This window comes from Helicobacter bilis, assembly GCF_001999985.1.
Lineage (GTDB): Bacteria > Campylobacterota > Campylobacteria > Campylobacterales > Helicobacteraceae > Helicobacter_A > Helicobacter_A rappini.
This window is the reverse complement of record NZ_CP019645.1, coordinates 2,016,761-2,074,431: the sequence shown is the minus strand read 5'-3', so window position 1 is coordinate 2,074,431 and position 57,671 is coordinate 2,016,761. Positions and strand designations below refer to the sequence as shown.

The 57,671-nt window shown below is 33.7% G+C and carries 59 protein-coding genes, 2 tRNA genes and 1 other RNA gene (1 of these 62 cut by a window edge); 33 read left to right on the top strand and 29 right to left on the bottom strand.

The genetic code is table 11. The annotated features are described in order from the left end of the window. The 5 genes from XJ32_RS09440 to tpx form a co-directional block, all read right to left on the bottom strand. A protein-coding gene (locus XJ32_RS09440) for a vWA domain-containing protein (RefSeq protein WP_077389309.1) crosses the window boundary here: on the bottom strand, positions 1–139 show its 5' end (the start). It extends 263 nt beyond the left edge of the window; only the first 139 of its 402 coding nucleotides appear in the window; its start codon is at positions 137–139; its stop codon lies beyond the left edge, outside the window. A gap of 167 nt (positions 140–306) precedes the next feature. Beyond that, a complete protein-coding gene (locus tag XJ32_RS13240) occupies positions 307–429 on the bottom strand; it encodes a hypothetical protein (RefSeq protein WP_267892896.1) in 123 nt (40 codons plus the stop codon). Between the two features lie 719 nt (positions 430–1,148). Then, positions 1,149–1,913: a hypothetical protein gene (locus tag XJ32_RS09435; protein ID WP_077389307.1), complete on the bottom strand. Its 765-nt coding sequence runs from the start codon at positions 1,911–1,913 to the stop codon at positions 1,149–1,151. A 118-nt stretch (positions 1,914–2,031) separates the two neighbouring features. Further along, positions 2,032–2,451 carry an RrF2 family transcriptional regulator gene (locus tag XJ32_RS09430; RefSeq protein WP_077389305.1) on the bottom strand — a complete coding sequence of 140 codons (420 nt, stop codon included), beginning with the start codon at positions 2,449–2,451 and terminating at the stop codon, positions 2,032–2,034. Positions 2,452–2,857: 406 nt separating this feature from the next. Continuing rightward, positions 2,858–3,358: a thiol peroxidase gene (tpx, locus tag XJ32_RS09425; RefSeq protein WP_077389303.1), complete on the bottom strand. Its 501-nt coding sequence runs from the start codon at positions 3,356–3,358 to the stop codon at positions 2,858–2,860. A 374-nt stretch (positions 3,359–3,732) separates the two neighbouring features. Here tpx and XJ32_RS09420 point away from each other — a divergent pair, with 374 nt between their 5' ends. Both XJ32_RS09420 and XJ32_RS09415 read left to right on the top strand, forming a co-directional pair. Next, a complete protein-coding gene (locus XJ32_RS09420; protein ID WP_005217946.1) occupies positions 3,733–4,506 on the top strand; it encodes a thiazole synthase in 774 nt (257 codons plus the stop codon). Positions 4,507–4,554: 48 nt separating this feature from the next. Further along, complete coding sequence (locus tag XJ32_RS09415; protein ID WP_077389301.1) at positions 4,555–5,682, top strand: tyrosine-type recombinase/integrase; 1,128 nt, start codon at positions 4,555–4,557, stop codon at positions 5,680–5,682. A gap of 1,811 nt (positions 5,683–7,493) precedes the next feature. On the opposite strand, the gene XJ32_RS09405 is transcribed toward XJ32_RS09415, so the two are convergent. From XJ32_RS09405 to XJ32_RS09395, 3 genes are read right to left on the bottom strand one after another with little or no spacing between them, the layout of a single operon-like run. Continuing rightward, positions 7,494–9,854, bottom strand: a complete 2,361-nt coding sequence (locus XJ32_RS09405) for a relaxase/mobilization nuclease domain-containing protein (protein WP_254422349.1) — start codon at positions 9,852–9,854, stop codon at positions 7,494–7,496. 17 nt (positions 9,855–9,871) lie between these two features. Beyond that, on the bottom strand, positions 9,872–10,144 hold the full coding sequence (locus tag XJ32_RS09400) for a type II toxin-antitoxin system YafQ family toxin (protein WP_077389297.1): 273 nt from the start codon (positions 10,142–10,144) through the stop codon (positions 9,872–9,874). A gap of 8 nt (positions 10,145–10,152) precedes the next feature. Beyond that, positions 10,153–10,383, bottom strand: coding sequence for a hypothetical protein (locus tag XJ32_RS09395; RefSeq protein WP_077389295.1), 231 nt, complete (start codon positions 10,381–10,383; stop codon positions 10,153–10,155). A gap of 843 nt (positions 10,384–11,226) precedes the next feature. Here XJ32_RS09395 and XJ32_RS12045 point away from each other — a divergent pair. From XJ32_RS12045 to XJ32_RS09385, 5 genes are all read left to right on the top strand, one after another. Then, positions 11,227–11,391: a hypothetical protein gene (locus XJ32_RS12045; protein ID WP_155761511.1), complete on the top strand. Its 165-nt coding sequence runs from the start codon at positions 11,227–11,229 to the stop codon at positions 11,389–11,391. A gap of 118 nt (positions 11,392–11,509) precedes the next feature. Continuing rightward, positions 11,510–12,325, top strand: a complete 816-nt coding sequence (locus tag XJ32_RS09390; RefSeq protein WP_155761510.1) for a hypothetical protein — start codon at positions 11,510–11,512, stop codon at positions 12,323–12,325. A 10-nt stretch (positions 12,326–12,335) separates the two neighbouring features. Continuing rightward, positions 12,336–12,506, top strand: a complete 171-nt coding sequence (locus XJ32_RS12040) for a hypothetical protein (RefSeq protein WP_155761509.1) — start codon at positions 12,336–12,338, stop codon at positions 12,504–12,506. Positions 12,507–12,518: 12 nt separating this feature from the next. Next, positions 12,519–12,689: a hypothetical protein gene (locus tag XJ32_RS12035; protein WP_155761508.1), complete on the top strand. Its 171-nt coding sequence runs from the start codon at positions 12,519–12,521 to the stop codon at positions 12,687–12,689. 75 nt (positions 12,690–12,764) lie between these two features. Then, positions 12,765–13,877, top strand: coding sequence for a type IV secretion system protein (locus XJ32_RS09385; protein WP_077389292.1), 1,113 nt, complete (start codon positions 12,765–12,767; stop codon positions 13,875–13,877). Positions 13,878–13,963: 86 nt separating this feature from the next. Here XJ32_RS09385 and XJ32_RS09380 read toward each other — a convergent pair whose 3' ends face one another. Beyond that, a complete protein-coding gene (locus XJ32_RS09380) occupies positions 13,964–14,530 on the bottom strand; it encodes a hypothetical protein (RefSeq protein WP_077389290.1) in 567 nt (188 codons plus the stop codon). Between the two features lie 112 nt (positions 14,531–14,642). Here XJ32_RS09380 and XJ32_RS13235 point away from each other — a divergent pair, with 112 nt between their 5' ends. The 7 genes from XJ32_RS13235 to XJ32_RS09350 all read left to right on the top strand — a co-directional run bounded on the left by XJ32_RS13235 (position 14,643) and on the right by XJ32_RS09350 (position 22,058). Beyond that, positions 14,643–14,774 carry a hypothetical protein gene (locus XJ32_RS13235; protein WP_302475932.1) on the top strand — a complete coding sequence of 44 codons (132 nt, stop codon included), beginning with the start codon at positions 14,643–14,645 and terminating at the stop codon, positions 14,772–14,774. Positions 14,775–14,935: 161 nt separating this feature from the next. Then, positions 14,936–15,487: an RDD family protein gene (locus tag XJ32_RS09375; protein WP_077389288.1), complete on the top strand. Its 552-nt coding sequence runs from the start codon at positions 14,936–14,938 to the stop codon at positions 15,485–15,487. Positions 15,488–15,495: 8 nt separating this feature from the next. Further along, positions 15,496–17,988 carry an LPS-assembly protein LptD gene (locus tag XJ32_RS09370; RefSeq protein ID WP_254422348.1) on the top strand — a complete coding sequence of 831 codons (2,493 nt, stop codon included), beginning with the start codon at positions 15,496–15,498 and terminating at the stop codon, positions 17,986–17,988. 35 nt (positions 17,989–18,023) lie between these two features. Further along, entirely contained in the window at positions 18,024–18,683 is a 660-nt protein-coding gene (locus XJ32_RS09365) for a histidine phosphatase family protein (RefSeq protein ID WP_077389286.1), read from the top strand. A 120-nt stretch (positions 18,684–18,803) separates the two neighbouring features. Beyond that, entirely contained in the window at positions 18,804–19,556 is a 753-nt protein-coding gene (locus tag XJ32_RS09360) for a hypothetical protein (protein WP_077389284.1), read from the top strand. Between the two features lie 62 nt (positions 19,557–19,618). After that, positions 19,619–20,437 (top strand): hypothetical protein, encoded by an 819-nt coding sequence (locus XJ32_RS09355; RefSeq protein ID WP_254422347.1) that lies wholly within the window; start codon positions 19,619–19,621, stop codon positions 20,435–20,437. A 391-nt stretch (positions 20,438–20,828) separates the two neighbouring features. Then, positions 20,829–22,058, top strand: coding sequence for a glycosyltransferase family 8 protein (locus XJ32_RS09350; RefSeq protein WP_077389282.1), 1,230 nt, complete (start codon positions 20,829–20,831; stop codon positions 22,056–22,058). 46 nt (positions 22,059–22,104) lie between these two features. On the opposite strand, the gene XJ32_RS09345 is transcribed toward XJ32_RS09350, so the two are convergent. Further along, positions 22,105–23,112, bottom strand: coding sequence for a lipid A deacylase LpxR family protein (locus tag XJ32_RS09345; RefSeq protein ID WP_077389280.1), 1,008 nt, complete (start codon positions 23,110–23,112; stop codon positions 22,105–22,107). A gap of 473 nt (positions 23,113–23,585) precedes the next feature. Between XJ32_RS09345 and XJ32_RS09340 the strand changes: the two genes are divergently transcribed. Continuing rightward, positions 23,586–24,284, top strand: coding sequence for a hypothetical protein (locus tag XJ32_RS09340; protein WP_005218783.1), 699 nt, complete (start codon positions 23,586–23,588; stop codon positions 24,282–24,284). A gap of 13 nt (positions 24,285–24,297) precedes the next feature. Here XJ32_RS09340 and recO read toward each other — a convergent pair whose 3' ends face one another. Continuing rightward, positions 24,298–24,915: a recombination protein RecO gene (gene recO, locus XJ32_RS09335; RefSeq protein ID WP_005218784.1), complete on the bottom strand. Its 618-nt coding sequence runs from the start codon at positions 24,913–24,915 to the stop codon at positions 24,298–24,300. After that, positions 24,916–25,659: a bifunctional demethylmenaquinone methyltransferase/2-methoxy-6-polyprenyl-1,4-benzoquinol methylase UbiE gene (ubiE, locus tag XJ32_RS09330; RefSeq protein WP_077389278.1), complete on the bottom strand. Its 744-nt coding sequence runs from the start codon at positions 25,657–25,659 to the stop codon at positions 24,916–24,918. Between the two features lie 144 nt (positions 25,660–25,803). On the opposite strand from ubiE, the gene ffh reads away from it, so the two are divergent. Next, positions 25,804–27,135: a signal recognition particle protein gene (gene ffh / locus XJ32_RS09325; protein WP_005218787.1), complete on the top strand. Its 1,332-nt coding sequence runs from the start codon at positions 25,804–25,806 to the stop codon at positions 27,133–27,135. Positions 27,136–27,487: 352 nt separating this feature from the next. Here the strand turns inward: ffh and XJ32_RS09320 are convergent, their stop codons facing one another. From XJ32_RS09320 to XJ32_RS09310, 3 genes are all read right to left on the bottom strand, one after another. Further along, positions 27,488–28,210, bottom strand: a complete 723-nt coding sequence (locus tag XJ32_RS09320) for a CoA-binding protein (protein ID WP_005218788.1) — start codon at positions 28,208–28,210, stop codon at positions 27,488–27,490. 142 nt (positions 28,211–28,352) lie between these two features. Continuing rightward, positions 28,353–28,925: a YceI family protein gene (locus XJ32_RS09315; RefSeq protein WP_077389276.1), complete on the bottom strand. Its 573-nt coding sequence runs from the start codon at positions 28,923–28,925 to the stop codon at positions 28,353–28,355. A 132-nt stretch (positions 28,926–29,057) separates the two neighbouring features. Beyond that, entirely contained in the window at positions 29,058–31,529 is a 2,472-nt protein-coding gene (locus tag XJ32_RS09310; protein WP_254422346.1) for a TonB-dependent receptor, read from the bottom strand. Positions 31,530–31,797: 268 nt separating this feature from the next. Here XJ32_RS09310 and XJ32_RS09305 point away from each other — a divergent pair. From XJ32_RS09305 to XJ32_RS09295, 3 genes are all read left to right on the top strand, one after another. Beyond that, a tRNA-Arg gene (locus tag XJ32_RS09305) sits at positions 31,798–31,874 on the top strand. 245 nt (positions 31,875–32,119) lie between these two features. Next, positions 32,120–32,195, top strand: a tRNA-Val gene (locus tag XJ32_RS09300). A 393-nt stretch (positions 32,196–32,588) separates the two neighbouring features. After that, a complete protein-coding gene (locus tag XJ32_RS09295) occupies positions 32,589–33,275 on the top strand; it encodes a triose-phosphate isomerase (protein ID WP_077389274.1) in 687 nt (228 codons plus the stop codon). A 144-nt stretch (positions 33,276–33,419) separates the two neighbouring features. On the opposite strand, the gene XJ32_RS09290 is transcribed toward XJ32_RS09295, so the two are convergent. Further along, positions 33,420–34,109, bottom strand: coding sequence for a tetratricopeptide repeat protein (locus XJ32_RS09290; RefSeq protein ID WP_077389272.1), 690 nt, complete (start codon positions 34,107–34,109; stop codon positions 33,420–33,422). 141 nt (positions 34,110–34,250) lie between these two features. Here XJ32_RS09290 and glyQ point away from each other — a divergent pair, with 141 nt between their 5' ends. From glyQ to XJ32_RS09270, 4 genes are all read left to right on the top strand, one after another. After that, positions 34,251–35,150: a glycine--tRNA ligase subunit alpha gene (gene glyQ, locus XJ32_RS09285; protein ID WP_005218082.1), complete on the top strand. Its 900-nt coding sequence runs from the start codon at positions 34,251–34,253 to the stop codon at positions 35,148–35,150. A gap of 38 nt (positions 35,151–35,188) precedes the next feature. Then, the gene (dut, locus tag XJ32_RS09280) at positions 35,189–35,617 is read left to right on the top strand and encodes a dUTP diphosphatase (RefSeq protein ID WP_174566038.1); all 429 of its coding nucleotides are present in this window, start codon (positions 35,189–35,191) and stop codon (positions 35,615–35,617) included. A 378-nt stretch (positions 35,618–35,995) separates the two neighbouring features. Beyond that, positions 35,996–36,775, top strand: a complete 780-nt coding sequence (locus XJ32_RS09275; protein WP_004088723.1) for a J domain-containing protein — start codon at positions 35,996–35,998, stop codon at positions 36,773–36,775. Positions 36,776–36,794: 19 nt separating this feature from the next. Continuing rightward, the gene (locus tag XJ32_RS09270) at positions 36,795–37,694 is read left to right on the top strand and encodes an NAD(+)/NADH kinase (protein ID WP_077389268.1); all 900 of its coding nucleotides are present in this window, start codon (positions 36,795–36,797) and stop codon (positions 37,692–37,694) included. Between the two features lie 52 nt (positions 37,695–37,746). Here XJ32_RS09270 and XJ32_RS09265 read toward each other — a convergent pair whose 3' ends face one another. Both XJ32_RS09265 and XJ32_RS09260 read right to left on the bottom strand, forming a co-directional pair. Then, positions 37,747–38,319: a hypothetical protein gene (locus XJ32_RS09265; protein WP_077389266.1), complete on the bottom strand. Its 573-nt coding sequence runs from the start codon at positions 38,317–38,319 to the stop codon at positions 37,747–37,749. Positions 38,320–38,410: 91 nt separating this feature from the next. Then, positions 38,411–38,929 (bottom strand): MarR family winged helix-turn-helix transcriptional regulator, encoded by a 519-nt coding sequence (locus XJ32_RS09260; protein ID WP_077389264.1) that lies wholly within the window; start codon positions 38,927–38,929, stop codon positions 38,411–38,413. 77 nt (positions 38,930–39,006) lie between these two features. Here XJ32_RS09260 and rnpB point away from each other — a divergent pair. Then, positions 39,007–39,325, top strand: an RNA gene (gene rnpB / locus XJ32_RS09255) — RNase P RNA component class A. A 117-nt stretch (positions 39,326–39,442) separates the two neighbouring features. Here the strand turns inward: rnpB and XJ32_RS09250 are convergent. Continuing rightward, positions 39,443–39,817: a hypothetical protein gene (locus XJ32_RS09250; protein WP_077389262.1), complete on the bottom strand. Its 375-nt coding sequence runs from the start codon at positions 39,815–39,817 to the stop codon at positions 39,443–39,445. A 9-nt stretch (positions 39,818–39,826) separates the two neighbouring features. Beyond that, complete coding sequence (locus tag XJ32_RS09245; protein WP_077389260.1) at positions 39,827–40,300, bottom strand: restriction endonuclease; 474 nt, start codon at positions 40,298–40,300, stop codon at positions 39,827–39,829. Between the two features lie 144 nt (positions 40,301–40,444). Here XJ32_RS09245 and ispG point away from each other — a divergent pair, with 144 nt between their 5' ends. Beyond that, the gene (gene ispG / locus XJ32_RS09240; protein WP_077389258.1) at positions 40,445–41,530 is read left to right on the top strand and encodes a flavodoxin-dependent (E)-4-hydroxy-3-methylbut-2-enyl-diphosphate synthase; all 1,086 of its coding nucleotides are present in this window, start codon (positions 40,445–40,447) and stop codon (positions 41,528–41,530) included. Positions 41,531–41,549: 19 nt separating this feature from the next. Then, positions 41,550–42,218, top strand: coding sequence for a YggS family pyridoxal phosphate-dependent enzyme (locus tag XJ32_RS09235; RefSeq protein ID WP_077389256.1), 669 nt, complete (start codon positions 41,550–41,552; stop codon positions 42,216–42,218). A gap of 130 nt (positions 42,219–42,348) precedes the next feature. Here the strand turns inward: XJ32_RS09235 and XJ32_RS09230 are convergent, their stop codons facing one another. The 3 genes from XJ32_RS09230 to XJ32_RS09215 form a co-directional block, all read right to left on the bottom strand. Further along, the gene (locus tag XJ32_RS09230) at positions 42,349–42,564 is read right to left on the bottom strand and encodes a hypothetical protein (RefSeq protein WP_077389254.1); all 216 of its coding nucleotides are present in this window, start codon (positions 42,562–42,564) and stop codon (positions 42,349–42,351) included. A gap of 396 nt (positions 42,565–42,960) precedes the next feature. After that, entirely contained in the window at positions 42,961–44,556 is a 1,596-nt protein-coding gene (locus tag XJ32_RS09220) for a carboxynorspermidine decarboxylase (RefSeq protein WP_077389252.1), read from the bottom strand. Between the two features lie 48 nt (positions 44,557–44,604). Continuing rightward, positions 44,605–45,564 carry a chemotaxis protein gene (locus XJ32_RS09215; protein WP_077389250.1) on the bottom strand — a complete coding sequence of 320 codons (960 nt, stop codon included), beginning with the start codon at positions 45,562–45,564 and terminating at the stop codon, positions 44,605–44,607. 241 nt (positions 45,565–45,805) lie between these two features. On the opposite strand from XJ32_RS09215, the gene lepB reads away from it, so the two are divergent. The 6 genes from lepB (at position 45,806) to XJ32_RS09185 (ending at position 49,395) form a co-directional block, all read left to right on the top strand. Then, a complete protein-coding gene (gene lepB / locus XJ32_RS09210; protein ID WP_077389248.1) occupies positions 45,806–46,720 on the top strand; it encodes a signal peptidase I in 915 nt (304 codons plus the stop codon). Positions 46,721–46,767: 47 nt separating this feature from the next. After that, the gene (locus XJ32_RS09205) at positions 46,768–47,436 is read left to right on the top strand and encodes a site-2 protease family protein (protein ID WP_077389246.1); all 669 of its coding nucleotides are present in this window, start codon (positions 46,768–46,770) and stop codon (positions 47,434–47,436) included. A 13-nt stretch (positions 47,437–47,449) separates the two neighbouring features. Next, entirely contained in the window at positions 47,450–47,887 is a 438-nt protein-coding gene (rpiB, locus tag XJ32_RS09200) for a ribose 5-phosphate isomerase B (RefSeq protein WP_077389244.1), read from the top strand. A 1-nt stretch (position 47,888) separates the two neighbouring features. After that, the gene (locus XJ32_RS09195) at positions 47,889–48,227 is read left to right on the top strand and encodes a hypothetical protein (RefSeq protein WP_004087343.1); all 339 of its coding nucleotides are present in this window, start codon (positions 47,889–47,891) and stop codon (positions 48,225–48,227) included. Between the two features lie 156 nt (positions 48,228–48,383). After that, positions 48,384–48,944 carry an adenine phosphoribosyltransferase gene (gene apt / locus XJ32_RS09190; RefSeq protein ID WP_077390290.1) on the top strand — a complete coding sequence of 187 codons (561 nt, stop codon included), beginning with the start codon at positions 48,384–48,386 and terminating at the stop codon, positions 48,942–48,944. 151 nt (positions 48,945–49,095) lie between these two features. Further along, positions 49,096–49,395 (top strand): YciI family protein, encoded by a 300-nt coding sequence (locus XJ32_RS09185; protein WP_077389242.1) that lies wholly within the window; start codon positions 49,096–49,098, stop codon positions 49,393–49,395. A 626-nt stretch (positions 49,396–50,021) separates the two neighbouring features. Here the strand turns inward: XJ32_RS09185 and XJ32_RS12985 are convergent. The 6 genes from XJ32_RS12985 to recA form a co-directional block, all read right to left on the bottom strand. Beyond that, positions 50,022–50,630, bottom strand: coding sequence for a hypothetical protein (locus tag XJ32_RS12985; protein WP_254422345.1), 609 nt, complete (start codon positions 50,628–50,630; stop codon positions 50,022–50,024). 327 nt (positions 50,631–50,957) lie between these two features. Further along, the gene (locus XJ32_RS12030) at positions 50,958–51,134 is read right to left on the bottom strand and encodes a hypothetical protein (RefSeq protein WP_155761507.1); all 177 of its coding nucleotides are present in this window, start codon (positions 51,132–51,134) and stop codon (positions 50,958–50,960) included. Between the two features lie 522 nt (positions 51,135–51,656). Further along, positions 51,657–51,839: a hypothetical protein gene (locus XJ32_RS09170; RefSeq protein ID WP_077389240.1), complete on the bottom strand. Its 183-nt coding sequence runs from the start codon at positions 51,837–51,839 to the stop codon at positions 51,657–51,659. A gap of 1,702 nt (positions 51,840–53,541) precedes the next feature. Continuing rightward, positions 53,542–53,832 (bottom strand): N-6 DNA methylase, encoded by a 291-nt coding sequence (locus XJ32_RS09165; RefSeq protein ID WP_155761506.1) that lies wholly within the window; start codon positions 53,830–53,832, stop codon positions 53,542–53,544. Positions 53,833–54,088: 256 nt separating this feature from the next. Next, positions 54,089–54,292: a P-loop NTPase family protein gene (locus XJ32_RS09160; RefSeq protein WP_077389238.1), complete on the bottom strand. Its 204-nt coding sequence runs from the start codon at positions 54,290–54,292 to the stop codon at positions 54,089–54,091. Positions 54,293–54,468: 176 nt separating this feature from the next. Next, a complete protein-coding gene (recA, locus tag XJ32_RS09155) occupies positions 54,469–55,509 on the bottom strand; it encodes a recombinase RecA (RefSeq protein WP_005219265.1) in 1,041 nt (346 codons plus the stop codon). Positions 55,510–56,910: 1,401 nt separating this feature from the next. On the opposite strand from recA, the gene XJ32_RS09150 reads away from it, so the two are divergent. Continuing rightward, the gene (locus XJ32_RS09150) at positions 56,911–57,414 is read left to right on the top strand and encodes a hypothetical protein (RefSeq protein WP_005218925.1); all 504 of its coding nucleotides are present in this window, start codon (positions 56,911–56,913) and stop codon (positions 57,412–57,414) included. The last annotated feature ends 257 nt before the right edge of the window (positions 57,415–57,671 follow it).

Below are 57,671 nucleotides of genomic sequence, written 5' to 3'. Positions count from 1 at the left end.
CTAAATCTCTGCCTAAGGTTACCCCACTCATCTCTTCTTTGTGATTATGCGTTTTTATGCTTTGGTCTATACTGCTATGCTCTATTTTCTTATTTCCATTTTTCTCTTCTCTGCCAAGTAATGCGGCGATTTTACGCAAATCTTTGCTATTTTGTATATGTCTAAGATATTTATATGTCTTATCAATGCTTATAAATTTTTATATATAACCTCGACTAAAATCATAACCACTTATGCTTTTACCTTTCTCGCTCTATGCAATCATTATGATAATATTCATTATAAAGTGTTGCGTGATTTCTTCTGTTATTGTGTCAAGATTCCCCTATTATCCTCATCATAATTGCTTAAATTTTCTTTATCATCTTGACTTTGACAAAAGCTATCGCATAAGTCTTTTATGTTAAATCGCTTTGCCACTTCTTTCAAAATCTCCCCAACTACACTACTTTTTTTTATAATCTATCCCGCATAATCCACAGATTGTCTTTAAACATTGTAAAAGTTTTAAAAGATAGTCTAAAAATTCTTGCAATGCTTGATGATAGGTTTGTGTAAGCTCTTTTGTGGTGGATTTTAACCATTCACTTTTTTAGCAATTAGAATCTGCTACCAATATTGCAAGACATACTTCCTTGCAGATTTTTGGCTTACCTGTTGATTGGGTATTGATCCAACATAGCTTTATGCGTGGGATTAAATTATATATCTTCTCTTAATTCTATACTATCTTGCAAGACTATGTCATCACAAGATTGCATATTTTTGCATTTGTTTGGTTTTTGGCTTATGTCCTAAAATCTAATAAGTGAAATTATAATATGCGCTTTTGATAGCGTTATGACAAATAAATGATTTTTGCAAGAAGGTTTTGAGAAAATTTTGCACAATCATTATATGTAGATGGTTTTGTAAAGAATGCTTGAAAACCAAAATGTCTGCTATTATAAACCAGCAACGAGACTCCAAAGTCAAATTTCATAAGTCTCGTATGAAAAACGATGTGCAGTCAAGTATAACTTCATAGCCTAAAGATTGCGTACTTACAATTTTGAACAACGACACAGAGTTTCACATAGTAACTTAGCAAAATAAAACATTAAAATCAATCGTATATGATTAACCTGATAAGATTTCAAAAACAGAATCTAACCCCTAAGATTAAGAATATATGAAGGCTCAAAAGATTCTAAATCCCATAAAGGTTCGTTTTGACCCACATCGATTTGTATCTCATCAAACCCTTGCAAATCATTTAGCCTATTTTCAAGAATCTTTTTCACTTTTTCACTCATCACACAAAGCCGCAAACATACATTATTTTCATCATTTAGCGATACAATGCCGCTTATCTCACCCAAATGATGAAAAATGCTATAAAATTCTAAAAATTCCACTTGTTTTTTAAGCTGCACTAAACTTTCTTTGCCATCATCCTCTTTTATCACCATGCTAAATACGCCATTTTGCAAAGCAATAAGCAAGTTTGATAACTCTAAAAACTCCTGCTTACTTGTCGCAAGAGGTAATCTCTCTAGTAAAAACTCTTTAAAAACAGATTCTAGTGTGCTACCGCCCTTATGCGTTTCACTCAATAATTCTTTTAAGTCATTTGAGCTTAATTTAAGTTTTGCATGTGCTAGATTCTCCAGCATTTTTGGCTGCTTAATAAGATCTGAAATGAGTAAGCCATCTTTGCCTTGTTTGACATTTGCCCAATAATTTGTGCCAACTTGAAGTTCTTTGTTGCTTTGTGTCTCAATAATGAGTTTCCCAAGCTGCACGAGATATTTATCAGCACCTTTTTTATCAAGTATGCGTAAAAGCATAGGCAAAGTAGCATTTATCTCTTTATTGCCTGTGGTTGTTGCCATTTGACTTAATAGGCTTTGAATGTGTGTTGGCTGTATCATACCCACCCTTTTTTACTGATAGTAACATATCGGCATACACTTGTGGTTTATAAAATGAAAGTAATGCTAGATAAGTCTCGCATTAAGTTGCTATTTTAATAATTTTTATAAAATATAGTTACATATATTCATCTGTCTGCAATAAATCTTGTAAGCTATATTTTTGAAACTCCTGCATGAAAGCATCTTTTGCCTTATGAATGATTGATTTGAGATTGCAATTGATTTGATAGGGGCATTCCGTGTGTTTAGAATTATGCTTCAAACACTCAACAAAGTCGGTATTTATCTCTGTATAAAGCAACACATCGGCTAATCCAATATCCTTTGGCTTTTTAGCAAGTTTTATGCCGCCTTCCCGCCCCCTAAAAGTCTTTATAAACTGACCTTTTGATAGTTTATGGATAATTTTTTTGAGATGATTCTGTGAGATTCTAAGCTCGCTTGCCATATTTTCTATAGTGTTTAATGTATTATCGTGCTGTGCGAGATAGATTAATGCCCGAAATGAATAATCGCTAAACTTTGATAACTGCATATTGCTTCCTTGTATGTATTTTGGCGTGTTGTTTAAGTATGAAATATTATCGTTTTATTTTGTGATTTTCAAACTTTAATAACGCTGTGTTATTATGCAGCATGAATTTTTTACATATATCCACATATCATAAAATATAGAATCGATTGCCGAAATATTAGTGTCATTTTTTAGTGTGTCTCAACTTGAAGTTATATGTAGCATTTGATTATTTTAGATTCACACTTTGTATTAGAGTATGGGGGGGGGGGGGGTAGTTTCAGAATCTCAGACATCTCGCCTAGTCAATGCAACATAGAGTAAAATTACATTATGCTATCCAACCTTCGAACACAAACCCCATTTAGAATCCATGTGAGATGTCTTGCATACACTCGATACAACTAGTTTCTATGAAGCTTAAAACTTACCCCTTCATTACTCCAAGTGCTTTTTGATAGTCTGGCTCATTTGTGATTTCTTCGCATACTTCTACATAGGCGACTTTGCCTTGTGGATCTACCACAATCACCGCGCGAGTGAGTAACCCTGCAAGTGGAGAAGATTCTAAAATCAGCCCATACGCCTTGCCAAAGTCTTTTGCTTTAAAATCGCTAAGTGCTATTACATTTTCAATGCCTTCAGTGCTACAGAATCTACCTTGAGCGAAAGGCAAATCTAATGACACGACATACACTTTTGCGTTTGTCAGTTTTGCTGCTTCTTCGTTGAATTTACGCGTTTGTGTCGCACATACACCTGTATCAAGGCTTGGCACGACATTGATGATTTGGTAGCCTCCACTTGCACCACCTATTTCTACTTGTGATAAGTCTTTAGCTACAAGAGCTACTTTTGGAGCGTTATCGCCAACTTTAATTGTATTGCTACTTAGTTTTGCTGGAGTGCCTTTAAATTTTACTTCCATGATTTGTCCTTTTAATATAATGTAAATGTATATCCCCCAACTCTAGTTTTAGTCGCTAAGGGATATGTGGCATTCTATCAAAAAGATGTCAAGTTTTTTGTATATTATGATTTGTATTTATTATGAATATTAGCTTAAAAATTGCATTTTCCGTAGGTTATGTAGCATTATAATTCTATGACATGATTACTAATAATATAAGTTATATTTTATCTTATTATTGTCTAATAAAAATTACAAATATCGATATTTAAAAATAAGGCAAATCGTTTTTTTTTTTTTTTTGTAGTTTGCGGCACTGGTTATTATTGATTCTGTGTTATAATACAATCACTTTATTCCAAAACTTTTATTGCATTCTTAAGGATTACAAAATGTCATTAGTTATTGCAGGGAAGAGCTTTCACTCCCGTTTGATTGTAGGTAGCGGAAAGTATGAGAGCTTTGAGATTACAAGAGAGGCGACACTTGCAAGTGGTGCTGAGATGATAACCGTTGCTGTGAGACGGGTAAATATTTTAGATAAAAATGCACCAAATCTCATGGACTATTTTAGGGATACCAATATTTCATTTTTACCAAACTCTGCTGGTTGCACCACTGCAAGAGAAGCGGTGAGTATGTTTGAGCTTGTGAGAGAAGGCACCGGGATTGATTTTATCAAGCTAGAGATTATCGGTGATACACAAAAGACACTTTATCCTGATGTGATAGAAACACTAGAAGCGACAAAGATTCTGGCAAATAAAGGCTTTAAGATTTTAGTCTATACAAATGATGATCCTATTATGGCAAAAAAGCTAGAGGACGCTGGGGCTGCAGCGATCATGCCACTTGCTGCACCTATTGGCAGTGGGCTTGGGGTGCAAAATCGCTTTAATGTTATGTTTATAAAAGAAGCGGTAAAAATCCCTGTGATTGTAGATGCTGGTGTGGGCTGTGCTAGTGATGCGGCTATCGCTATGGAGCTTGGGGCAGATGGTGTGTTAAGTAATACTGCCATAGCACAAGCAAAAGATCCAGTGAGAATGGCAAAAGCTATGAAACTTGCAGTTGAAGGCGGTAGATTAAGCTATGAAGCTGGACGCATAGCAAAGAAGCCTTTTGCCACCGCGAGTTCGCCAACAGATTATATGCCGGCTCTTTAGTTGTTTTGTTTTAAAAGTTTTAAAGATAATTGTTATAAGGAATTCATTATGTCTTATCCACTCAATCGAGAATCATTTGATATTTCATTGCGATTTTGGTTGGAGCGATTTTTTTATACAAAGCTTGTGGGATTGACTGCACACAGAGTAAAGGATAAGGCGGTATTCGCACAAGTTATTCAAGATATACAAAGTGGGGGACTAAACTCGATTGATGAGATTCGATCCATTTGCAAAAGAGCAAGAAAGATAGGTTTGCTAGGCATTAATACTTATGCAAATCCACTTTTTACATTTTATGAGTATTGTATGCGGCTTGGATTCTCTGATATGCGTGAGATACATGTTGAGAATGTGCAAGAGTTTTTGAGTATTTATACAGCAAATCTAAGTCTTACAACAATACGCAATTATCAGTTTGCCTTGACAAACTTTTTTGATTTTATACAAAGACAAAATACCTTAGAAAATGGTGCAGCCCATATCTATAATATGGACATCGTGCTATCTAAGCGATCGGTATCTCATGATTTACCCGAGTTTTTAACGGAAGCGGAGTTAAATGCGTTTTTAAACGCATTAAAAAGCTATGACATTAAGCAAAAACATATAAATTCGGTGGTGCGACTTAGAAATCAGCTCATCATTCTAATGATTGTGTATAGCGGTGCGCGTGTGAGTGAGATACTTGAGATTGGTTATAAAGATGTGTCTTTGGAGGGAGATTATTATGTATTGCGTTTGCGTGGCAAGGGTAATAAAATGCGTATTGTCTTTATCGCAAAAACGCTGATAGAAGAATATTATAATAACTGGGTAGCCCTGCGTGCGAATTTTCCACATGTAGCTGATGATATGCCATTATTTGTTAATAAAAAGTTTCATGTCCCTGCACAATCTTATATTTATGTGGTTATTGAGAACTTGCTTTTAAGTGCAGGTATCCGTAAGGCGAAAAATGGAGCGCATTTATTACGACATAGCTTTGCAACTATGCTTTATAATAAAAGTAAAGATCTCATTTTAGTGCAAGAAAGCTTAGGACATAGTAGCGTTGAGACAAGCAGAATCTATACACATTTTGATAATCAACGATTAAAACATGCAGCAAATGTAATCTCAAATATTGAGAATAGCATTAACAATGGGGGGGGGGGTAAGTCTTTAGATTCATGATGGCTATAATTTGCCTAATATATTAAGCTGCTATCTTTATGTTTTTAATGGCTGTAAAGTGTTTTAGTGTTCTGAACTAGCGAAGCATATAGCTAAACCTAAATCTCTTTATGTAATTCTTGCATATTTATATGTTGTATTTGACCCCATAAAGCACCGTAACGAAACAGTGTAAATTTATCATTTTTGTCAATACTTTATTCCAGACTCAATCAAACATGATTAGCTTATGATTAACTTGTAATAAACATATGATTGAATTATGCAAATAGTGTTAAGTGTTATTGGGTGCATTAATGCAAGGTGATGCTTATGACTTTATTTTGTATTGTTTGCATGTGTTGCAAATGTTAGATTATTGGTTTAAGGTTAAATGATTAAGGCTTTATTGCATATTGCTTTACGGCTTTGCATGTATAGCCAATAACTTTGTTGTATGCCCCACAAGAGCCAACAAGCATAAAGCAATCAAAGCATACATAAACACCAGCATGCACATTACATACGCATATACTCACATGTAAGCATGTATATATATGCTAACACACAAACCCCTAAAAATCCATTCTTATTTCATTGGCATTTAAGGTTTTTTTGTGTTTATTATTGTAAAGTTTGCAAGTGCCACATCATTTAGTATTTAATAATTTGATTTCTATATGTTAATGCCATAAGAGTCTATATTAGTCATTGCCCAAATTATTGCTATATCAACATAACTAAATATTGCTTATACTGCCCACTTTACTATCACACGCAAAGCTATCATTAAGTATTAATTCTGTATGTAGCGTGTTAGTTTCATTACTTGCTTAAAGTAGCATTACAAGCCATTAAGTCGTTATATATATCATTTACATTCTTATTCTCTGCGATACTTGCAAAAAATCATTATCTAAAATTAAGTTGCCGCTATCCAGCATAACATTACTATTGAATACATCATTATTTGCATGTAGTAAATCATTGCTTGCTTGCAATATAGCACACTGGTGCCTTGTCTTGTAGTCGTTTTTAGTGTTATCAGTGCTTAAAACTTCATTAAACACTTCATTTTTAGCTAATTTGTCTATATTGTGTAAATTGCAATGATTGCTACACTCACACAGAATATACAGAATGTGATTATTGCAATAATTGTGTATTGTTGCTTAGCGTATCACGCCGTTTTATAGTTAGCAATTTTTGAATATTGTTATAAAAAGCCTTGTTAGCAAATATCAAATATCTTAACACATTTTAATATAAATTATGGCAAAAATATAAGAGACAATCAATAAAGCATGTGGCAAATAAAAACAAGACAATAAAAAAAATTTCTCATGGAAATTTTACATAATCAAGTAAGGTATTACGAGGCTTACAAAGTTATCAATATGTTTTTAAGCATATCGTATAAGGCTTTTTTGCTTTGTATGCCAATCCGTGTAATATATAAAATAAAAGTTTTTTAACGACTGGACAACATTGCAAACACTTCTATCAATCAAAAAAAGACAAATCAAGCATATAGGTAACAATATTATAAAAATTTGCTGGTTTGTTCTTCCTTTTAAATCAATATCTCTTTATTTTTTTACCCTTATTAATCCTTATTTGCTTTTAGCTTTGACTATTTAGATAACAGCATTAAGCACATAAATATAGCATAAGTAATAATATGTCTCATATATAAACTATCCTTAGTCATTAAATCTAACTTGCCTTTACACTTATAAAATGCTTGTCTTGCAATATTGTATTTTATGCAAATATTACTCACACTATCATTACAAGCTATACAATCAATCAAAGCATTAGCAAGTATGTTATTATTGTTTACTTTGTGACTTTGTATAGCTTTGCTTGGTGTTATTGTGCTTTGCAATGTTTGCATACGGAGCCACACATAAAAGCATATTAAAGCCTTTGCAAACACGCAACACGCTTAATAACTCCGGCATGTAGTAGCCTTGATTAATGTTGGGGTAAAAATCATCTATGGCAGTGATATATTTTTTAGCAAAGAAATTTTCTAACTCACCACTTAAAGCTTGTTTCAAATAAAGTTCCTTTAAAGATATATCATCGTTAATATCAAGTTTCCTTGCATACCATTCTACAAATTGCCTATAAAATTCCTTACTCTCTTTTAATTGTGATTCAGGTAACTCTTGCAACTCTTTTGGAGTATCTTTTGAAACATTTTGTGTTGCAGTAATATCCTTTTTCTCTTTTTCTTTTTGCCTTAAATACACCATATAATCAAGTAATCCGCTATCATTATATTGTATAAAATATTGTTCTATCGTATTATTCTTAGCCTTTTCAGTTAAACTCTTTCTAATATAATTAGCATTAAAATCATTAAATTTTCTATCTTGTATATACCACTCAATAAACTCTTTATAGTATTGTAATTTATCTTGTTGTTCTTGTTTCTGTTTAAATTCCTCTTGTTTTTTTACCATATAAGTATCTATTTTATCTTTCAATTCATTCTTATCATTTTCACTCATTTGATAATCTTTGTTATCTAAATAAGTAACAAGTGTCATAAACTCTTTGTGATAATAATTCAATGTTTTGAGGCTATACTTACTCCATTCATTTTCATTTGTAAGAATACTTTCATAATGTAAGATTTTTTCATTAATGATTTTATCTAGCACAATACTATTTTCTTTAAGCGTATTAAAATAATTCTCATAAATCTTAGAATCTGTAAGAGCGTATTTATCCATATTATGCAAACTTCTCATTTTTTTATCTAAATTCTTACAAGCATGGATAAGACTAAAGCTATTTGTATGTATATTAAAATGCTTTAATAAAAGATTATCAAATTGTTGTTGCATTGATAAATGTATCTCTAATGCTTTTTGTTCCTCTCGTATTTGATTTTGTATATTCCTAGCAATATCTAATTGAGATTTTGTAGCACCTCTTTTATGTTTAAGTATAAAATCTAAATATCTCTCTTTAGCTTTAGTAACTAATGCTTTATCATCTGTATCTTTTGAAAATTCTTGCCTATGGTATCTTGCTTCTCTCTCTACTTCTCTAATATGTTTATCAATAGAATTATAATCTTTAGATAATAATCTTTTTTCATGGCGTTTTGCTTTTATAGTTTTACTTATCTCTTTAATCTGTTTTAATGCAAAAAACATAACAGATTTATCAGGGTATTGTGGAATACTATCAAACAAAGCCCCTATTGCTTTTTTATCCTTTTTATTTGAAGTTAGAATCTTTTCTACTTCTTTTAAAACCTTTGATTTTTCTGCATAAAAATATAACTCTTTTGATTTTATATCATCAATTATATTTTGTAACTCATCTCTTTGCTTTTGTAAATCTTTTAAATCATCATTTAATATATCAGTCTTTTTACTTATATTATCTCTTTTTTTAAGTAATCTATCTCTATCTTTATCTAATTGTTCTATCGTATCTTTATAGTAATCATTATGCCCTATGGTATCTAAAAAACTAGATTTACTTAATATACTTTCTCTCTCAACTCTTTGTGCGTTAGAATAATATAAACCATGAAAATTTAGAGCTATTGCAAAATCATTTTTAATATCAGTAAAAAAATCTCTAATATCACTTTTTTCTTTAAAATGAAGTTTCTTATGTGTAATCATGTTTCTTTTATTAACTACTACATGTATATGCGGATTATTTTGATGAGTATGCAAAACTTGTATATATTTATGTGCGTAAAAATGCTTATCCATTACAGCTTTAACACTCTCTTGTAAAGCTTTAATATTCCTATCAGTTAATTCCTCATTAATAGAGAAGCATAAATGCCAACTATCTTTAGAATTTTTATTAGTGCCAAAATCATTTTTCCAATCACTCATTATTTCTTTAAGAGAAACAGAATTACCAAGTTCATCAATAGCATAACTTGAATCAGAGTGTCTAATAACATAGCTAATAGCATTATATGTCCCTCTTTTATCTAAATTAGAGAGTGTTTTTACAACAACTTGCCTTGAATGTCTAGCAGGACGCCTTACAAAAAATAAATAACTATCCTTAGCTTTTTCGTGTGGAATTTTAGGGTATCTTTTTTGTATTCTAGTATCTTTATCCTCCCAAAAAACATATTTATCTTTTTGCATATCCTCAAATGCTTTAAAGATTAAATCAAATTGTTTATATGGATTATAAGACATTGAAATTATTCCCTAACCTAAAATAAATTAGAATGAGAGCCAACATCGACACAAACAAGCACTAAAATATCATCACATTTTTGATAAATCAAAAGCAAGTCAGGTTTAATATGGCATTCATTTAAACCGCTATATTTACCTTGCAACTTATGCACCCTATATTTCGATTCTAAAACTTCATTATTAGCTAATCTTACAATGATATTTTCTATCAATTCCAAATCATTCTTTTGAAATTTTTTAATGGACTTTTTATAAGCCTTAGAATGTATAATGCTATACCGAGCCATAACCCAACTTATTCCTTAAAAATATCAGCGTGCATGTCTTGCGGATTATCATAAGATTTTAACTTGCCTTTCTTATATAACTCTATTGCTTCATTAGCTTCATTTAACCAATTATCTAATGTGCTAGGATTATGAGTGCAATCATGCAAAACATCTATCGTTGCATTAGAATCTAAATCTAGCACAGCCCTAATAGCCTTTATCGTTTTTGCATTCGCATTTTCTATCAACAAAGTCATATAAAACTCCATAAACACAGCATTAAATTCAAATATACCCATTATAACAAAATAAGAGTAAGTTTTAACACAATATTTTAGTCAGTAGTAGTGGCAGGATAACCATTTTGTATATACAAATATAGGGGGAAACTTCGTGTGGTAGGGCATTCAAGCTATATATGTTTTTTATCATATTTTTTTGTGATAGAAAGCAAATAGAATAAGAAAAATATCTTATACAAGCAATATGTTTTGATACAAGTAAAATCTATATACACGCAATATTTACTTTCTAAACTTGAAATATGAAAATCACTTCATACACGCTAAATGTATTCATACAAGCAAATGACACTCAATACAAGAAAAATTTTTAGATACATGCTTTAAATATTTGCGTGGGAAGTAAAACTACTCAATATGCAAGCAATAATCTTTGATACAAGTTATATAATCTATACCAGCAAATTTTTTGATACAAGCCTAATTTATTCAAATATGCAAGTTCTATCTTTGATACATGTAATATCATAAAAACATACAAGTAAAATTCACATTCATACATGCAATATTTTTGATACAAGAAACATAGATTTTTGTTGATATTTTTTGATTAATTTTGCATGTAATTTTTTCTTGCATATAAAAACATATATAAAGAAATATATAATTTTTTCAAAAAAATAGCTACTTTTTAATCAAAAAATACACGCAAAATTAATTTTTTTCATACCAGCAAACTCCCTTATACAAGTAGTTTCATCACTTAAAAAATAATGGTAACAAAATATATAAAAATAATCTCTGTTTTTTATGATAGCTTTTAATAGTAGTTTTTGAATTTTTACCAAAGGATATAACATGTTAAAAAATGTTAAAAATGTGATAGCAAAAATCAAGTCTAGCACAAAAAGAAATCTTGCCATACTCTTTTGTTTTTTACTATGCACCCCCATTGCATTTGCAGATTTAGGAAATCTAAAAGACAAGGTAACACAAGAGATGGCAATATTTGTGCGGGATTAAAGCTAGATGGTATAAGTTATGCAGGTGCTACGCAAGATAATGAGCTAGAATTAGCACAAACAAGAATGCGATTTTTTAATAGATTAGATCAGGATATGTCCAGCAACTAAAAGATATTATGATGTATGAAAAGCAATTAGAACAAATGGGGATTGACTTGGGTGCAATTAATAGTATGCTAGACTCACTCAAAGGAGGTTGGGACGACTTAACAAATATGGCAGAAAATTTAGGGAATCTCAATAACTTAGAGAATGTGTTTAGTTCAGCAAAATCACAATGTGAGAGTCTAAAAAGCTTAAATCAAAACTTTGCAAATTTTATAAGCGAAACTTCAAAGGAATTAAAAGGCGTTTTAAAAGAAAATGCAGAAGCCCAAGCATGTTTAGAAGCATTAAGCAATATGCAATACATGGAAACAATTACTAGAGATATGACAACAGAAGCACAACAAGCCTTAATCAATGGCAACAAAGAACAATATATAGAAAAAATGAAACAAGTGCATGAGTTTAGGCAACAAGCAACAAATAGAAAGGTAGATAGGCAATTAGACGCCATTCAAAAAGTCAATAGGACATATTCACAATATTCAACAGGGCAAAAATCAAAAAAGAAAGCCCTAGACAATCAAATGAAAGATATTCAAAAATCCATGAGAACAATCGCAGGTAAAACAGAAAAAGAGAAAATAGAATTAGGATTAGAGTTACAGCAAACAATGCTTAATGTTATGTTGCAACAATATGACTTAATGCAAAATACAAGTGCAATGCTTGCAACAATATTTGAAGTCAATTCACAAAAACCTATCGATGAAAACAATAAACCACAAAAAAAGCTAAAGAGTGATTTTTATAACAAGCTAGATAAAACAAAAGATTATGATAAAGACCCTTTAGGATTACCAAAATTTAAAGCTAAGAAAGACTAAAGGATAAACAATGTTAGAATCAGCATGGAACTCATTTAAAGGTGCAGTAGTTGATATGGTATTATATTTTGCACCAGAATTGCAAATAATCATAGTGTTAGCTTTATTACTTTTCTTAATAGCTTCAGGCGGAGCAACAGGCTTTATAGTTAGATTTATTGTAAAACATTTATTGAAATAGGGAACATATAAAATGGCAAGTGTATATAGTCAAGTCGTAGGACTTATGGATAAAGTATTAAGCGGAGTGCAAGCAAATATATATGGATACGCACAAATGGTATGGAATAATGCCTTATCTCAAGTTTTATTAGCAGTATGTGCGTGTGTTTATGTATATCTAAAAATAGCAGGTGGATCTTAATAGCTTCAGGCGGAGCAACAGGCTTTATAGTTAGATTTATTGTAAAACATTTATTGAAATAGGGAACATATAAAAATGGCAAGTGTATATAGTCAAGTCGTAGGGCTTATGGATAAAGTATTAAGTGGAGTGCAAGCAAATATATATGGATACGCACAAATGGTATGGAATAATGCCTTATCTCAAGTTTTATTAGCAGTATGTGCGTGTGTTTATGTATATCTAAAAATAGCAGGTGGAAATGAATGGAGTAGGAATGACTTTAAGCAGATAGGTATATGGCTAATAATCTATGTATTTTTAACTGCAATATTTGCAGATTATAATAATTATTTAGGTTTTATAGGAGTCGTAGAATTACCCATAGAATACTTGTATCAAGGTATTAAAAATGGGGGAGGAACAACGCTAAATTTAGATAAAGGAATAGATGGGGCAATAGCTTTTATAGGACAATTATTTGATGGATTTAAATTTGAAACTGAAAATATAGGTAGTTTCATAATAAAAATGATTATAGGGGTATTAGCCTCATTTGTTTTATTTATATTTGTAATCTTTTTAATGATTTTTACAATATTAATTAAATTTATGAGTTCATTAATTTTAGGATTATGTCCTTTATTCATTCCATGCTTAATCATAAAACAATTTAGAGGGTATTTTTTCAGTTGGCTAAAACTTTATGCAGGTATTGCATTGCAAGCACCATTTGTATTTTTAGTAGGAGGGGTTATTTTTAATGGTGCATTATCATTTACGAATCATGATACAAATATGGACGCTTCTGCAACAGAAACATGTATGGCGATGATAACACCAATAGTTGTAACTTTGATAGGTATTGCCGCACTTGCTAAGATTCCAACATGGACTCAACAAATAATAGGAAGTGGAGATGGTAGTCATAGCACAGGACTTACAGCAATGGCACAAACAGCAGGAGCAATGGGAAGCAAGGCATTAGGAAAAACAATGGAGGGCAAGGCAAAAGGAGCAAGCTTAGGCAGAGCGGCACTTGCAGGTATAGCTTCAATGATACCTGTGGGTGGAGAACATTTAGCCAATAAAATACTAGGAGGAGGCAATAAACCTAATCCACAACCTGATAATAAAGATGATAAGAAAAGTGATGATGGGAAAATGGAAGCAAAAGCTACACCGCACCAACCAAAACCAAAAAAATAAAACAACAAAGTATTCTTACAGCTTTATAGTGTTTTAAAATAAGGCTATAAGATTAAATTAAAGGGCTAAAAACAGATTCAAATAAACTACAAGCCAAGTTGCTTTTTTATTTTTTCAGCTTGCTCTTGCATTTCTTTATCTTTTTTAATTTTTTCATCATTTGCTTTTCTTTCATCATCTGTATATAAATCTAACTCATATTCTATATTAGTATTTTCATAGCCACCAAACTTATTTTGTAAATTAATTTTATCAGCACTAGCACAAGGCTTATCATCTTTTATAGGACACCAAATTTGAACGCCATAAAATTTACCTTTTTCTTTTTCAACAACAAAAGTAACAAAAGCTTCATCAACACCAAACATTTCAATCATTTTAGAATCCTTATAATCAGCCTTATTGCCTATAATAGATTTTCTATAATTATGATTAGGTTTTAAAATATAACCAAATTGTTTAGCAACACCTACAAAAGATACAGGGTCATATATTTTAGAATTAGGATACATCTCTTTAACTCTTTCTAATGCCCTTTTTTCTATATCCATATCAGCTACAAACTCTTTATAATCATTACCGCCACCACATGCAATAAATACACTAGCTAAAGCACCACAAATCAACAATTTACCAAAGTTTTTAAAACTCATCTTTATCCTTTATGTTTAGAATTGAAACATAATTATACATTAATATATATATATATATTAAAATATATAAAATTTTATATAAAAAAGAAAAATTTATAATTTTTAGGATATAATGCAGAAAGTAATTAAAAGAGAGTTAATTGACACACTACAATATATGAAAATACCGCACAATCGCAAATTCGTAGATTCTAGATCTAGCGATTGCTCTACAAAGGAAAGCAGAGCATCTGATGGAGACTAGACATAAGATATTTTACTTACAGCCAAAATGACAATAAATCTAGATTCTAATAGCTATTATGGTATGGCGGACATATCATGGTTGTAGATTTTTAAGAATCTAGCCCTAGAGATTATAAACCAAAGGCGATAAAATAAGATTATAAAAAAGTAGGAAAGGTTATGGATAGATTGGAGAATGATTTATTTAGAGAAAATATCAAGATAGCACCGCTTAGTTTAAGAATTGGTGCGTATTTGATTGATATGATTCTATTAAGTCTTGTTATTACGCTATTTTTTTCACAAGCACAGCAAGAAAGATTAGTGCTTGCAAAAGAGACGATTGAAAAAACTTATAGTTTGCCAAACACGCAAACAACGCTAAATAGCACGACAGATAATAGCAAAATACTAGAAGATATGCGTAAAACTTCAAAAGAAGCCTTTGAGATACTATTGCTTTATATGGCGATATACATTGGACTAGAGATTGTGTATTACTTCTTCTTTGTGTATTATTATGGGGCGACTTTAGGACAGATTATATTGCGTATAAGGGTTGTGGATATTTATCGTTTTGATAAGCCAAGTTTGCATGTAAGCATGAAAAGAGCGATAATAAAATGTATCTTTGGGGCAGTGCTTTATGTTGGGTTCATTGTGGCGTTTGTGGATAGATTCTATCGTGCATTACATGATAAAATGAGTCATACCATCGTGGTTACGGCATAGAGTTTCTTATGTATTATATTGCCTTTAAGATTCATAAAAAAAATGTGATATTCCTAAAATGGATTCTGTCTGTATTGCTTTTTTTTCATTTTGTCTATGGAGTAGAACAGCTTACAGATATACAAACTTCACAGAATCAAAATAGCGCAACACTCTTTTATGATTCTAAAGAGCAACAAGTATTGCCGACATTTTCAGGCATTAAAAAAGAAGATTCTAAAGACATAAAACAAACTATGAGTGAGAGTGAAAAGAGAGAAAATGAAAAGGGCTTGCAAACAGGCGTAAGCAAAAAGGACACAGATTTTTCAAAACTTTTTGAGCTTTTAGGTGAAGAGATAGAGCATTATGACAATTATATGGTTGTGCGTGGTAATGCGATATTGAAAAATAAAGAAGCCTATATCATCGCTGATGAGATTATCTATAATCCCGAGCTAAAACAAGCTAGATTAATGGGTAATGTCCGCATTTATAAAGGCGACACACTCTCTGTGATTGCAAAACAGGCGACAGTTTATCTCAATAGTGATTTTAGCATTATCAGACCCTTTTACATACAGGACACAGATACAGGCATTTGGACTCATGCAGAGAGTGCTAGCTCTCAAAAGTCAATCTATCGCTTTGCAGATTCTATGGTTTCAGGTTGTTCTTTTGTAAGTCCTGCATGGCGTATTGATTCAAGCAAAGGGGCGTATGATAAGGAAAAAAATACACTTGCTTTATGGAATCCTAGAATCTACATTGGCGATGTGCCGGTATTTTATCTGCCTTACCTTAAAGTCTCACTTGAGAATAAACGCACAAGTGGTATTTTATACCCAACTTTAGGTAGCTCAAGCACTGATGGCTTTACCTATATTCAGCCCTATTATGTAGCATTGCAAAACTTCTGGGATATGACTATTAGCCCACAGGTAAGGACTTCAAGGGGTGGTGGTGCAAATTTTGAGTTTAGAGCTATTGATAGCAGTAACGATAAATATATCTTGCATTTCAAGTATTTCTACAATAACGATGAATATATGCAAAAGCTAAATCTACTCAATCAGCATGTTTATGGTTTTGATTTCAAGCATAGCAAAAGAAATGTGATTCAAAAATATTTTGGTGCTAAAACTAAGCTTGATAATGCTATGTTTTTTGACTTAGCATTTATGAATGACATTGATTATATGCGACTTGATGATGTGAGATATTTTCTCAATCAAACCTCATATATCTCAAAAGCAAATCTTTACGCTCAAACAAATAATCACTATTTTGGTTTAAATCTACGCTATTATCTAAACCTTTACACACAAAATAACTCAACGACATTTCAGAATCTCCCAAATATTCAATATCATAAATACATGGGATCTTTATTTATAAAAGAATTGTTGTATTCGCTTGATTATAAGATGCAGTATGCACATAGAACTACTGGCTACTCATATTTATCAAATGAGCTTTCCATTCCCATTGGTATGCAGTTTTCATTTCTCAATAAATACTTTTCTATTGGAGCATGGCTTAATGTCTTTGCGGGGAATACCTATGCTACAAATACAAAAGATACTATAATCTATACCGCCCCAAATACTTCTATCGCTATGCAAGAGAATATGGGTAATTACGCAAATCTTAATTACAAAATCTCTGTAAATAGCGATATTGGGCGAAGATATGGGAACTTTTTCCACTCTATGCAAACCGCAGTTTTATTTAATGCCCCAGTTGATAGAGTGGTATTTACAAATGGGATCTTAAGTCCAGAGATTCTAAAAACCTATACGCAATTACCCGTTGGTGTGCTTGATGCAATACAAAATGGTGCAAATATTTGGAATCCACAAAATTTTGGCAATATCTATCAAATGATAAGGCGGCTTGACCTTAGCATGTCAAACTATATCTATAATCGTAATGGCGCTGAAATCTTTTATTGGAAGCTTAGTCAGTCCTTTAACTTTGATGATACAATCTCACCTTTGCGTATCCCTATGGAAAATAAATTTGGCACGACGCCACTTCCGGGGTTAAGCTTAAATCTTAGCCTTTTTTACTCATGGTTTTATAGTAATTTTACTGAAATAGGGGTAAATGCCTCATATACAAAAGGGGCGTATGCAGCAAGTATTTCTTACTTCTTAAAACGAGATGATGCGGCATGGAGTATTGATCCTACCACACTTACTTATAAGCCCATAGACTCGTCAAATTATTTGAGTGCTTCACTGCGTGGAGATTTAGGCTATTTTGGATTAGTAGCAGATTTAGGTTATGACTTTAGGACGCAAAATATCGTTAATGTAGGCGTTGGTGTCTATAAAGATATTAAATGCTTTGGGATTGGACTAAAGGCTGGGAGCAATAGGACGCCTATGCTATCACAAGGTAATACAATCAGTGTAATTGATAATATCTATGTGAAAGCAGAATTTAGATTCGTGCCTTTGACAACCTTTGGTTATACTTACAGACTACGACCAGTTATAGAGCAGCAAAACAGATAGATTCTAACAGAGATTCTAAATAATAGAGGAAAAATATGATAGCAACAATATATAAAGGGTTTGCACAAAGTGCAGCCATAAGCCCAAAAAATGCAAAAATGATTTTACGACATTCACTAAGAGATAAAATACCGCCAAATGAAACAGGCAATGATATTTTACTCACTCGTGAAGGTGAAGTCATGGCAGAGCATTTTGGATTGCATTGTAACTTCTCTATTGCTAAAATACACACAAGCATAATTGAGCGGTGTATCCAAACCGCAAATCTTTTTGCAAAAGGCTATAAAGAATCTAAACATAAAGAATTAGAAATAATCCATACAAATATACTTACAGATACCTATATCAATGACTTAGATAAAGCAGTAGAGTTATTTAAAACACAATCGCCTTATTCCATAATATCTGCGTTTTTGCGTGGTGAGAGTTTGCCCGGTATGCGTGGTGTGGAAGAGAGTATGAAAACACTCTTTAACTATATCTTTGCTGATAAAACTTGTGAAGATATGGAGATATTCATCACGCATGATACTTTCTTAATCGCCATTGTTTGCTATTGCCACAATCTGCAACCACAGCTTGATGACTTTAACTGGCCCTATATGCTAGAGGGTGCATTTCTCTACCTTGAAAATAATCATATACATTGTATCTTTAGGGGCGTTGATAAATCAATCCCTTTTGTTTTTTGATATTATGAGGATATTATGCAAAAAGAAGATGTGGAATAATTAGGAAGAATCTGACCCACACAAAACACGCAAAAAGTAATTACTAAAAGATTTATATAATGTGAATCTAAAGGGTGATATATGCCTAGAATCTATTTATTCGTATTTGCCACAACATTATGCTTTTTTAGCTATTTATCATTTACTACAGAATCTAGCATACCGCAAGGCTTTGTTGCACACAAAGAGATAGAGACGCAAGAAAAGCACACGCAAGAAACATTTACAATATACACACAAAAACGCATACACACAAGCTTTGCGTGTTTTCAAATAGCATTGCCAAAGGCATATATTATGCAACAAAAAGATAAAAATGCAAAAAAGATTCAAAGTGTGCAAAAGGGGCAGAAAATATGTCTAAACTTCCCACAAGATATACCAAATACTAAGCTAAAAATTACACTCAAAGAGATTGAATCTCAATGGGTGAGAGTAACACTTATGAACGATTCGGTGTTACTTAATGGATATATCCCTATTAATGCTCTAAAAGACTGGCAAAAAATAGATTCTAAACACTTTGTAGAATCTAGTAGCGGCGGTGAGATTTTACTAGAGAATGCCCCAAAGATTACTAGTAAAAATCTTAAAAGTATAAGTGGTAGCTTTTCAATACCGCATATTCTACAAATCGCACAAGATAGGTTGGCTGTAAGCGATTGTGAAAGCGCAAGAACATGGTTAGCCTTAGCCCAGCAAGATGATAGGGAGAATTTAGCTATTTATGATTTATATGTGAAATTACTTATGTGCGAGGGGCAAAATGATGAAGCTTTAAGGCTTAAACAAAGTTTGAAATCTGTGCGGAATAAATCAGCAAAAACAAAATAAATTTAAAAATTACATTTATTCAAACACAAAAAAGGCTAAAATGCCGATTATAATGAAAGGTTATGACAAAGTGCGTAACACTCAATGGTTTTTACATTGAGAAAATTAAATATGGGAGCAGGATTATGTCGTATATAAAAAATACAAGTATTGTGAAAAAAGGGATTGTAGGTATTGTGCTATGCAGTGCGTTAGGTGTCAGTGCGAGTGCTACATGTAGCAAAGCGGTATGCGTACATGGCGATGTTGGTGTCGGTGGGCTTGAAGTTGATTTTGGTGGTGATCGCAACGCTATGGTGAAAAGTAGGGGCGGATATGGTAAGCTTGGCTTAAAAATGCTTATAGTCCAAAGAGTGCAATTGGGGTTAGCTGTTAGAATTGGTGGTGGTGTGAGTAAGCTATCTGGGGCTACACTAGCTGGGTTGGCGACAGACGATACATTTGGGTTATTTGGCGGTGATGCAAAGCTTGGCGTAAATATTGCGGGATTAAATGCACCGGTGTTTCTTAATCTTGTATTTGATGTGGATGCGTATGTCAATAGAGAATCTATCGGCAGAAGTCTTGGCATATTGGGCTTAGAGATAGAAGGTAGAGTTCCTGTATCAGAGACAACATATTTCACATATAGCGGTGGGGCTGGTATAGCAGATGGTCTGTATAAATTTCACACTACGGGCGATAAGACTTCAAATATCAAAGATGGGAGTTATGCAATCTTTGGAAGCATAGGTATTGCTAAAAATATTGGTGAAAATGTGAGTTTTTATTTTAAAGGTGTTGGAAAATATTATAACTTGCAGGCTTCAAGTGGGAATACGCTTAATTTCCCTATTGCAAATGCGTGGCAAGCTGGTGCTGAAGCTGGGATAAGTTTTTAATCGTCTAAAGATTAATAAAAGGGTTTATGGAGTTTTACATTGCTTTATTATTTTCGGCATGGAAACTATATGCTTCCATACATTCTTTTGTAAAACTCGTGTGCATATTGTAAGTATTTTTTATATCAGTTTCTAAGCATGTGTCCTTTTATGTGCAGTGAGGTTTCAATGAGTTGCAGTTAAAATAGTGTGAAAGTACTCATAAGTATAAAAACTAAAATAGCCAAACCTATCGAAATCCAACAATACATTTGCACTTCAGTGTAATCCAGTATAACTTAATTTTTATCATATTAGACATGATTGATCTCTGTGGCGTAATTTACCACATTAACAAACTTAAAACAAAAGTTGCTATAATTTCGGCATTTTTTAACAAGGAGATTCCAAGATGCATCATATCGTGTTTAATGCAAATGATGACTATATTAAATATCTTGCTGTTTTGTGTCATAGCATTGTGAAAAATGCTGCACATAATAATACCATTGAGACTATGGGGGGGGGGGGCGAACCTTCATTTACTCATACTCAATCAATGAATTATCATGCAAAAGATCGTGAAGGCGTAATACATTTATTGAACAATACCGCTCTATCTAAGGATAACATATTTTCATCTAAATCAAAAAATAGCCAAATACAAAATAATCCATTTGCTTTTCACATTCTCACAGATGGTTTAAAACATGAAACAGAACAAAAACTTCAAGCCTTAGAGTTAGAGTTAAACAAGCTTTATCCTTGTAAATTTCACATTTACACCCTTTCAGATTCTATGTTTCAGGGTTTGCCAAAGCTAAACAATAATTATCTCGCATATTTTAGGATAAAGATGGCTAGTTGTTTGTCAAAAGAAATTCAAAAATGCTTGTATCTTGATGTTGATATGCTCTGTGTGGCAGATATTAGAGAAATCTTTTATAAAGATTTGCAGGGTAAAATATGCGGTGTCGTATTGGATGCACATTATCTGCCTTCTCGTATTATGCCTAGTATCGATGGCGATGAAGGCAAAGGCTTCGCTTTGGATATTAATACCTACTTTAATTCTGGACTTATGTTAATAGATTTAGAACGGTATAGAAACTACAATATAGAACAAAAATGCCTTGAATGGTTGAAACACTACATTCCAACATGGTTTGATCAAGATGTGTTTAATGCGATTTTAAGCCATCATCTTTATATTCTACCGCTTGAGTGGAACTTCATGCTGGGACATGTAGAAAATAGAAATAAAAGTGCCTTCAAGGGTGAAAGTGAGGAATCCAATCTTATTTATACTTATCAAGAATATGTGGAAGCAAAAAATAATATCAAGATTTTGCATTATCTCACTGTAATAAAGCCTTGGCATGCACTTAGAGTAAAAGAGAATGGAAACATAATAAGCTGTGCCTATCGCAATGAGTGGTGGATAGAGGCGTGCAATACGCCAATTTTTGATAAGGAATTACAGATTTTATATATACAAAGTCAAGAAAGTGCGATTTTTAGTCTCTCAATTTGCTTGCAAAAACAGATAATAAGATTAGAAAATCTTAAACAAAGAAAGAGACCGCTAAAACGACTCAAACAATCTCTTAAAAGACGGATTAAGACAATATTTCATAAATAACTGCTAGGCTACAAGTTTCTATAAATCTCATAGCGGCAATAATCTTCTAAAAACTTATCTCTAAACGCAGTGTCGCGTAATTAGAATCAAGCAGTTGTGTGCTGAATTCTTTTTGTTTGTATGAATACATATAGGCTAGAGATATGCCCTTCCATGCTATCAAAGCCCCAATCTCTGCTTCATAAATACACCTTGCCATATCAAGCTGCGTTTGAAATCCACCAAAAGAGTTTCCTTGTATAAACATATTGCGTCCCACAAAACGCTCTGCAATACCAAAAGTTACATAGAATCTAAAATCATCACTCAAACTCATTGAGCCTATATGATTTGAAGTAGCTTTTTGTATTCCAAAATCCCCATGCAAACCATAACCAACACGCATTTTTGCACCAAGCTCTAAATGCGTGTTCGCATTGCCAAGGGCTATCACCCCATAAGGCAGTATGTCAAAAATATTTGAGATAATATCAAAACGATACATTGCCTTGTAATACGCATTTAATACAAATTCATTTCTAATCTGATGATCCCAACCAGCCAAAGGATAATAGTTAATTAACTCATGTATTAAATCCTGTGCTTCTTTACCCAGTGCAGCCTTGCCTACCATACCAATGTTTAGCTCAAGTTGCTCTAAAAAGTTATTTGTGCGATTTTGTATCATGGTGTTGAGATAGAGATAGCCGCCATAAGGGGCGTCATTTGCAGGTGGATTTAATGCGAAACGCGCCGATGGCGTATAAACCTCTTGCCCTATACCAATGCTAAAAGAGCTTGCTAAATCCCGCTTAAAAAGCCTAGAAAATAATGCAGTATATGCAAGCGGACTATTCTGCCATTCTTTTGAGGTGTAACTAAGATTATGCCCAGCTGTATAGTATCTATCGTAATTTGTAGGCTCAAAATATGCGTCATTATCGCTTGATAGTGCAATATGATGTTTATTGTAAGCAGCAATTTCTCTAGCATATAAAGTAGCATTCAGCATATATATAGCACTTATAAGCATAAATGCGGTTTTATAGTTTCTATTTTGAATGTGAAAATACATGATTTCCTTTCATTAAGGTTTAGTTATTAATTAAAGTTGGCTTTAAAATAACCCTGCCATCAATCAATACTATGGATAAAACTCACAAGATTCTAAAACTTTTACTATTTTTAGAATGCAAAACAATACAGACTTTTTGCTTATATTTCCATAAGTTTGTGTTAAGTTGCCCATATTGCTAAAATTATACAACCTATTGGGTCGGAGAAAATGATGAGAAAAGTTGCAACTAGTCTCCAAATAGTTATGCTACCTTGTCTGCAACCTGCCCACATTAAACATAATCTAAAAAGTTTAACCGCAATTTTGTATTACATAAGTTTGGATTTTATTCAAGATTTTAAGCCCAAACCACAAATTCATAAATATAAAAACGCAAGAAATATATAGCACATTTTATACGAAGCTAGAGCATATTACTTCTTTTATTCTCTAATATGCTATCATTTACACTAAAAAATTAAAGGAATTTTATGTATGTGAGACTCGTTTTTTTATGTTGCGTGAGTTTGTGTTTTATGGCGTGTTCTTCACTTGTGGTTAAGCCAGATAAGATAGCAAGCTATAATAATGGCGTAGCCATCATGCAAGATAAGCAGGAAAAAAGCAAGATTCAAATAGAAATCGCACAAGAGACAATCGGCGGATTTGATAATGTGCCTTTAATATTGTATGTCGCTTTAGAAAATCTTAGTGATGAGATTTTACAATTTAGCACTGAAAATATCTCCATTGTGCTGAATGAGAAGACCATAAAACCATATAGCTTTCAAGCCCTATCACGCTCTAATTTCAGTCTCTCTCAAGCCCTATATGACTATGGTATAGAGACTACACCCCCAAATCTAAGAGTGAGTGATCCCTTTTTTAGCATGAATGCCTATCATATTTATCCCATGCCTTTTATGTTTGATAATGGCTTTTTTATGGCATATAGATTCTATGATTATTCATTTGCAAGGGCGAATTTTTACAATATGCAACTTGAATCTTTTAATGCAAGGAAATTTTTAATCTCACATTATTTGCGTAAAAATACACTACGAAAAAATGATGTTAAAGGTGGTTTTATACTTATCCCATATAAGAATCTAAAAGCTGGGGATATGTATATACAAGTAAGTGCTGGAAGTGAGATATATCGTTTCCTTGTGAAGTTATCAAAAAAATAGCAAGGAAATTAAGTTACAACCCCTGCAATACAACCTCATAGATTCTATCGCAGTTTATATCATCGATATTGATAAGACTCTTTGTCTCATAGAAATCAAGCATAAGCTGTTTTTGCATAATAATGGGACTTGTAACACAGCTAGGACATGCAAAGAGAAATCCACGCGTAAGAGCTACAAACTCATGCAGCAAAGCCCCACACGCAAAGCAACTATCCTCTCTGTAAAGTCTGCCCTCAAACTCAAGCAAACTCGCATACATACTGCAAATAAGTCGCCTTGCATTTTGTCTGTGTAATAAAGTAACGCTATGCTCCATTAACTCAAAATAAAAAGATTCTATCTGCTTTGCTTCATGTAAATGCTTATCAAGCAAGGCACAAAACTGCTGCCATACATACACCTTATCTAACTCAACTTCATAGGGCTTTGGCAAATGCGTTAAGTTTCGTAGCTTTGGTATATGCACCCCTTGATACTCTATCTCAAAATCGATTTTTCGCCCTGTATAAAGGATATTATGCCTTGCTCCATAGAATCTATAAAGTGTGTGATAATGCCCTTGTGTCAGCACTTTTACAATCACATCTTCTCTAATGCTTTTTGTGATTTTAAGGATAAAGCCTTGCATTTACTCTTGCTTTTGTGCTATGAGTAGAGATGAGACATTAGCACTATAGCTTTTTGCAAAAATTGTTGGCATACCACACGCTAAAAGCTCAGCTTCTAAACTCTCACGAGTAATAAAGCTATCAATAGAATCTGGCAAATAACGATACGCCTTAAAATTACGAGAGATAAGCCCACCTACAATTGGCAAAATATTTTTTGTATAAAATTGCATGAGTTTTGAGAATACATTATGTTTATTTGGCGTGGTAAATTCTAAAATCACAAGCACACCATTTGGACGCAACACTCTGTAAAATTCCTTTAATGCTGCTTCTCTCTCCACGACATTACGCAAACCATAGGCAATGGATATAATATCTTTGCTACAAGATTCTAAGGGCAGATTATTTGCTTGTGCGACTTTAAACACTCCATGCGGGATCTTTTCTCTAGCTTGGTCTAGCATACCACTTGATGGATCAATGCCCTCAATACTTGCTATCTCTATGCCTAAATCCTTGCTAGATTGCTCCCAATGCAGCATCATATCGCCCGTGCCACAAGCAATATCTGCAATGTCTAATTTTTGTTTATTAAGGATTTGAAAAGCTTCTTTACACGCCTCTTTACGCCAACTTATATCAATCCCCATACTCATAACACGATTTGTTGTATCATAGGTTTTTGCAATGTCATTAAACATATTTATTATTTCATCTTGCTTTGAATCTTGTTTTATATTGAGTTCTTGTTTATTATTCATAGCTGCTTTGCCTTTTTAGAATCTTTTTGTAATTCTAGCATGTTTTTATATGAAGTTTATTGGATAGCTATAATTTGGTTTTATGTAAAATTTTGTTATAATTCTAGCTTTGTATATAAATTATGTGCTATAAAAAGGATAAATATGTTTGAGACTTTGAGCAATGGCTTTCGTGGGGCGATTAATAAGATTAGATTCAGTGATGATGAAAAAGCACTCGATAAAGCCCTAGATGAATTAAAAAAAGCTCTATTAAAAAATGATGTATATCATAAAACAACTAAAGAGATTCTGCAAAAAACAAAGGATAAAACAAAGGCAAATGGCATAGGTAGGGATAGCTTTTTAAACGCACTTAGTCAGTCTCTTTTAGAGATTTTGGAAGTGAGTGGAGTTTATGGCTTTACTTACGCACAAAAGCCGCCGACAAATATCCTTATGAGTGGTTTGCAAGGTAGTGGTAAGACAACGACTTGTGCAAAACTTGCAAACTATCTAAAAGCACGAAATAAGAAGGTTTTGCTTGTGCCTTGTGATTTGCAGAGATTAGCCGCCGTTACGCAGTTAAAGACATTGGGAGAACAGATTGAGACAGAGGTGTTTCACTCAGAATCTAATAGTCCTGTTAGTGTGGCAAAAGAGGCGATGAAATACGCACAAGATGGGCTATTTGATGTTGTGATTTATGATACGGCGGGGCGATTAGCAATTGATGAGTCTTTAATGAGTGAATTAGCCGAGATTAAAAAAGCGATAAATCCGCATGATACTTTCTATGTTGCAGATTCTCTAAGTGGGCAAGATGGTGTGAGAACAGCACAAACTTTCCATGAAAAGATAGGTATTAGCGGTGTGATTTTAAGCAAGTTTGATAGTGATTCAAAAGGTGGTATAGCTCTCTCCATTGCGTATCAAATCGGCATTCCCTTGCGTTTTATGGGTATGGGAGAAAAGATTGCCGACCTTGATTTATTTATGCCAGATAGGATTGTATCAAGGCTTATGGGTGCAGGGGATTTAACGAGTCTTGCGGAAAAAACAGCAAGTGTTATCAATCCAAAAGAAGCAAAAGATATTCATAAAAAGATTAAAAAGGGGACTTTTACTTTTACAGATTTTCTCAATCAAATTGAAAATGTCAAAAAGATGGGGTCAGTAAGCTCTCTCATGTCTATGATTCCGGGTATGGGTAATATGGCAAAATCACTCAAAGATGTGGATTTGGATAACTCTGAAGAGATTAAAATAATCCGCGCAATGGTAAATTCCATGACGCAAAAAGAAAGAGAAAACCCAGACCTTTTAAATGGCTCAAGACGAAAGCGTATAGCACTTGGCAGTGGATTGCAAGTAAGCGATATTAATCGTGTATTAAAGCAATTTGACCAAGCAAGTAAATTTGCAAAGAAACTTAGCCAAAAAGGCGGAATACAAAGCCTTTTAGGTATGCTTTCACAAAATCAAATACCGCGTTAGTTTCTATCTTTTAATAGAATCTTAGCAAGAGAATTTGTGGGGTTAGGATTTCGTTAGTTAGCCTTAGTAACTTGTGGCAGAAATACCACTCTTGCATGTTGAAAAAATAGGGTATAAAGCATATTGTATAATTTTGCATTATTTTGAAAGCAAAGATTTCGCATGTGCTTTTGGTGTGAAATAAGATGGAAAATCAATGGATTCTATACGCAGTAATTGCATATACTACTCAAAATCAATAATGTGAATTTTGCATTTATAAATAATCGTTATATTAGGTAGATAAACTCACATATACACAAGAAAATAATATTGCCAATAAAGAATGTTCTAGAATCTACAAGTATTTAATTTATTTACTAAAGATTCTCATATATTCTAGTTTAATGCAGCTATCTTCTTCATAAAGCATTCCATGTTGCTTTGCAATTTTAGCTGCTTCTGCATTTTGTAATCCAAGTTGCACCCATATACAAGGGTTATTTGTATTAAAGGATTCTAGAATCTTGTCATTTTGAGCCATAGGCGAAAAATCTTTTTTAGATTCTGTATTAGATATTTCACTATGCTTAATATGATGACTATTAGAGTCTAGATTCTCTACCATTTGGGTGGGTGCAGGGCTTTGGGGTGCAAAATTTATAGAATCTAGTTTCCCTAGTTTAACGACTGAATGCTGATCGTTATAATTAGAATCTAAATCTCTAGCTATTTCACTTTCTCTAGCACAAGAATCTTTTATACTAGATTCTAATCCCCATATTTCACAAATCTCACTTACAACCAAAGGTAATGCCTCGCTTTTTCTAAAAATGTCGATAATATCGCATTTCACACCTTTTTTAGATATATCTATGAATGCTTCTTTAAGCGAAGTGAAAGCCTTTTTGCCTAAAATCTCGCCACCTTTTGGGTAAATTGGAATTATATCATAGCCCTTTTCTAAGAGAAATGAGGCGACATGATAGCTTGGCTTACTTGTATCTGGGCTTAAGCCTACTATCATTATGGTTTTAGCATTTTGCAGAATCTCTCTTTTTATCTCATCGCTTAAATGCGTAGTTTTATTGTCCATACTATCCCCTTTTATGAGTTTTCATATAATTTTAAGCAAATAATCTCGGGCAAAATGTTATATGAAAACTCATGCTAGATAGCCACAAAGGAAGTGGTTATAATCCTTTGTGCTTTATTGCATGTTAAGATTCTATGTGAATTTATTGCGGATGAAGCTCTAAGTTGATAGAAATATCTACACTCTCACCCATTGTAGCACCTGAAGTATCTTTGCCGATATTAAAATCCTTGCGATTAATTGTAGCCTGCAGGGTAAGCCCAAAAATCTCTTTTTTAAGCATAGGATGCTGTGCTGGTCCTTTTAGCTCACCTGTGAAAATTACCTTTTTTGTTACACCTCGAAGTGTCAAATCTGCCTCAACACGAATGCCATTTTTAGCTTTTGTGATTTTTGTCGCTTTAAGTGTGCCTTTTGGATATGTCCCTGCATCAAAGTAAGCATCACCTAGTAAATGCCCATCTCTTTCCTCATCTCTTGTGTTGATAGAAGTAATGTCGATTTCTCCATCAAGCTTTGTTAGCGTTTTTGTCTTTGGATCAATATCCACATTGCCGCTAAATTTCGCAAAATTCCCATTCACATTTGCCACAACCATGTGTCCAATCTTAAAGTTAATCGCTGAATGACTTACATCAATCTTATATGGTGCAGCCTGCATACCAACAATAGCCAACGAACTTGCCACAATAGCACTAAGCACAATTTTTCTCATACATAATCCTTTTAATATTATTCAGTCTTTGAGACTTAGGCTGATTATATTCCTATAAAGTAAATAAGATAAAGAAACAATATTACTTCATTTCTAGATTCTAAATATCGTTACAAATACGCCAAAATGTTATTAAAAAGTAGCACCAGCCTGTATAAAGAATGCAGCACCGGGGGCTCTATAATAGCTAAAATATTTTTGATTAAAAATATTTGTCGCATTAAAGGCTACTTCATAATGCTTTAAGAATCTATAGCCAACTCTCACATCACCCAGCACATAGCCATCAGTCGCACTATATACACCACCGATTGTATCCTTATTATCCGCTCTGCTAAAAGGCTTACTCATCATTTCAATACCAAAACTTCCAAAAAATACAGAATCATCATAGGCAATCTGTGCGTAACCCAAATGCTCTGGTATGCCTGTGAGTTTTTTACCTTCTATGCTTTTATCCGCTGGATTTCTTAGCATGTCTGAATTTGTAAAGGTGTAGGTGAAAAGTAGTGAGAGATTATAAGGGAGATTCTGTTTGTAGGATAGCTCTAAGCCATTGATAAGGGCTAATCCACCATTTTTTAAGTAATTAGTATTACCTTCTAAATGATTATAGATAACATCACTCATAAAAGTATTAAAATAATATGCTTTTACTAAGCCCTGATATTGAGAAAAACTAAGCTTTTGTTCAAAGCCTATATCAAAGCTTGTGGCACTCTCTGGTTTTAGGTTTGGATTCCCAATGGTTGTGATACCATTATTTGTTTTGTATGTGCTAAACATTTGACTAAGCGTTGGTGCGCGAAATCCCTGTCCAATTGATGCTTTTAGTGTGCTTGTATCATTTATGTAGTAATTAAGTGTTGCTTTTGGAGAAATCTTATGCTTTGAGTTGTTTGTTACTTGCGAGTTAGTTTTTGTATAGTAGTCATACCCTAGCCAGTAGTCATATCGTAAGCCCAAAGTCGTGCTTAAATATTTATTCCACTCGCTTCTAAGTTCTATAAAAACACCACTCATAAGGCTTTTGCCACCTTTGTTCTCTTTGGTATTGACATAGTTGCTGCCATTGCTAGAATAATTTGTCCAATCATTAAGGTTAAAGACAGACTCGTCCATACTTAGCTGCCTTGCTTGGAATCCTATCAGCAAATTCTGTCCTACATCAAAGATAGGGATATTTGTAAAAATATCTAAATTATTCGTTTGGAATCTATCTTTAGTTTGTGAACCGGGTCCGCCTGTAAGTGTAGTATTTGCATTTGTTTCACCACTTGCCCCACCATCTGGATTATTAAAATCTCTCCAGCCATCAATGCGTGAGTATCTAGCACTAAGCAATATATCATCAAAGTATTGCTTATATCCTACATAAAAGATATTTTGAGCAAATCTCTCTTGCCCTATGCCGCGTCCAGCATACATAGGCATGGGACGATTTCCACCGCAATTATTACAAGTATTGCTATTATCTCCCCAATATTCTTCTCCATTCTTACGCAAGAAAGTCGTATGGTCTTCATGTGTATAGCCATAGTAGTTAAACATAAGTCCAGAATCTAGCGTAATAGATTCTGTCAAATCATATTGTGCTTTAAATTTCAAGTCATGTGTTTGATACTTTTGTTTTCCCATATCCCCTATTATTACAATGTCTGTGCCTTGTGGATTCTTACTTGGTATGCCACCTGTTACGCCATTATTAAGAATGGTATCGCCTTTATACACCCACGCACTATCTGCTGCGTAGCCATCTGTGGTGGTGAAGCCATAGCTTGCTTTAAGCTTTAGCTTATTATCAAAAAAGGTATCACCGATTGAGAGATACCCACGCACGAGATTTTCTTGTGCGGTATTTGGCACGAAAGGATTCCCATAGCCTATGTTTGCCCTCAATTCAAACTTATTAGGCATAGCGGTAACAAAGTTTATAGCCCCACTCAACGCCCCGCTACCATAGAGATTTGAGAATGGACCGCGTATCACTTCCACTTGCTCTAAATCATCGGCATTCATCGCGGTTATCATTTTTGTATTATTATCCATATCATTTAGAATCACACCATCAAGCATAATCATAGCCCCACTACTAACGCCCCGAATAGTAACCCCATCAAATGTATCCATGCCGCGACTTTTGCTTTGACGCAAGCCCTCTATACCACGCAAAGTGTCGCTAATCTTACTATTTGGTCGCATTTTTATAGATTCCTTATCTATTATGCTGACATTGCCGGGGGCTTCAGTGATTGTCGTTGGGATTCTTGTTGCAGTAACGGTTGCCGCTTTTGCTTGATAATGCTTTGTGTTAGAATCTTTTGAAGTCGTATTATCCGTAATATCTAGGCTATCTGCAAATAAAGATTCCATAAAAAGTAGGGTATAGGCACAAAATATACTTATATAAAGAGACTTTTTATTAAATCTCTTCTTAATAAAATATTCTTTAGCAAAACCTGCTTGAGTAACATCTAGCCTTGAAGAATATGAGAAAAATGGTGTATCATCATTATTTTTTGCTGTGATAGCTTTAGGGTTAAACTGCGTAAAAAAAGCATTTTCTTTGTTATCTTTTTTATATACATAGGTGTAAGAAAACATAGAACCTTACCTTTATTAATAAAATTAAAAAGGTATTATTATAGTATTATTTTATTAATATTAGTATTATTTATTCGTTAGCGGATTTATTATTCGATGTGTAAAATATTGTCATTATAACTAGAATCTAACCCAAAACAAGTTATGAAATAATATATCTTGACATAATAAAATATTGACCTAAACTTAATTCTTTATAAATATTCTTTAAAATTTTAAACTATTAAGCTATTTTTTATATTTTTTTCTATATAATCACAAGCTAATTGTGCTCGTAGCTCAGCTGAATAGAGCAACAGGTTGCGGTCCTGTAGGTCGGGGGTTTGAATCCCTCCGAGCACGCCACTCCTTTAAGTTAAAATTTTATCAAGATGCTTTATGTTTTCTGTTTGTAGTATTATACATCATTAAAGATATGGCGACATGATATTAAATCCCCTGATATTGTATTAATGTGGTTAGAAATGACTATTTAATACAATGTTTTTTTTTGACTACGATTTCAGAATCTTGTTGTGATCTAGTAGAGTGGGAACTTAATGTTTATGATGAAATTAACGCTTACACATATCGCCTTAAATTTATTGGGTGGTAGCGTAGCTCAGTTGGTAGAGCACTACCTTGACATGGTAGGGGTCGCTGGTTCGAGTCCAGTCGCAACCACCATTTTCTAAATCTGATTACATCTTATAAAGTATAACTTGCGTGTTTGTTATTTGCGGGATTGAATTGTGAAGCACGATCTCATATCTACTTATACAGAAAAAATGTTTGAGACTTCTCGCGTGTATCAATTCTCTATATTTGCAAGTCTATTAAACTCTTTCTTTCCGTCATACCAAATATTATATTTCTAAACTCCGCGTGTATTTAAGAACCCTTTTTTAAACATTATTATTCTACTTCATTTCAACATGGAACATTTGGTTAAATTCTTAAATATTACTGCAAGAATGTCTTGGAGCGTTTCTGCGATATATAGTCTTTTATTTATATTTATTAAATTTTATAAACACACAATATAATTTTAAACTAAAATTTAATCAATAAAGGATTCCAATGAAAACAATCGCCGCAAATCTCAAGGCAAATCACACTCCACAAAGCACATTAGCATATTTATCTCTTTTGCAAACAGAACTCCAATCTTTGCAAAATGCCAAAAAACACAATATTATCGTGTTTCCAAATCAAGCAAGCCTAACAGATAATATATACACGCATTTTGAGATTGGCGCACAGAATGCTTATCCTATTCAAAATGGTGCTTTTACGGGTGAGATAGGACAAGAGGTACTTAATGCCTTAAAGATTAAGCATATTATGTTGGGGCATAGTGAGAGACGGCAAATTTTAGGCGAGAATAATGCTAAGATAAAAGAAAAGTTTGAGTTTTTCATGCAGGAAAATATGCGTATTATGCTATGTATTGGGGAGGATTCTGGTGTGCCTTGTGTTAGGGATTTTTTAGAATCTCAACTACAACATATTGACCTATCCTATCCGCTATTAACGATAGCCTATGAACCTATTTGGGCAATAGGCAGCGGAAAAACGCCAAGTCTTAAAGAGATTGCAAATATTATGCAGATATTAAAGGATTTAGGTGTTAAAAAAGCATTATATGGGGGCAGTGTGAATAAGGATAATATCACTAGTATTTGCTCTATTTCTGATGGTGTATTAATAGGCGGTGCAAGTCTTTGTGCCAAAAACTTTTCGCAAATGATTGCTTTGGTGGAGTAGCTTTGATAACAACAATAAAAGGGATTGTTATCAGGCTTAAATCGATTGCTTTATAGCTACATCAATAATGTATCACACGCGATTTGAATGAATATCAAGTCTGCATACTGAACTTAATGATATAGCATTAGTTTTGCAAAGTACCTATTCTATACTCTCATCACTCTTGTTTTTATTACTACCTTCTTCTTCATTATATTCTTCCCGCATATCACTTTGATATTCATCAAGAAAATTGCAAGATTCATTATTACTCAAAGAACACCCTTTTTCAAAATACATTTTTGCCTTATCTTGATTTTGTATCACGCCTAAGCCCTCTTTATAGGCTATGCCAAGTTGCAGACAGCCAAGCCCTTCTCTGTTATCACAGATTTTTTCAAAAAGTGTATTTGCCATTTCATAGCTATGTCTCACACCTAAGCCATCATAATAAAGCATAGCAAGATTATAGCAGCCACTCATGCTGCCTTTATTACAAGCGATTTTATAGTATTTTTTTGCTTTTCTATAATTATTTAGTCGCTGATAGCTAAAGCCTAGTTTATCACAGCCTTCTTTATGATTATTATCACATGCTTTTTTGAGATAGGGGAGTGATTGTGTGTATTCTTGCACTTGAATGTAGAGCCACCCGCTAAATTCACATTCTGTGCGGACATTGCAAGTGCGTATGTCTGGTAGATTATCATTTAAAAGCTTTTCACAAGATTCTAAATGCGAGTTCGCACAAGCTACAATGGCATTTTTTCTCTCACTCTCACTTAACTCATTTTTAGAATCTTTTGCATAGCATAGATAAAAAAGCATAAAAAATAGAATGTATAATCGCATAGTTTTCCTTTATCCCTTACCTTTAGAATTATAACACACTCTATAATTTCACAAGGTAGTTTCAATACACAAAGCATTAAAACTTCATAATCTTTTGCTATGCTACACTTTTTTTAGCGATATTTTTTAACAGGGGCTTTTATGCTGACATTTTCAGAGATTCTATTAAAGCTACAAACATTTTGGGCGAATGCTACTTTTAATAACACAAAGGGCTGTGCGATTTTACAACCCTATGATATACCTGCTGGGGCTGGGACTTTTCACCCTGCTACATTACTAAGAAGTCTTGATAAAACGCCATGGGCTACCGCCTATGTCGCACCATCTCGCAGACCAACTGATGGACGCTATGGGGAGAATCCAAATCGACTTGGAAGCTATTATCAATTTCAAGTTTTAATTAAACCCTCACCAGATAATATACAGGAGCTATATTTACAGAGTTTAGAAGCTTTAGGGCTAGATACAAACGCACATGACATTCGCTTTGTAGAGGATAACTGGGAGTCGCCAACACTCGGAGCATGGGGACTTGGCTGGGAAGTGTGGCTTGATGGTATGGAGGTAACGCAATTTACCTATTTTCAGCAAGTAGGCGGTATCCCTTGTGAGAGTGTGAGTGTGGAGATTACCTATGGGGTTGAACGACTTGCTATGTATATACAGGGGGTAGAATCTGTATTTGATATTGCATGGAATGAGAGTATGAAGTATGCTGATGTGCATTTGCAAGGTGAATATGAGTTTTCAAAATATAATTTTGAAGTAGCAGACACTGCATTTTTATTTACAAGCTTTGAAAACGCACAGAATGAAGCAAGGAATTGTCTGCTTGCAAAGCTGCCATTACCAGCCTATGACTACACAATGCTATCAAGCCATTTTTTCAATGTGCTTGATGCAAGAAAGGCTATCTCTGTCGCACAAAGACAAGAATACATTCTAAAGATAAGAGAGCTTGCAAAAGGCTGTGCTACGCTGTATAAAGAGCAAGAAGAAGAGCGACTAAACCGCATAGAATCTGTAAAAAGCAAATAAAATTTATACTAGGATTAAGAATGCAAACAAAACATGCCATTACCCTGCAATTTAAAAAGCTGCATGAAAATGCGATAATACCGCAGTTTGCAACGGCTGAATCTGCTGGATTTGACTTTCATGCTTTAGAATCTTATGTATTGAAAGCTAATAGCCATGCTTTAATTCGCACAGGGCTTTGTATGCAAATAGATAAAGGCTATGAGATACAGGTGAGAAGTAGAAGCGGTTTAGCCTTAAAGCATAAGATTATGGTGCTAAATTCCCCCGGGACTATTGATAGTGATTATAGGGGGGAGTTGCAAATCATTTTAGCAAACTTTAGCACACAAGATTTTGTTATAAATGCTGGGGATAGAATCGCACAAGGTGTAGTAAGTGCCTTGCCACAAGTAAATATCATCGAAGTAGCAGAAGTGAATGAAACAGAGAGAAATACAAATGGCTTTGGTAGCACAGGCGTATAGATTCTAGTTTCTAAAACAACTGCTTGTCATACTAAGCCTTTAGGCGAAGTATCTAGCACGAAGTCTAAAAAAGATATTTCGTGCTTACGCGCTCAATATGACAAGATTTCAGATTCTCTATCTTTATGAGTGGATGCAAGGCTTTGGAGTTGCATTTTGCTAGAATCTAGAGACTAGTGAGTTTAAGATATTTGGAATGAAAAATGCTGCTTTTAGAAATAACCATGAAGCCTTATTAGAATCTAAGGCTATGATTTATGTTTGATAAGATTAGGCGTAGGGGTTATCTTTGCATAATTTTGCTATAATCTTTTAGAATCTGTATAATTATATTATTATCAATAGATAGATATGCTTTAGGGTTTTTAGGGTGAAGTGATGATTTCTTGTTGCGACAAATATGTGCAAATAAAGCTTGCTGAAGATAGCAAGATTCTACCAAAAGTGCTTTCTTATGCAAAAAAGCATTTTAGTCGCAACTATAGATTATCAAGCTCTGTTTTGATTCTCGATGATGGTGAGATAGTTAAGAAAAACTATCTTATTAATTGGTGCTATCATGCGGCAAATCACTATGACCCAAACGACAATACTGAATTAGAATTTGCCCTAGCAAATAGCCATTTGCCCATACGCATAAAGATGGTAAAATCTACTGACCTATTAGAGAGAATTCGCGTAAAAATTCAAATGATTGGCACTTCTCGCATTATTCTCACCTTAAGCAAACGCAACAGAGTAGCAGAACGCTACATAAAGGCAATGTTTGGCTCTCACTACATAGGCATGAGTCAAAATGAAATTTATTTACAATCAGGCAATGAGTTTTTTTGGGAAAGCGTTATGAGATTTATTGGCAATCGCATTATACATAACATAGTGCTATCCTTTGAATATAGCGATTTTAATGCTGATGAGATCACATTTTTGACCTCGCAAGAAAAAGAGCTTAGGCAGTGTTATGCGATTTTAGATTCTCAATTTGGCGATGATTTTGAGCTTGTGAAAAAGCGTTATCTCAAACTAGCAAGAGAATATCACCCCGATAATTTTTATGGTGAAAATGAAAAAGAGATTCTAGACTATACGACAAAATTCCATAAGATTACAGAAGCATATAAGACGATTAAACGCACAGAGCATTTGCATACAAACTAGCCAGAATCAAGGATAATACATGGAGCAAAAAGAACGCAATGTAGAAAAAGTAGGCATCATCTTGCGTCCCCAAAGCACTCATATAAAGCCTATTTTCTTAGAGATACAAAAGAAGTTAGAAAAGGCAAATATACAAGTTATGCTAGAATCTTCTAGTGCGAAAATGCTAGATTTAGAATCCATTGAAAGCTATGATATGCAGTATCTATGTAAGCATGTAGATATGCTATTTAGTATCGGTGGAGATGGCACACTTTTATCTGTTGCAAATCAAAGCTATGGCAGCAATGTGCCTATACTTGGTATAAATTCTGGTAGGCTTGGATACTTAACCATCGCATTACCACATGAGATAGATAACCTTATCCCTCGCATAAAGCATGGAGAATATAGTATTAATAAGCACCTTATGCTAGAAAGCTGTGTAAAGAAAAACGATATGCAGGAAAATGGGGGGCTAGAGATTCCACAGCCATTTGTCGCCCTAAATGAGTTTTTGCTATCAAGGGCTGGTGTTAGCGGTATGTTGGAGATTGAAGCATCAATTGAGGGTGTATTGTTTAATCACTACCGATTAGATGGGCTACTTGTAGCAACACCAACTGGCTCTAGTGCATACAATGTATCTGCTGGTGGAAGTCTTGTGTATCCAAATTGTCGTAATGTATTGCTCACGCCTATATGTGCGCATTCTTTAACACAAAGACCATTAATCCTTGATGATTCCTTTATTATTGAATTGAAATTTAAGAATGCTGGCACACTGATATGCGATGGGCAACAAAGAATCTCTATGCCAAAAGATAGTGTCATTTGTATTAAAACTGCAGAACACAACGCACATCTTGTAGAACTCACGCCAAACTTCTATTTCATGCGATTAAGAGAAAAGCTCGGCTGGGGACAGATTGAATCTTAATTAAAACCTAAATTATAAAAGCAAATATTACTACACCCCAATGTATTTTATCTTACTCTTTTATTTTTGCAGGATAATAGAATCTATATCCAACTAAAACTTTTGTTGTCCCTTGTGTTGTGAGTGTTTGATTTGCCACAACCTTATCTATAAACATTGCCCCGCCTCCAAACTCAAAGAAAAATGTATGCCCATTCTTTGTGATAAACTCATGTCCTATACCAGCACTCACTTCCCCATAATATGGTGAAGTCCCAAACGAGTTATACTTGCCACCGGTTAGCCCAAAGCCACCACTAAGAAACAAATATGGGCGAAAATAGCTTATCCCAATAGCTGCAACCACAGAACTCCCTGTAAGATAGCTTAGAGTCATTTTATCGCTAAATAGCAAAGTAGCAGTGTCATATTGTGTGCTAGCTAATTTCATACCAAAGCTTTCCGCACCGATAAAATTTCTCCACTCTACAACCCCACTTTTTATAATCGGCATTCCAAACTCAATCCCAACTCCCATACTCGCACCCACTCTCGCATGAACGCCGATAAGATAATCGCTATCTTGTGAAAACTCTTTTGCCACACAGCAACCAAATAGACATAATACATACATAAACTTCCGCATACAATCCCCTTACTTCACAAGTTTATAACATTGCTATTGTTAGCAAGATTCCATAAACATTAATGCTTTTGTAGAAAAATGCTATTTGCTTTTACACGCAACTTGCGTGCGATGTCTTTTGTGTATTTTTACAATAATTAATAATTTTTTCTAAACTCTCATGAAATTGCTTTATCTCACAAGTACTCATAGCACTCTCTGGTTTTTGTGCGATACTCTCAAAATACTGACACACTTCTATGAAAAATTGCTCTCCGCTTTGTGTCAAACGAACGACATGAATGCGTTGGTCTTTAATAGATTTTGTCTTAATCGCATATTTTTTCGCACATAAAGATTCTACACAGCGACTAGCCGTGCCTCTATCTTTTTGCATAATCTTTGCGAGTTGATTAATATTTAACTCTTTTGCAAGTGATAGGGCATGTAAAACAGCAATTTGTTCAAATCCAATATGAAAAGTTTTCAAATGACTTATAGCAAACTGCTTCATTTTGCGTGCTGCTAACATAAGATGTGGGACAACATGCTCTTTTTGAAAAAGCTCAATTTTCTCAAGGACTTCTGCATGTAACTCATCCTCCAATTTATCGTCAATGCCATATGTCATAATGCCCTCACCCTTTATAAAATGTATTTTGCATTCAAAATAATAACAGATTTTTTAATTTTTTGGTATCATTTCACGCGGTGTAGCAAGTAATTGCTTGAAAAAGAGGAAAGTCCGAGCTACAAGAGATAGGATTCCATTTAACAAATGGCTAGGGTAACCTAAGGGAAAGTGCAACAGAAATATACCGCCATGTTTCACATGGTAAGGGTGAAAAGGCAGGGTAAGAGCCTACCGATTTCTTGGCAACAAGAAATGCCATGCAAACCCAATCCGTAGCAAGAATAGCAGGTTAATATCTCTGTCTTTAAGCTATTCGCTTGAATAATATTGCGAAATATTATCTAGATAAATAATTACTTAATACAGAACTCGGCTTATAGCTACACCAAATCTTCATAATAATTACGCATAAAAATTCACAGAATCTTACTCTATCTAATAATATTTTAACTTTACCCTTAACTAAAATTTTAGGCATACAATATAATGTTAGCCCTACTTGCAATTCACCTACTTACCATTTTTGTCAATAAGATTTAATATCTCGTGCTTTATATCTGGATTTGTTTGATATTTCTGCACCATCTCTTCTAGAATCTCAAATAGCGTTTCCATTTCATTTGGATTTGTTTTTCTGTATTCTAGAATCATTTTTGCCATTGCGACACTGCTATCAATCTTATCACCCATATCTTTTTTATCTTGGATCTTATCTGCCTCCTTTTTAACCTTAAGGCTAAATTTTATAAGCTTTGCAAACTTTAGTGGTGATGATAAGATTCTGCCAAGCATATTATTACCAAGCACCTTTATAATCGCTACTATACTGACAATCTTTCCTGCCATCTCTTCATCTCCCATATTCTCTAGTGTTTCTAAATCCATTTTCTTCTCTTATTGTGAGTTTGCCTTATCACTATTTTTTGCCTGTGTATTCACTCGATACACAGACTCTCCATCACTTGCAATCGCAAGTATCATAATCTCAATAGGCATTTGCTTATAATTTTTTATATACATATAAGCCTCTTTTTCCAAGCATTTTGCAGCGATGACAAATACACCTCTTACGCAGTGGTCTTTTGGATAAGTAAGATTGTATTTTCTGTGTTCATCAAATTTTTTAATATAGTTTGCTACATCATCTTTTTTAAGATAATAGGCAGTTTTTGTAGAGTCTTGATTTTTACACTGCAATAAAAGTGTTACATCTTCCTTTTGACTAAAAGCGATTAGGTCTAATCCACAATCACCCGTTTTTCCTTTTGTGCTATTTTTAAACACAATATAGCCCCTATCGCGATAATATTTTGCAACAAGTCGCTCATATTGCTCACCTTTATCTTGATATAAAGCAGAAATACTCATGATACACCTTAATTCAAAATGCTAATTTCAAAGCAAAATAGATTCCATAAAAAATAATCTGTCATTATGTGGTAATAGAAAAATCAATTAAAATATGTTAGAATCTTGGGCTATTAGATTCTAAAACTCACACAAAGGATTACAATGCAAAGCGATAAAATAAAGCCTCGCTATCCCACAAAGCAAATTCATGTCGGTAATGTAGCAATAGGTGGTGATGCCCCAATTAGCGTGCAAAGCATGACTTTTAGCAAAACCCATAATATTGAAGAGACAAAAGCACAACTTGATAGATTGCAACTAGCGGGAGCTGACATTGTGCGTTTAGCCGTGCTAACAGAAGAGGACGCACACGCACTAAAAGCGCTAAAGGGCATGACAAGTTTGCCCCTTATCGCAGATATACATTTTAAATACAAACTTGCATTAATTGCTGCTGAATCGGTTGATTGCATACGCATTAATCCGGGCAATATCGGCTCAAAAGAAAAGATAAAAGAAGTGGTAAAAGCATGTAATATGCGAAACATTCCTATACGAATTGGCGTAAATGGCGGCAGCTTAGAAAAAGAATTTGAGCAAAAATATGGACCAACACCAAAGGGCATGGTAGAATCTGCCCTTTATAATATCAAGCTTTTAGAAGACTTTGGCTTTACAAATATTAAAGTATCCTTAAAAGCAAGTGATGCACCACGCACAATAGAAGCCTATGAGCTTTTGCGTCCATTAGTGCCTTATCCATTCCACTTAGGCGTTACAGAGGCTGGCACGCTATATCATTCTATGATTAAAAGCTCCATTGCATTAGGGAATCTTCTCATGCAAGGAATCGGCGATACTATGCGTTGCTCTATCACAGGCGAGTTAGAAGAAGAGATTAAACTTGCAAAAAGCATTTTACGCTATTCAGGCAGACAAAAAGAGGGCATTACCATTGTTTCATGCCCTACATGTGGGCGGATACAGGCGGATTTAGTCAGTGCCATTAAGCGAGTAGAGACAAGACTAGCACATATTAAAACGCCCTTGCAAGTAAGTGTTATGGGCTGTGCGGTAAATGCGCTTGGCGAAGCAAAACACGCAGATATTGCCATAGCCTTTGGCAATAAAATAGGGCATATTATAAAAGGTGGCAAAGTCTTAGCAAAGATGAGTGAAGATAGCATTGTAGATAGATTTGTAGAAGAAGTGGAGATTCTAGCAGCAGAGAGAGAAAAAGAAGCCTAATAATATAAAAGGGAAAAATATGATTTGTGAGAATCTAGCAAAAACTTTAGAATCTATTGAGAAAATAAAAGAGCGTTATAATAGAAAAGATTCTATAAAGCTTATTGCTGTGAGTAAATATAGTAATATAGACGCAATACAACAGGCTTTTTCATGCGGGCAAATCGCCTTTGGGGAGAATAAAGTCCAAGATTTAATGGCAAAAAGCAGATCCCTATCTACACACAACATAGAGTGGCATTTCATCGGCACTCTGCAGGAAAATAAGATTAATATGCTAATACAAATTAAACCCGCACTGCTTCATTCCCTGCATTCTCTAAAACTTGCACACGCTTTGCAAAAACGGCTTATGCGAGAAGATTATAAGATGAAAGCCCTATTACAAGTCAATAGTGCGAATGAAGACTCTAAAAGTGGCTTTTGTGTGGAATCTGCTTTTTCTAGCTATCTTGAGATTCTAGAGACATGCCCTAATATAGAGCTTAATGGGCTTATGTGTATGGGTGCAAATAGTGATGATAAAGCCTTGATTGAGAAAGGCTTTTTGCAAACACAGAATCTTTATGAGCGACTAAAGCCTTATAATGCAAACATTCTTTCAATGGGTATGAGTAGCGATTATGAAATCGCCATTGCATGTGGGAGCAACCATCTTCGCATTGGGAGTAGTATTTTTAGGGGTTAGATTCTATAAAGCAATCTATATCAAGTGGCATAAACTTTAGATATTTCTGTGTAGTTTTCTCGTATTCTTGGCGTGTGAAATGGAAATAATAGTTTTGCATATCCTCTGCAACAATACTTGCACCAAACTTTTAATGAAATGCAACTACACTCACATTTTCTTTTTCCACATCACAATGACTTTGCAAAAATCCGAGCCCATAAAATGCAAACTCATAAACACAACAAATAGATTCTATCTTAGCGCAAAAAGGTGTATTGTCAATAGTAATAATCCCCCCCCCCACCAACAAAAAGAATCCCCTAAAAAAATCATAAAGATGCACCAAGCCAAGTGGCACATTCAAAATAATAATTCCACAATTTAAAATCCATTCCTTTCGCCTTTCAATATCACAACATTAGTATTGTGCTTTGATATAACATCAACCCTAAATCACAAAAAGAGAATAAAATGTATCCCACAAACCTCCCCGAAGAAGAGTTAAAGACAAAGGTTAAAGAAGACTTTTTCAGCCCAAATCCCAAAAGTGAGCTAATATAAGGCTAGACAAAGAGCAAAAAGCCCTTTTAAACACGCTAGATTCTACACAAATTCTAGGCAATGTTGATTTTTGTATAAAGTTTATAACGCAAAGACACTTTTCCAGCCTATAAACTTCCTATGGGCAGAAGCTAAAAAAGGGTAATAAGGCAGATCTATAGATTTAAGGTTGCCTACTTTAGAAACTTTGCTGTATGCATTAATTTCGTTCCTTAAAATCTGTATAGCCAAACTGCTTTAATAGTTTAAACTTACCATTCTCTACGATACCAAGACTAGGGAGTTCTACACCATTGAAGGTTGTGTTTTTTACAATAGTATAATGTATCATATCAACAAATGCTATTTTATCGCCAACTTTTAGGGGCGTATCAAAACTATAATCCCCGATTACATCACCTGCAAGGCAAGTGGGTCCGCCAAAGCGATAGCAATATTTTCCTTTCTCTTCACCTAAGTCGGATTCTATAACCGCATGTCCTTTAGAATCTTTTGTAATTTTATAGCATACTGGGCGATAAGGCATCTCAAGGCAGTCTGGCATGTGGCAACTCGCACTCACATCAAGTATAGCTACTAAGCCCTCATTCTCTACAATATCTACCACTTCACCAATTAAATCGCCTGTTTGCCAACCTACTGCTTCGCCGGGCTCTAGCATGACTTGAATGCCATTATATTTTTCTCTAAAGTCCTTGATAAGATTCACAAGCAAGGTGCAATTATAATCGCTTCGTGTGATATGATGACCGCCGCCAAAATTCACCCATTCACAATGTGAAAGATAATCGCCAAAATGCCCTATCACATGTGGCAGTGTCCGCTGCAGGGCACTAGAATCTTGCTCACAATGTGTATGAAAATGCAAACCGCTAAAATGTGCTTTAAAAAATGAGAGTGTATCTGTGTAGTTATATTTTTTAGCAAGATTCTCTAAATCTCTATAAAAAACGCTGGGTATGATACCTAAGCGACTTTTGGGGATACATGGGTTATAAATAGGCGGGCTAACTTCGCTATACAAGGGATTAATGCGTAGTCCTATATGAATTTGTGGAATCTTTGTTGGAAGCTCAACTTGTAATATTCCATTTTTTTTGCATTCCAATAGTATTTGATAAAACTCTTTAATAAGTTTATTTTGTGATTCTATAAAAGGCTTAAATCGCTCCCATTGCCCTAAGGAATTAAAGATAATATGCGTTGCATAGGGTAATATATTTTGCATTTGACTTTCTTTATAAGCTGGGGCAAAGACACATATTTCTTTATGTATAAATATATTTAACAAAGCGTAAGGGATCTCTTTGCAAAGGGATTGATAATTATCTTTATCTTCTAGTGTTGTATCCAGATTATTAAAAAGAGATTCTATATTTTGTGTATATGAAGTTTTTCTAGCAGGATTCTTTGAGATATTTTTTAGATAAGGTAGTAACGCTTTTATCACTTCTTTTACATTAGAATCTTGCTGCATTAAAGGCGTGGCAATGCTATCAAATGCTAAAAGCGTTTCATTTACACCACTGCAAGTAGCCCCTTGTAACTTTGTGCGAATATTTTCAAATGCCCTCCAAAAGCTATAACCCTTTAATGCAACTAAGATATTTGCTCCAGAATCTTTTGCGACATTTTGTAGTAGTGTAATATTTGCATTAAGAGAATCTCTGCATAATACATAGTTTGGTGTTTGTATCCTAAAGGCTAAATCTGTATTATTTAGCACTTGTTGCAACATAATCTTATTATCTAAAAAGTCTTTGTGCCAGTTTAGTATATTTTCTGTTTGCTGCATTGTGATAATCCTAAAAATTTAAAGTTATAGAATCTAAAAGCAATAAAACTAACGCAGCATTAACTCTCGCACAGCTTTTTCAATCTCAACAGGATTTGACTTTGATATAAACTCATCTGCATCAAGTGATAACGCCATCTCTTCATTACTTGTCCCACTCATTGATGAATTTACAACAATAGGTATATGCTTTGATGCGGCATTTGCTTTGACTTGCTTAATCACTTCAAAACCACTTGCTTCAGGCATTTCTAAGTCAGTGATAATAAGCCCAATTTCTGAAATATCTGTATCAGGGCTAAATAAATGATCGAGTAATTTTTGCCCATTGATAAAATCAAGATGCACAACACCTAGTCGATTAAGGATAGTTTGCATAGTTTTTAGCACACTTGGGCTATCATCTGCAAGTAATATCTTTTTAGTAGTAACGACTTGATTAATGCTCTCCATCTCTTTATTTTTCTCTTCTTCAATCCATGGGAATACATCTACAAGCATTTTTTCAATATCAACGACTTGCACTAATTTACCATCATAATATCTTGTGCGTGAGACAAGCTTACCATTACCCCCACCGCTACTGCCAACACCCGCACTTTGCTCTATCTCTGTCCATTTTTTATTTAAGATTCTATCTGCCTCATAAATACGCACACCAATAGTCCATTTTGAAAACTCACATATCATTATAATATCATCTTCACCCTTTTGTCTTGGCACAGCAAAGCTACGCAGATTCTTTGTAGGCATAGCAGGATCATAGAAAAACCACTTACGCATATCAATGAGTGGTATAGTGAGTTCTCTTATTGTAATAAGCCCTTCTACAAGGGAGTTTGGCTCATGGCTCACAATAGTAACAGCCCCATTATATTTCACAACTTCCCGTATCTTAAATACATTCACCGCATATAAATCTTTTCCTTTTTCTAAGCGAAAGCAAAGTAGCTGCAACTCGTTATTTTTATGCAAACTTGTTACTTGATCGATATTTGACATTGCCATATTTAAGCCTTTATGAATAAAATTGCACAATTTTGTAAAATCATAGCATATTTATTCTAACACAACATATTGTTTTATAGAATCTTGGTGTGATGAAATATAAAATCATGCCATGAAAACTAGTTTTAGTTTAATCCTTAAGATATATTGAATACAAATGGAAAATCTAAATATTAAGTATTTAATAGTAGAATTGCACTTTTGTATAGTTTCTCTAAAACTTTTTTGAATAAGGGTGTATATGAAGATTCTAAGATGGATTAGCAATTTTGTTTCAAGTTGGACTGGTGCGATTGTAATTGTATTATGTTTAGTGTTTTTTGTAGCACAAGGCTTTATTATCCCTAGTCGCTCGATGGTTGGCTCGCTGTATGAGGGCGATATGATGTTTGTAAAAAAATACTCGTATGGAATCACAATACCAAAGATTCCATGGCTTGAGATACCAATACTTCCAGATTTTCACGGCAATAGGCATTTAATCGAGGGGGATAGACCAAAAAGGGGGGATATAGTCGTATTTAATCCACCCGGCGATGATAAGACATATTATGTAAAGAGAAATTTTGCGATCGGTGGTGATAAAGTGATATTTGCAAAAGATGGCATGTATTTGCGACCATTTGAGGGAGATTCTTATATTGATACACATTTTAAAGATTATGAAACAAAAGAGTTTCTAAATGAAAGGTATGTAAAAGAGCCGTATGCTAGAGAATATGTTGGGATTCATTATGGAGAAAAAGATTATAGGACAGAGCCTTTTCAAAGTTATGAGGTGATGCGTATTCGTGCAGATAAGGGTGGAACAAATAATACTTTGCCAAATAATCATGGCGTAGCTATGGATATTAAAAATGAAAATGGAGAAGAGTTTTTTTATAAAAAAATTGATGAGGATTGCTTTTTCATGGTTGGGGATAATCGCGATAATAGCGAAGATTCTAGATTCTGGGGTGTGGTAGATTATAGTCGCATTGTAGGGCAGCCTTGGTTTACCTACTTTAGCATAACTTTGACTGATAGTATAGAATCAGAAGCAAGCAATCCTATCAATCGCTATAAGGTGCGATGGAAAAGAATGTTTAAAGGTATAGAAACTTTACAAAAAGATGCACAGAAATTTGAGGGTGAAATTAGACCCTATAATCTTTAGATAGATTTTAATATGTGTAGTGTTTCAAGGTAGTTTTAAGGATTGGTATGGACGATTTAGATATAACTGAAGTTGGAATAACTATTAGTTTTTATATCGTTGCATTATTATTTTCTGCGATTGGCAGGGAAATTCTATCTGGTTTAATGGCATTGCGTTATGGTGATGAAACACCTAGGGTTTCTAATCGTATAACACTTAATCCCTTGAAACATGTTGATATACTTGGCACTTTTATCATTCCATTTACATTAATTATTGTAGGGGCAAATTTCATATTTGGATATGCAAAGCCTATGCCGATAAACTATGAAAATATTAAAGAAAAAACGGGCTATAAAGGCTGTCTTTATGTCGCATTATCTGGGACATTTTTTAATTTTCTTGTTGCATTGTGCTGTGTGGTTATTTTGCGATTTGGCATAGATTTAGGACTTATGCAAAGTGGCGGTCTTCTTATGCAATTCTTTTTCATTTTGTTGCAAGTAAATGTGATGCTTGCAGTCTTTAATCTATTGCCTATTCCACCGCTTAATGGTGCATTAATCTTAGCGTATATAGGACTTTATTTCAATAATAGCTTCTTTGCAAGATTGTATAATAATGTTGAAAAATATGGTATGATTCTACTCATTATCATTTTATTGTTTCCGCCGACAAATGAAGCAATATTATGGATTATGAAAAATACGCTCTTATTCTTTCTAAAACTTTAATAAAAGGAAAATTATGTTATTCATAGCAAGTGATCATGCAGGGATAAAGATAAAGCAAGTGGCGACAAAGTATTGTAAAGAACACAATATTGCTTTTAAGGACTTAGGCGTGCATGTCAGTGATAGTGTGGATTATCCCGATATGGCAGAGGCTGTGTGCCAAGAAATGCTAAAAGATATTGAAAATAGTCGCGGGATACTCATTTGTGGTAGTGGAATTGGAATGAGTATTGCTGCTAATAGGCATAGAGCTATCCGTGCTGCCCTATGTTTTGATCCCTATATGGCTGCTGTCGCAAGAAAGCATAATAACGCAAATGTGCTATGTTTGGGGGAGAGGGTGATTGGAGCAGGTGTTGCTGAAGCTGTTATAGAAGTGTTTTTAAACGAGACTTTTGAGGGCGGTAGACACGCAATAAGAGTGGAAAAACTCACAAATACAAAGGATTAATATGGGTGATGTAGTTGCTTGGTTTGGACTGACTATTTTTATTCTCTTTGTTTTATTCATGGTTGTAGCGGCTTTTTACTATAAAAGCATAGCTCAAAAAGAGAGAAAAGAATCTTCACACATGAAATATACTCTTGTGGAAACAGAGGTTTTAATACAAAAGCATCAGCTTTCACTCCAAAGGGCATTAGGTAATATTGACATATTGACAAAAGAGCTTAACTCTTTGAAAAGTGAAGTTAAAACACTCAAGCAAAGAAATTCACAATATCGCATAGAAACGGACAACTATAAAAGTCGAATTAAAGATTTAGAGCAAAAGATAGAAGCACTCTTATAATCTATATGTAAGGATAGTGCAATGTTTTTTAGACTAAATTTTACAAAGGGATTAAGTATGGTAAGAAAAAAGACCAATGAGATTGAAAAGCCCATTAATGCTTTTAGCGAAGAAGACTTAATGCTAGAAGATTCTACAAACCAAACTGAAGTAAAAATGGCAAAACACAAGCCCACATTGCGTGAAGAAATCGAGCAAGCAATCACAGATGTGCCAGACTTTCCAAAGAAGGGAATCTTATTTAAAGACATTACGACATTTTTGCACAATGGAAAGCTTTTTAATGAATATATACAAATGTTAGCACACAGATACCAAGCCTATAAAGTGGAGTATGTCATCGGCATTGAAGCAAGGGGTTTTATGATAGCCTCTGCTCTAGCTTTTGCATTGAATGCTGGATTTGTGCCGATTAGAAAAAAGGGTAAATTACCCGGCAAAGTGCTTTCACAAAGCTATTCACTTGAATATGGAAAAGATTCTATGGAGATAAAAGAAGATGCCTTTTCAGGCTTAAAAGGTGTTAATGTCATTCTTGTTGATGACTTAATGGCAACAGGCGGCACAGCTTGTGCGGCATTAAAACTTATCTCAAAACTTGAAGCAAAATGTATTGAGCTATGCTGCCTTGTAAATCTACTTGAATTTGCAGAGAACAAAGAAAGAAAAGAGATAGAATCTAGAACACATGTTTTTTCGCTTATTGATGTGGAGTAAGGGATTGTTTGGCATGAGGGTAAAAGATTTTAAACGAGTTCTAAAGAATTATAGAATCTAGGTTTCATGCTTTTGTGTGATATTAATTGGGTGATTTTAGAATCTTAAATGCTTTATAATTGCGATATATAATTTTACAGAAAGGAAATCAATGAATACATTATTTGTTTGTAAAGTAAATTATACAAAGCCTTTTAGTGAGGTAGAAAAATTTTTAGCAGAGCATAGAGCATATTTAAAGTTAGGCTATGATTCTAATATGCTTCTTGCTTCAGGTCCTCGCAATCCAAAAGATGGTGGGTTGATTATAGGTAGATTTGCGAGCAAAGATTCTGCACTCGCATTTGCTAAAAATGATCCATTTTGTATCAACAAGGTTGCTGAATATGAAATTATTGAATTTGAAGCAGTTTTACATGCTAAGATCTTAGATGATTTTTTGAATGTGTGATATTAAACTTTAGCTTCTCAACACCCAAAAAACACTTAATCACACATAAAAAACACACCAATACATAAAAGCCTTTAAAGCATTTAAAGTATATATGCATGCAATACTTGCTTTACATGTTACTTTTTATGTTTTTAATGTATCTTTTAATCTTTTGTTTGTTAGTAATGTTTGTATTGTATGTTTTATTAAGTTTGTATCTAGTCTTTAATTATTTTGTATTGTGTGTAATTTTAATTTGTATCAAAGTATTAATTAATTTGTAATTTTGTATTGCTTAGTTTGTAACACTTTGTAAAGTGAAAATGTAATATATAATCACTAGATAAAAATCATATAAAAAAGGATTAGATTTTAAGTTATAATGTAAGGGTATTTTAAAGGGTTAAATCTTTGGAATATGTGTTATTTTACTTGTAATTTTATGTAGTAATGAAAAAGGATACACAAAAAGTAAAAAAGGCTTTTTTGCTTAGTGTTTAGAGTTAAAAAGGTGGTATTTTTCAAGTAATGCGATTTACTTAGATACAACTTTATGGAAAGGTTTGTAGGTTGTTTATAATTTTATAAAAACAGTTAAAGTGTTGTGAATATGGGTTTTGCAATGTGATCCGTATGCATGTGGTTCAGATTACACCTTGACTACTCACTTCACCATCACCAAAATCCCATTCAACTTCTACTAACTCAATAGAAGTAACAATATGAAATCCTATCACTTCATCAATAGCTATCACGCTTTTAGTGGCATATATCTCTAGTATAGTAGTATCAAAGTCTGTATTGTAGTCAGGTATTTGCACCTTTTTCCACTCATCTGTGTAATCACTGATTGGAGCTTCACCTATTGCTTTGAGTGCATTCACCGTAGTTTGCTGCATATCATAGCTTTTGAGTAAGTCTGGTTTATTTGCATTTGATAATACATTTTGATAACTTACCATACAATTAGCTTTGTTTATCTGTGCGTTATCATTGGCACTTTTATGTAATACTTCTGCCTTGATTTTATCTTGCAGGGCTTGGGCTTGAAGTTGTGCTGTTTGCATTTTACTTGCTTGTATCTTAAAAAAGCTTTCTTTCACTTGATTGGATAGCATTGCTACTTCTTTTTTCTTACCTAGTATGCCTAAAGCACTTTGATTTTGTGCGTCTCTTGTAGCCACTTCGTTTTGGTCTATGGTTAATGCAGTTTGGACTGCACTTTGAAATACGCCTAAAAATGTTTTAGCCATAAAATCGCTATAAGCTAAAGCTTTTTGGTCGTCTGTAAAGGCATAGCTCTATTAAAACATATTTTGGCATATACTTTACAAAGCTATCTAAGGCGTCTTTATAATTTAGCTATCTTTCATCTTAGCTTCTATAAAAAACTAAGATTCTGAAAATCAAAATTCTCTTGGAATTTCTTTAGAGTGAGATTTTTTGTGTCTATCATGTTAAATCCTTTTTTTTGTGGTATAATTTCGTCTAGGTTTTGCATTCGGAAGTGTTTGTCGTTCTGCTTAGTATATCCCATGCAAAATTTAAACTAGACAGCTTACATGCAACGGCACTTGTGCTTAGTTGTTTGGTTGCAAACTTTCAAGCTTTAAAAAATAAGATACATTATTCTTTGCCCTTCTTTCTTCTATGCTTATTGCCGCATTTGAATCCCTAAAATTACCAAGATGCACGCTATAAGACTTAACATAATCTTTTGCATGGACTGGCTTTTTGTGTTTCTTTGTATATAGCATTTGGAAATATTTTGTGTATATTTTGTGTTGCTTCTATGCGTTGTTCTTTTGTAATACCATTTTTAATGCAAGGGGGGGGGGGGATGAATATGAAAATTCATCGTACGCCATACTTTGCAATTTTTTAGTCTTTTTTTTGTTGTGATTTTCTAAAAAAATCTTGTTTCTCTGTCCTTATAGGCTTTTGAACCTACGGAGTTGCAAATACACTGAAGACCTTTTCATATCTTTAGTGTTATCTTCCTAAAAGACACTATAATTAAGCCAAAAATACTTTTAGATCCCTTGCAATCTTGCTCTTATTATCTTTAAGCACAAGAAAAACCTTTGCTGTCTGTTGATATTGATTTTATTTGTTGCTTACTACTTTTTTTTGCTTTGTTGGGACTCTCTGTGTTGATATTTCCCACTTGACAATGTTTAAAGTAAGGCCAATCTTTAGTCTAATCTGCATAACAACAAGACATTTACCTCAACTAAGCTCTTATCATAAAAGATTAGATGCAGTCCATATGCTACATTTTAAGAGACATATTTATGTGTTTCACCTTCAAGGTTTAAATCTTTGCCACCTTCATGAATAGGACACATGGCACTTGCATAAAAATATAAAGCTTTTTTGTATTGTCTATTTGCATGGATTTTGCATACTGCTATTTGTTTCTTATGTTTCACGCCAAACTTGTGTCGTTCACAAAAAAACATATAGGGCCATAATAGACATATAAGGACATAGAATGGTTTTGAATTCTTTGTCACTTTATTTCAAAACAAAGAATCTAAACAATTTACTTTAGCTATAAGAGGCACAGAATTTAAACTAGGGTAAATCAAAGATTTAATGAATGGTTACATATGGACACAAATAATGACGATGTGGATAAAGCAGTACAACAATACTTTGATATGCTATTTTTATGAAGAAACCATAAGGACTTTAACGCAAAGATAAATGTCGCAGGACACTCATTGGTGACTATTTTCACAACTTTTTGTCTTATCTTTTGTTGCTGTAAAATCTGTAAATAGTATTTTAAGTGAGGAAATAATAGGGGTTTTTCTATGCTAGAACTTTTATACTTATCTTTATTTTTTTATTCCAATTGTCGTATTTCTTGGCTTATGCATTATAGATGCGATAGAAGTTACTGCATGTTGTTATGTGGCTTTGTAAAAAAATATCTGCTACTGGTATGGTGTCACACTTATATTATCACGGTTTGTTTTTGTTATATTGCAATTACGCCATGCATAAGATGAAGTGTTTTGATAGTTTTATGATATATATATATATATATATATATGGGTTTTAGTAAAGATAAGGAATAAAGTATCAATGGTTAATGATACACAAAACGCTAAATTGATTTAATTAAAAAATGGATTATGCGGGAGTGTGTTGATGCAAGTTATGCTTTTTTGCACCACATTATATGGAAACATTCGAGATAATTAAGAAAACAGGAGAATGTGAAAAAGGTAATGAGCAAACTTTTGGTTCAACATATAACAGTCATAATTCTGCCTATGTAAGAGCTATTGGAACAAGACTTAATGAAGATAAAGGGTGATTGGTGTATACTTTAGCTAATGAATGTTTTATGGATAAAGGTAAATAACCAACAATAACATTGCTAAAATCAATTAGATTTTAACCTCTTTAAAAGAACCAAAAATTCACTAATCACTTCAAAGTTTTAAAGCATCAACACAATGAAGTAAGAACAAGGGGAGATGGAAATAGTGATGGCAATTATGGTTTTTTCTGCGCTCTTTGAGGATACACAAGCTAAAAAATTCTTTAAACGATATAGATTTGCTAGACTATTATCCTAAATTTGACATAAAGAATAATACACAAATTCAAGATATACCCTCAACAGCAATTAAACAAGCGAAGAACAACAAAAACAAAAATATCAAGAGAGAACTATGAGATTTTGAATATATCCGTAAAACAACCGGACCCGCAAAGATTTTACATAATGATTTTTTTTGAGATTACACTTTATGAAGAAATTGTAGAATGGCTTAAAAGCAATTCAATGCAAAATTAATTGCTATGTTTGATCATATTTATCAAGGTTTTACAAAAAAATGAGAAAATACTTTCATTAAAAGCTGGAAATTGAGAGAGTGATAATATTTGTAAAAAACAATATCCTATTAATATCATAAAACCCTATAAGTTATCAGGACAATGCATGTGCGATTATGGCTTAAGGGATACAGCCCTTGCAAGTCTCCTTGATTTCAAAGGGGCAGTAGCTCTTGTGGTTTAATAAGTAAGCTTAAATTTTGAAACCATGAGAAAATGGGGTTTATCGCAAGCGACAGTATTTAGCAGGGGTGTTTCAAAAATAATGCTGTAAATACGGATAAAGATGTCTCAAAGGATTTTAAAAAGTCATAATGCGAAGTCTTGACCACCTAAAAAACATTTCAACTTGGGTTTTGGTGCAGTAGAAATCTTACCTCTTGCATGGTAAAAAAACTCGCCATCACTTTTACCCGCACTGCCTGCATACATACGCATAAGATATTCATACGCATCGCCAAAAGCATCAATGATGTTATCGCTACAATTTAAGTCAAGTTCAGCTATAGACTTCATTACTTTATATAGCTTTTCATTGCGTCTAATAAGGAGACTTTCGCCTAAGTTGGCACTAGGATTAACATCAACATCACTAAACAAGCATTTAATCTATTTCGATACTAAGATTTAAAGATTAAGCAAACTTTCCATATGCAATGACTTTTTACCAAAATAAAATGGAATAGCTCGCTTGTAAATATTCTAAAATCATTCAATCTCACAGATAAGGTTTGAGAAGGTTTATGCATGATTGTGTAGTATATTGTCAAGCGATAGAGCTGAAACTTCAATACCATTTTCAGCAAAATAAAGGGCAAACTCACTCTATTAATTGATATTTAGGGGCGTGGATATCTCAAGGCTTAAAAAGATCTTCGCTACTACTGTGTTGTAACTCTAAAGGTCGTTGAATAAGCATGGTTGTCTTACCGATCATCCTAGCTCCAATAATGCCAATAAGATCATGACTAAAATCAATGTGTTTAAAAAGATAGCGTTTATATGTTATTTTAAAATTTTTTATCAGTCTGTTTTGATACATTTCTATCGTATTTTGCATTGCATATCCCTATAAGCACAATTGTTTATAATGATTGATAACAAATGTACAAAAAAGATCTTACTTGGGGTTATAGTTTTTTGGGTGCAGATATATTATACAAAGAAGTGTAAAAAATACAATTTTAATTCATAAAATCCCAAATTCTAGAATCTTGCACCCAACTCACATAATCTCTACTCACTCCCCTCTAATTCATCTGGCAGGGGCATAATCTCATCACTTGTGCCAATTTGCTCCTTTATTTTCGCAGCAATTTCATTTGCTATATCAACATTTTCTTTTAAAAAGGCTTTTGCATTTTCTCTGCCCTGTCCGATTTTTTTATCGCCATAAGATAGCCACGCACCGCTTTTATCGATAATATCAAGCTTTACCCCATAGTCAATAATCTCGCCCTCTTTGCTGATACCCTCGCCAAACATAATGTCAAATTCCGCTTCTCTAAATGGTGGAGCAACCTTATTTTTCACCACTTTTGCCTTCGCACGATTGCCGATAATACTATCGCTTTGCTTGAGTGTAGCCACTTTTCTTATATCCACACGCACACTCGCATAGAATTTCAACGCATTACCACCTGTTGTAGTCTCTGGGCTACCATAGCCCATAACGCCGATTTTCATGCGAATCTGATTGATAAAAATCACGGTGGTATTCATCCTTGATAACACACCTGTAATCTTACGCAAAGCATGGCTCATAAGCCTTGCTTGTAAGCCCACATGCTGATCGCCCATATCGCCATCAATCTCTGCTTTCGGCGTCAAAGCTGCAACAGAATCCACAACAATCAAATCAACCCCGCCACTACACGCAATCGTCTCTAAAATGCTTAAGGCTTGCTCACCATTATCTGGCTGACTGACTAAAAGATTCTCTGTATCAACGCCAAGATTTTTTGCATAATACACATCAAGGGCATGTTCAGCGTCAATAAACGCACATACACCGCCATTTCTTTGACACTCTGCGATAACTTGCAGAGATAATGTCGTTTTACCGCTTGACTCTGGTCCATAAATCTCAATGATTCTACCCTTTGGGATACCACCAATTCCTAGTGCTAAATCAAGCCCTAACGAGCCTGTCGATATAGAATCTATCTTTTCTACCTGCTTGTCTCCAAGTCGTATAAGCACACCTTTGCCAAATGCCTTATCCACTTGCTTCATCGCATTTTCAAGTGCTTTTTGTTTATTTGGATCAATCGCCATTTTTACCCTTTATCTAGTAATTTTTATAAGATTCTAGCATGATAATGTAGATTTTAAAAACGAATGAATGTTTTATTATCCTTAATTAATGCATGGACTTTGAAACAACATTTATTGTTTATGCATAAATTTGTCTCAATATTAATTTTATGGCTTATTTACTTAATTGTGCTCTTAAATAAGAAATATAGATTCTATTATCATTAGCAGACTTGCGAAGCAAGTCATGGGAATCCATTTATTATTTATACCATAACTCTTTTCCACGCCACATTTTATGAGATTTTTATATTTTACATGTTTATTGTATAGCAATATGTGTGAGAGATCTTATAAAAAAGATTGTTTTGCATGTTTATTTGACAAAAATACTATGAAATGAAGCAAACGAAGCGAGAATTTAACAAAATTGCAGAAAATGCAAGTGGGATTGCAAGTTTGAGTGTAATTCCCATCAAAAAAGCAAAAACTAGCTAGTTTAGCCTAGTTTTAATGAGATATAAAATTAGAGAAAACAAAGAAATACAACAAAAGCCCTAGATCACGCATACAGCCCTTATAGTATGATTAACACTAGCACAACTTGCATTAACACAAGAGCCAAATGAAGTAACCTTATTTTAAGTGCTAAAGATTATGACAGCAAAACTATTCTTTGCCCCCATAATCTTTTGTTATCTCATATATTTTCATCTTAGATAAAACGACACAAAAAAATACACTGATGACACAAATTTTGACACACATATACATTTTATGCCCTATTTTGCGGACTTTGGATAGAATTACAATTCCAACAATGAAATTTTAAGCTATTCTTAAGTTTTAAATAAAGCTTTATTTGAGCTAGATTATAAAGCATATTTACGCATTGCAATCACTAAGAACACAACACACAAGGGGAATTTTTGCCCTTATAAAAACTCATGCTTACCCACTTATGCTAACCCATCATTATATAAGTTACAATATTACACATAAGCATATAATTTTTAAAAATTTTTTCTAGCTAACTCTTATAAACTTATACAACTAGAGAAAATATCGGTTTTTTGGGAATTTGGGGGCAAATAAATTACAATTAAAATGAGCAGACATTTTGCCAAGCCCATCTTTTTTTATTTCAACTTAGAGTAAATAAAGCGACTTGACAATGAAAAAAATGTCGGTTAGATTTTTGGGTAGGAATTTAGATTCTATAAGGTTGAAATGACCAACATGCAATAAACTTTAGAACCTATGCAACCCTGCTTGACTGCATTTAGGATTCTAATTTTTCGAGTTTCTAATTTGTTAAGATTCTAGACTTTAAATAAAATTTCCGATATATAGATAGGTTGTAGTTTAAAATTTAGATTCCAAAAGCCCTGTCTTTTGGATTTTACTTAAAAAGGATTTTATATGAAAAAAGCACATAAAGGCGTTTTATATGTAGGTGTATTTTTATGTCTTACTCATGTAAGCATGGCAAAAGATGGTTTTTCTCTTGGCGGTGTGGTTACCCTTGATAATAAGCATGTTGGTGGCGGCTTTGAAGTGGGCTTTCCATTACTACAAAAAGGCTTTACTATCCGTAACTACATAAGCGTATTTGCCCATGCAGCAGAAAATACAAATTCTCTTTTATTATTGCAGGAAAAAATCACATTTGGTGGAGCAAGGGATTCTAATATGGCTAGATTATATGGCTTTATTAGCGGTAGCTTTGGACTTACCATGCAAGAACAACAGGATATGTTTAAATCGCCGTTTGCGTGGGAAGGTTTTATGGGAGGTGGGGCTGATATATATGGTGGAGAACATGCAAGTGTGTTTATTGAAGCTGGTGGGGGCGTAAATGGCAATACACTGGGTGTTATGCAGGGTTTTGGTAGAATACAAGTTGGATTTCGTGGATTTTTTTGATAGCGATTATTATACGGCACATTATCAATACCTCTGTATGCATAGCAAATACCTATATTTATACATGATATCTTTGAATATAATCTGAAAACCACTGCAAATGGGCGGATGGGCTTGGAGAGTGTAGTCATGGAATCGAAAAAGCTGGTTTTAGATTCTACATTTTTCTAATGTTTATAATCTTAGGATATTTAAATTTATTTAGCTAAATTACTATAAAATCACACATAAAAGCTTCTAGTTTTAGAATCTAATAT

Excerpts from the sequence above, each read along its gene's own strand:
- recO (WP_005218784.1), bottom strand. The coding sequence starts at position 24,915 with ATGCAAGGCTTTATCCTTAAAATCACAAAAAGCATTAGAGAAGATGTG.
- XJ32_RS09420 (WP_005217946.1), top strand. The coding sequence starts at position 3,733 with ATGTCATTAGTTATTGCAGGGAAGAGCTTTCACTCCCGTTTGATTGTA.
- XJ32_RS09270 (WP_077389268.1), top strand. The coding sequence starts at position 36,795 with ATGGAGCAAAAAGAACGCAATGTAGAAAAAGTAGGCATCATCTTGCGT.
- XJ32_RS09250 (WP_077389262.1), bottom strand. The coding sequence starts at position 39,817 with ATGGATTTAGAAACACTAGAGAATATGGGAGATGAAGAGATGGCAGGA.
- XJ32_RS09265 (WP_077389266.1), bottom strand. The coding sequence starts at position 38,319 with ATGCGGAAGTTTATGTATGTATTATGTCTATTTGGTTGCTGTGTGGCA.
- XJ32_RS09430 (WP_077389305.1), bottom strand. The coding sequence starts at position 2,451 with ATGCAGTTATCAAAGTTTAGCGATTATTCATTTCGGGCATTAATCTAT.
- XJ32_RS09360 (WP_077389284.1), top strand. The coding sequence starts at position 18,804 with ATGCCTAGAATCTATTTATTCGTATTTGCCACAACATTATGCTTTTTT.
- tpx (WP_077389303.1), bottom strand. The coding sequence starts at position 3,358 with ATGGAAGTAAAATTTAAAGGCACTCCAGCAAAACTAAGTAGCAATACA.
- XJ32_RS09260 (WP_077389264.1), bottom strand. The coding sequence starts at position 38,929 with ATGACATATGGCATTGACGATAAATTGGAGGATGAGTTACATGCAGAA.
- XJ32_RS09370 (WP_254422348.1), top strand. The coding sequence starts at position 15,496 with ATGTATTATATTGCCTTTAAGATTCATAAAAAAAATGTGATATTCCTA.
- XJ32_RS12040 (WP_155761509.1), top strand. The coding sequence starts at position 12,336 with ATGTTAGAATCAGCATGGAACTCATTTAAAGGTGCAGTAGTTGATATG.
- XJ32_RS09205 (WP_077389246.1), top strand. The coding sequence starts at position 46,768 with ATGGACGATTTAGATATAACTGAAGTTGGAATAACTATTAGTTTTTAT.
- XJ32_RS09390 (WP_155761510.1), top strand. The coding sequence starts at position 11,510 with ATGATGTATGAAAAGCAATTAGAACAAATGGGGATTGACTTGGGTGCA.
- XJ32_RS09170 (WP_077389240.1), bottom strand. The coding sequence starts at position 51,839 with ATGTTTTTTTGTGAACGACACAAGTTTGGCGTGAAACATAAGAAACAA.
- XJ32_RS13235 (WP_302475932.1), top strand. The coding sequence starts at position 14,643 with ATGCAGAAAGTAATTAAAAGAGAGTTAATTGACACACTACAATATATG.
- XJ32_RS09160 (WP_077389238.1), bottom strand. The coding sequence starts at position 54,292 with ATGCAAAATACGATAGAAATGTATCAAAACAGACTGATAAAAAATTTT.
- XJ32_RS09375 (WP_077389288.1), top strand. The coding sequence starts at position 14,936 with ATGGATAGATTGGAGAATGATTTATTTAGAGAAAATATCAAGATAGCA.
- XJ32_RS12985 (WP_254422345.1), bottom strand. The coding sequence starts at position 50,630 with ATGGCTAAAACATTTTTAGGCGTATTTCAAAGTGCAGTCCAAACTGCA.
- XJ32_RS09220 (WP_077389252.1), bottom strand. The coding sequence starts at position 44,556 with ATGCAGCAAACAGAAAATATACTAAACTGGCACAAAGACTTTTTAGAT.
- XJ32_RS09310 (WP_254422346.1), bottom strand. The coding sequence starts at position 31,529 with ATGTTTTCTTACACCTATGTATATAAAAAAGATAACAAAGAAAATGCT.
- XJ32_RS09345 (WP_077389280.1), bottom strand. The coding sequence starts at position 23,112 with ATGTATTTTCACATTCAAAATAGAAACTATAAAACCGCATTTATGCTT.
- ubiE (WP_077389278.1), bottom strand. The coding sequence starts at position 25,659 with ATGAATAATAAACAAGAACTCAATATAAAACAAGATTCAAAGCAAGAT.
- XJ32_RS09340 (WP_005218783.1), top strand. The coding sequence starts at position 23,586 with ATGTATGTGAGACTCGTTTTTTTATGTTGCGTGAGTTTGTGTTTTATG.
- XJ32_RS12035 (WP_155761508.1), top strand. The coding sequence starts at position 12,519 with ATGGCAAGTGTATATAGTCAAGTCGTAGGACTTATGGATAAAGTATTA.
- recA (WP_005219265.1), bottom strand. The coding sequence starts at position 55,509 with ATGGCGATTGATCCAAATAAACAAAAAGCACTTGAAAATGCGATGAAG.
- XJ32_RS09415 (WP_077389301.1), top strand. The coding sequence starts at position 4,555 with ATGTCTTATCCACTCAATCGAGAATCATTTGATATTTCATTGCGATTT.
- rpiB (WP_077389244.1), top strand. The coding sequence starts at position 47,450 with ATGTTATTCATAGCAAGTGATCATGCAGGGATAAAGATAAAGCAAGTG.
- XJ32_RS09395 (WP_077389295.1), bottom strand. The coding sequence starts at position 10,383 with ATGACTTTGTTGATAGAAAATGCGAATGCAAAAACGATAAAGGCTATT.
- apt (WP_077390290.1), top strand. The coding sequence starts at position 48,384 with ATGGCAAAACACAAGCCCACATTGCGTGAAGAAATCGAGCAAGCAATC.
- lepB (WP_077389248.1), top strand. The coding sequence starts at position 45,806 with ATGAAGATTCTAAGATGGATTAGCAATTTTGTTTCAAGTTGGACTGGT.
- ispG (WP_077389258.1), top strand. The coding sequence starts at position 40,445 with ATGCAAAGCGATAAAATAAAGCCTCGCTATCCCACAAAGCAAATTCAT.
- XJ32_RS09400 (WP_077389297.1), bottom strand. The coding sequence starts at position 10,144 with ATGGCTCGGTATAGCATTATACATTCTAAGGCTTATAAAAAGTCCATT.
- XJ32_RS09215 (WP_077389250.1), bottom strand. The coding sequence starts at position 45,564 with ATGGCAATGTCAAATATCGATCAAGTAACAAGTTTGCATAAAAATAAC.
- XJ32_RS12030 (WP_155761507.1), bottom strand. The coding sequence starts at position 51,134 with ATGCTATATACAAAGAAACACAAAAAGCCAGTCCATGCAAAAGATTAT.
- XJ32_RS09385 (WP_077389292.1), top strand. The coding sequence starts at position 12,765 with ATGGCAAGTGTATATAGTCAAGTCGTAGGGCTTATGGATAAAGTATTA.
- XJ32_RS09320 (WP_005218788.1), bottom strand. The coding sequence starts at position 28,210 with ATGGACAATAAAACTACGCATTTAAGCGATGAGATAAAAAGAGAGATT.
- XJ32_RS09365 (WP_077389286.1), top strand. The coding sequence starts at position 18,024 with ATGATAGCAACAATATATAAAGGGTTTGCACAAAGTGCAGCCATAAGC.
- XJ32_RS09150 (WP_005218925.1), top strand. The coding sequence starts at position 56,911 with ATGAAAAAAGCACATAAAGGCGTTTTATATGTAGGTGTATTTTTATGT.
- XJ32_RS09405 (WP_254422349.1), bottom strand. The coding sequence starts at position 9,854 with ATGTCTTATAATCCATATAAACAATTTGATTTAATCTTTAAAGCATTT.
- XJ32_RS09245 (WP_077389260.1), bottom strand. The coding sequence starts at position 40,300 with ATGAGTATTTCTGCTTTATATCAAGATAAAGGTGAGCAATATGAGCGA.
- XJ32_RS09275 (WP_004088723.1), top strand. The coding sequence starts at position 35,996 with ATGATTTCTTGTTGCGACAAATATGTGCAAATAAAGCTTGCTGAAGAT.
- XJ32_RS09235 (WP_077389256.1), top strand. The coding sequence starts at position 41,550 with ATGATTTGTGAGAATCTAGCAAAAACTTTAGAATCTATTGAGAAAATA.
- ffh (WP_005218787.1), top strand. The coding sequence starts at position 25,804 with ATGTTTGAGACTTTGAGCAATGGCTTTCGTGGGGCGATTAATAAGATT.
- XJ32_RS09435 (WP_077389307.1), bottom strand. The coding sequence starts at position 1,913 with ATGATACAGCCAACACACATTCAAAGCCTATTAAGTCAAATGGCAACA.
- XJ32_RS09195 (WP_004087343.1), top strand. The coding sequence starts at position 47,889 with ATGGGTGATGTAGTTGCTTGGTTTGGACTGACTATTTTTATTCTCTTT.
- XJ32_RS09355 (WP_254422347.1), top strand. The coding sequence starts at position 19,619 with ATGACAAAGTGCGTAACACTCAATGGTTTTTACATTGAGAAAATTAAA.
- XJ32_RS09290 (WP_077389272.1), bottom strand. The coding sequence starts at position 34,109 with ATGCGATTATACATTCTATTTTTTATGCTTTTTTATCTATGCTATGCA.
- XJ32_RS12045 (WP_155761511.1), top strand. The coding sequence starts at position 11,227 with ATGTTAAAAAATGTTAAAAATGTGATAGCAAAAATCAAGTCTAGCACA.
- XJ32_RS09380 (WP_077389290.1), bottom strand. The coding sequence starts at position 14,530 with ATGAGTTTTAAAAACTTTGGTAAATTGTTGATTTGTGGTGCTTTAGCT.
- XJ32_RS09315 (WP_077389276.1), bottom strand. The coding sequence starts at position 28,925 with ATGAGAAAAATTGTGCTTAGTGCTATTGTGGCAAGTTCGTTGGCTATT.
- XJ32_RS09350 (WP_077389282.1), top strand. The coding sequence starts at position 20,829 with ATGCATCATATCGTGTTTAATGCAAATGATGACTATATTAAATATCTT.
- XJ32_RS09295 (WP_077389274.1), top strand. The coding sequence starts at position 32,589 with ATGAAAACAATCGCCGCAAATCTCAAGGCAAATCACACTCCACAAAGC.
- XJ32_RS09185 (WP_077389242.1), top strand. The coding sequence starts at position 49,096 with ATGAATACATTATTTGTTTGTAAAGTAAATTATACAAAGCCTTTTAGT.
- glyQ (WP_005218082.1), top strand. The coding sequence starts at position 34,251 with ATGCTGACATTTTCAGAGATTCTATTAAAGCTACAAACATTTTGGGCG.